The sequence below is a fragment of the Chryseobacterium sp. JV274 genome, from assembly GCF_903969135.1.
Classification (GTDB): domain Bacteria; phylum Bacteroidota; class Bacteroidia; order Flavobacteriales; family Weeksellaceae; genus Chryseobacterium.
Genome location: NZ_LR824569.1, coordinates 5,104,241 through 5,161,258, shown reverse-complemented (window position 1 = coordinate 5,161,258; position 57,018 = coordinate 5,104,241). Strand labels below are relative to the sequence as shown.

Here is a 57,018-nt window from a genome sequence, read left to right as displayed (position 1 = left end):
TCCCTTCCGTTCAGTAACAGTACAATCATCGCAGAGGATGGAACAGAATTTGGGAAAAACGGTATTGTCAATAAACACCTGTTCGGATGCAATGACAATTATCTGATGATGTATGACGATTCCGAAAATATTCTGATCAGAAAGAGAAACAGTATTATCAGATATTACAAAAATTCGGGGTATAAAAGGAAGGACTCAACTTTCATAGGTAAAGGATTCGAAGCTTTTATGAAAAGCGGAAGTATTTATGGCACTACATTTACGGATCTTTCGGGTACACAACTTCGTCTTTATAAAAAAAATCTGTTTACCAATCCGGATTTCACTTATAATTTTAAAAGTTTTGTCAATATTTTTTTCCAATACAGTGACCATGAAATTCTGACCGGCAACAGTGACGGTTTGTATTCGGTAATGCTGGGAAGCAATACAATAACTCCAATCATCAAAAATATTCATGTCAAAAGTATTTTCAGAACAAAGGATAATCTGATCTGGATTACTACGAATAAAAATGGATTTTATCTTTTCAAAAACCACAAACTCATCAAGATGCCGAATGACAGAAATGGTTATTTGCAATCGGCTCATTATATGCTTGAAGATCAAAAAGGTGCTTACTGGATTTCTTCCAACAATGGCCTTTTTAAAGTTCCTAAAAAACAACTGCTGCAGTATGCAGAAAATAGAAAAACTCCGGTCTTTTATTACCGTTTCACTAAGAGAGACGGCTTCCTGACGAATGAATTCAATGGCAGCTCAGAGCCCAATGCTTACGCTTTGGAGAATGGAGAATTTGTATTTCCATCAATGGACGGATTTGTGTTTTTCAACCCGGACAATATTAGGACTTATTATCCGGAAAGGAATAAAATTTATATTGAAAGGGTAAAAATAGGAAATTCTGAACCTCAGTATTTTCGTCAGACCCTTGATTTCAAGAATGATTATAAAACTGCGGATGTTTTTATTGATATCCCCTATTTTTCTAATCCGGAAAACCTGTATATCGAAGGGAAAATATCGGGAAAGGAAAATACTGAGTGGGAACAGATCCCAACAGGAAGCGAATTAAAATACACCATCAGTAATCTTTCTCCGGGTGAATATACGCTCAGCATAAGAATACTTATTTCTCCGGACGGGAAGTATGAGATAAAGACAATCCGCTTCAACATTCAGCCTCTTTTTTATCAGACATTATTGTTCAGGGTGTCTGTTTCTGTGATTATACTGATTATCATTATTATCATTGTTCAGCTGACTACCAACTTTTTAAGAATAAAGAATAAAGCATTAAAGCAAATTGTTCGTAATAAAAACTCTGAACTGAAAGAAACTTCTCTTCATCTTGAAGTGGTAAAAAGCAATCTGCAAAAAGAAACGGAATATCAGAAAAAACTGGTGGAAACCATCAGCCACGACATCACAACTCCTATCCGGTTTATCGCCATGCTTTCCCAGAGGCTTCATGAGTCTGATGATCTGGAACTTCAGAAGAAATATTTTGACAGTATTTATAAATCTTCGGAACAGCTTTATCAGTTTACCCTGAATTTAAAAGAATATACTGAGCTTTACAAAGCGGAGAATATTTTTGAAGAAAAGGAATATCCTGTCAACAGAATTCTGGAAATCAAAAACAGGCTATTCTGTGAAATTGCCAAAGAGCAGGGAACAACAATCACCCAGCTTACTGAACATATTGTGTACTCTAAAGTAAACGAAAGTATTTTAACCGCCATTATTCATAATATCCTTGATAATGCTGTGAAAAATACGTTTGAAGGAAATATAAGCCTGAATATTACAGAAAACCAACAAAAATCCACAATCATAATCTCTGATACAGGTATCGGAATGTCCGCAGAACAGATTGCTATTTATATGAACCTGTTCAGAAATCCTACACTGGAGACACCCAGCTTCAAAGGGAAAGGTCTTGGTCTGCATATGGTCATTCATCTGGTGAAAAAGATCAACGCTGAAATCAGTTTCAGCCAAAACCAACCTTCAGGAACGGTTGTGAAAATAATACTCAATAAAAACTAATCTCTATGAATGAAAGAATTTTAATCGCTGATGATCATTATGTAGTAAGAGCAGGAACCTCTCTGGTTCTTGAAACTGCTTATCCGGAGTTGAAAATAGATTTTGCAGAAAACTATGACCAGGTGAAAAAAAAGCTTGGCAGTTCACATTATGACCTACTTATTCTAGACATTGATATGCCTGGAACTCAGTATAAAAAAATGATTCCGGAGCTTAAAAATATACAGAATGACCTCAAGATTCTTATCTTTTCAGGATATGATAAAGATGTCGCCATCCAATATATCAGAGAGGGTGCTGAAGGTTATCTGAATAAGCAAAGCAGTGAGGAAGAAATCAAAAATGCAGTGAAAACAGTGATTGAAAAAGGATATTTTTATCCTGCAGAACTGATTGGTCTTATTATCCAAAACAAAAGAAACAATCCTGTAGAAAAGCTGTCATCCCGTGAATATGAAATCTTTAAGCTTCTTGCCGACGGAAACGGAAATCTTGAAATTGCCAACAGGCTTAATATCCAGATGTCTACCGTGAGTACTTACAAAAAGAGAATTTTTCAAAAGCTTGATGTCGCCAATATTGCAGAACTGATCAAGGCTTACGAAATGATGCATTAAAAAACGGGGCCGGAATCTCCTATTATTCCTGCCCCAGAAAAAACACAAATCTCATTAGAGTTTTCACCCGTTGATCTGTTTATTTTTTTATAGAATCAATGTGTTTTTAGAATCATAGAAAAATGCTCTGTTAATATAACCTCTGAACAGATAGAAACAATTCTCTTGTGTTATCAGAAGTATTGGAATCCGTTGTAGTGGCATCACTGCTTCCTGTTGTAGATTTGTTGTCTACACGGAATGCATAATACACTCTGTACCATCTTGGCTCCGGTTCCTGTATGGTAATATCAAATGTTACCGTCTCATTATGGGTCTGTGTAAGATAAACTCCGTCATCAAACTGTCTGTAGGCACCTGGCGACAGTTTAATATTCCCGTTGTCAGAATCACCGGTATGGGTAGACATTTCCGAAACCCAGATTTTCACGTCTGAAGTACCTGCATTATAAAGTCGTGGATTAAAAGTCGTGGCTGACCCTGTACCTGCTGAACTGCTGTTGAATTGAGCGTCTAGTCTTAAGAAACCTCCCAGCACGGGAAGATCAGAGAGATAGGTACTGGCCAACGTACCCGCTCCGGAGGTACCTGCAGGAATGCTTCCATGATAGTAAATTAGATCACCAATTGTAATATCGTCGTCTTTACCTCCAAATGCAAACTTCCAGGTGGTTCCATTGAACATATAATAGCCGGCTTTATCTACCTTTGCCGTTTTTACAGAAGGCATCGTCACAGCTTGGGTCACATAGACTAAAGCTCCTGTCTGCTCAGTCAGATAGACGTTATCCTTCGCCTTCAGTTGATCGCCCGTTACCCTGGGAGCCATTACTCCATCAGGAATGGTAGCAATATCTGGTTTTCCTTCCACATGTAATGTTACTTTAGGGGAATCTGTATTGATCCCTACTTGGGAATATGCCGCTATTGAGAAGCTCATCATTATGCTGGCAAGAGTTAATTTTATTTTCTTCATTTTAGTATATTTGTTTAAAATTATTAAGGGGTGAATAAATCATGTGGATCAATTGATAGGTAATCAATAAACCTTGGTTGAGCTAGCTGGTGCAAAGTTATCTGCACGGATAAATCAAATTCCTTAATAATCAATGAAAACCCGGAAACGGCTCATCAAAACACAAATAACTAACAATCAATATTTTATCATAGTCATTTTTTGATATTTGACTGTTATAAAGCGAATTGAAATGATTAAAAATTATATGTTACCACAAATGAATACCGCAAAAGACATAAAAATTGAACAGTACAAAAAACATCTGGTATATTATTACAACATTCTGATGTCTGTTATTCTTGCCGTATTTGGTTTGATATTTACTTTTATCATCCCGGATAAAATAATGGCCTGGTATCTTTTTGGAGGACTTTTTTTAATGGTCTACACTTACCTCATTGTACGTAAGACGTATTCAATAAATGTAATGGTACATTCCTATATTATCATTGCAACCCTTTTTAATTTTTATATCATGCTGGCTTTCTGGAACAATTCTATAGCAAGTTTTGTCTGGCTTATCCCGATTCCGCTGGCGGCATATGTTTTCTTTCAGAGGAAATACGTCTTTATCTACAGCATATTTGTATTATTGAATATTATTGCAGGCTATCTTATTTCAAAAAATTTCAGCTTTAACTTCCCTCTGCACAGTCAGGATGATGTAAGAATTACAGATACAATCCTTATGGTTTCTAATGTAGCCGTAATATCCCTTCTGATCTATTTTAAAGACAAAATAAAAAGAGTTGAAATTTACCATGAAATTAAAGAGAAAGCTCTGAATCCGGAAGTTCAGCCAATCCTTGTAACAGAAAAAGCTCCTTTTGCAGATGAGTTGTTTGAGAAAATTGAGCTTGTAATGAGAGAAAAACAGCTGTATAAAGATGTTAATTTCAATATTTCAAAACTTTCTGCAGAAATGGATATCAACAGCAGTTATATCTCAAAATCAATCCGGGTAAAGGGATATCCCAATTTCAATAATTATCTGAATATGCACAGGATTGAGTGTGTGAAAAGACTGCTTACTGAAAATGATATTGAGAAGGTAACTCTTATGTATATTTACACCGAAGCGGGATTTTCAAATCAGTCTACTTTCAACAGGGTATTCAAACAGATGGAGGGCATTACTCCCTCAGAATACATCAGCAGTTTACAGATGCATTGATTTTTTTCACCAATACATATGATTGAAATTATGATTTTTAAATCCGAAAAATAATCAGGAAATTTACAGAACTCAATTTTTCTGTTTAACCACTGCATTTTAATTGCAAAAAATCATGAATTCATCTGAAAAAGCCAGTCAGGGAAGCTCACGTTTCCGATATATAAAACTTTGTATTTTCTTTTCGGGACTTTCTGTTTTTGCTCAGCTTTATCTTTTCCAGCCGATGCTGCCTATGGCTGCAGAACAGTTCGGGGTGTCTGTAGGTGATACTTCCCTTCTTGTATCTTCCTCCACAATAGGTATGGCATTGGGATTACTGTTTTTTGCTTTTAAAGCAGACAGCTATTCCAGAAAAGGTCTGATGGTCTTTTCATTGATTTCATCTGCCATACTTACCATTATTTCCACCTGGATCCCGAGCTTAAGCCTCCTGATCGCTATCGGAGTACTGAAGGGTTTTGTTGTTTCCGGAGTTTCGGCGGTTGCTCTGGCCTATCTCACAGAGGAAGTGAATGCTCTGGCAGTACCGGCAGCTATCAGCATGTATCTTAGTGGTAATACCATCGGAGGAATGAGCGGAAGAATAATGGCGACTCTTTTTGCCGGTGAATTCGGATGGCGCAATGCGGTACTTTTTATAGGGATAGAAAGCTTCATTCTGGGAGTTATATTCTGGAAACTGTTCCCGGAATCAAGGTTTTTCAATCCACAGAAAACAGATTATCATCTTAAGGTAAAACAGATGAAGTTTTTCCTGACCAATCCTTACATGCTTCGGTTATATTGTACAGCAGCTTTACTGATGGGTGTTTTTGTGAGTGTTTATAATTACCTGACATTCAGACTGGAAGCAAAACCATTTTCATTAAGCCACTTTATCATTGCTTTTATCTTTCTCATGTATATTTTCGGGGTCTTTGGAACAATGATCGTTGGCCGTCTTTCCAGAAGATTTCCCATGAACAATATCCTGAAAGGCTCTATTTTATTTATGCTCACCGGTGCGGCATTGTTATTATCCGAAAATATTTATATTCTTATTTTCGGGCTCGGTCTTTTTACCCTTTCTTTTTTCGCAGCCCACACAATGGCCAGCCAGATGACTGCATTGTATGCCAAACGCGGAAAATCTTCAGCCACTTCTATTTACTGGCTGTTTTACTATTTTGGTTCAAGTATTTTGGGCAGCGGTACCGGTTATCTCCTTCATGCTTATTCCTGGAATGTCTTCATAGGAATTCTTATCATAGCGGTTATCACAGCCCTTCTGTTAGCCACAGCCAATGTAGTACCTAAAGCAAGAACAAGAAACTAGTACCACATACATACCACATCCATTTTTTTGGCAACATGCTATCATTCACTTATGAGCCTACTATTTTAACATATTATTAATTTTTTATAGTAAAAATTTAACCTAACCTTCACTAAAACAGGGTACAACAATGTAATGCCGGGCATAGTATTTGCTGTTTGTACAGGACTATATCATCACCTAAAAATCAAAATATCATGAACGTAGCAGATTTAAAAATCAAGAACTTGGTGGAGTATAATAATCAGATTTATATAATCTCCGAGATCTTTCACAATGTCGAGCAGGCTTATTTTGTTAAAATTGAAAATGATATTCAAAGTATCTCAGTCCCGGCAGCTTCTATCAGACCTATTAAAATAACAGAAGAATGGCTTGAAAAACTGGGATTCTCAAGAACGTACAGTTCGGATAAGAGTATACGGTACGAAAGACCGGAATCTTTTATAAAATACGATATAGACCTGAGTTCCAGAAAAATACTGGAAGGTCTGAAAATATATGGGAACGCTATAAAGTGCAGGTACATCCATGAGTTTCAGAATATTTTCTCAAGCCTGTTCGGAAAAGAAACAGCTTTGCATTATGGTTATTTGAAAACAGAATCGTAGTTTAAATGGTTCTAAAGCTGTAGAAGACCACAATTTACAAGTTAAATTGTGGTCTTCTTTTTAGAATAAAGCATACAGAATCCACATCTTTTTCATTTATAATAAATTCCGAAAACTTCACCATTGATATATCATTAATTTCATTGATATTTGTATTAATAATATAAAAAACACATCAATGATTCTAAAGATTATTAATTCTGCATTGATTCTATTTGCTGTCTTTATGGGCTTCAAACAAGGAATTGCTATGATTTCCGGTAAACCTGAAATGACAGAAATGTTCGGAAAATGGGGATTTGACAAAACAGGACTTATGATCAACGGAGCGTTTACTATACTGGCTTCTGTAATGATTTTATTTCCAAAAACATTTGTCTGGGGAAATTTTCTGATGGCAGCCGGCATCCTTTTGATTATCTGTTTTCAGCTTTTAAATAAAGACCTGAAAGGTGCTATGATAGAACTTCCTTTTCTTTGTCTGAATCTGCTTATTATTTATCTGCAACATCCTCTTAAAAGCTAAAACCAATGAGAGCCTATAAGTTAATCATCATATTCCTGACAGGCTTCTCCTGTATAGCCTGTGGACAAAACACAAACAAAAAAAAACAAAATCAAGAACCACAACTTTCAAAAAAACAACAAATAATGGACTTATCAAAAATAACAGACCCTGAAGTAAAAAAAGCCATAGAAGCTTTACAAAACGGTGATAAAAGCTGGTATAGCTTCTTTACAGAAAATCCTGCAATGACAGACGACGGTAATTCCATAGATTTCAAATCTTTCTTCTCCAATGCTCTGGGTAATGAGATGTTTCTCAGCATAGACCGCGTAGAAAATGATGGAAAAAACATATATGGTAATTTTAAAGCCGGAAAATGGGGAACATTTCAGACTTACTTCAAATTCCATAAAAATGCAGAAGGGAAATTTGATAAACTGGATATCGGACAGGCCAGATAAATTCTTTTTTTACTTAAAAAAGTATCATTTCTGACTTCAACTGTGTTCTTTCAACTGAGGTTAAGCCTTTGTTCTTCCTGCAATTTTTAATATTTATGTAAATTTGCACCCGTAGTTCGCCCTTACCATAATCGTTGGGAACAGAACTCAATACCTCATGACAGATACAGATACTATACTTTTACAGCTGATAGAACATTTTAAGGAAATCGTTTCTTTAGAAGATAAGGATATTGATTGCATTACTTCAAAATTAGAAATTATACAGCTCAAAAAGAAAGAGTATCTGCTTCGTGAAGGACAGGTTTCCAGACACATGCGCTTCATTGCTAAGGGAAGTCTGTTCGCCTATCATATTGATGAAAAAGGAAAAGAAAACACCACCCAGTTAGGTATTGAGAACTGGTGGGTAAATGATCTGTACAGCTATCTGAGCGAATTACCTTCAAGAATGTTTATTCAGGCTAATGAAGATACCACGATTATACAGATCAGTAAAAGTCATTTGGAAGTATTATACAAAGAAGTTCCGGCCATTTCAGAATTCTGGCGCCTGAAAATGCAATCTGCGTATGTTACGTTACAGGAAAGAACTTTTGAGCATTCAAGGGTTGATGCCTATACTAAATACCGGACATTCGTCACAACCTACCGCAATATTGAGCAGCGTTTTCCTCAATACATGATTGCTTCCTATCTGGGAATCACAGTAGAATACTTGAGTTATCTTAGAAAAAAACACCTGTTTGACCTTTCTTAAGATTTCTTAAGTTTATTCCGTTCCAGCCCGAATAATTTTGCTCACAGAATTTAATGAGTGAAATATGAAGGCAAAAATCATCACAATAACAACTCTTGCATCAGCTTCCCTGAATCTGAATGCACAGAAACTTTCCTATACTCCCGATCTTGTTTTAGGACATCGGTCGTATACCTATATGCATAATGTCAATTATCAACTGAATGAACAGCTGAAATTGAACAATCTTACTTTGTTTGATACAGAATACACCAAAGACAAAGAAAATATATTTTTTATCAGAAATACCCTCGCTTATAGCTTTACCAGAAGACTTAGCGCCAATGCGGCATTTGGAATGAAAAATCCAGGAGCATTTTTCAGTGCTTATCTGCAATACAAAATCATCCAGTCCAGCTATTCTCTCTCCTACTCTATTGGAACTACCTACCAGAAAGGGTTTTCGCTGGAACAGTCTATATCATTTGAATATACTCCTTATCTCACAGAAAACCTTAAAGGATATTTCAGTGTACTGGCAATTGGAAACCTGGATGACAGTGGGTATCCCAGAGGACTCCAGTTTATCAGAATTGGTGTAAAACAAGATAAAATGATGTATGGACTCGCTTCCAATTTTGATCAGTTTAACAACGGAAAAAAGACCCTGGAAAATATCGGGGCATTTATAAAATATAACTTTTAAATAATTATAAGAAATGAAAAAGAACATTGATTTAGGAATGCTTATCTGCAGAATAGCCATCGGATTTCCCATGTCGGTTTACGGAATCAGCAAACTGATCCATGGAGTTGGATTTATTAAGGATATGATGGCTATGCATGGTTTACCATCTTTCTTTGCATATGGGGTCTTTGCAGGAGAAATTATAGCTCCTGTTATGCTGATTGTGGGATTCAGGGCCAGACTGGCTGGATTAGTTTTTGCAGTCAATTGCTTCACAGCCACTATTCTTGCACAGACGGCTAATATTTTCAAACTTAATGAATTCGGTGGGTGGGCTTTGGAATTACTGGTGATCTATATGCTGGTAAGTCTAAGCTTTTTCTTTACAGGAGCCGGGAAATATGCAGTTTCTACCCAGAATAAGTGGGATTAAAATACCTTGAAATTTTCTATTCACTAATTGATAAATCAGGATCTCCGGATTCTGATTTATTTTTTTGCCAAATGACAATAAAACAGGCATCGGATCACCGGTTTCATTCCGTATTTTTACAGTAAACTTAATCACCCATATGAAAGAAGTTATCGTCTACCAAATTGATTCTTTTACCAAAGAGAAATTCAAAGGAAATCCTGCAGGAGTTGTATTAAATGCTGAAAATATGACGTCTGAAGAAATGCAGCTCGTTGCCAGAGAGCTTAATAATTCTGAAACTGCATTTGTTTTCAGGTCTGATAATCCCAAAGAAAATTTTGATTATCAGGTCAGATATTTTACCCCTACTACAGAAGTTCCATCCTGCGGACACGCTACCATTGCTGCGCTTTACGCAAAAGCTCAGGAAGACCACCTGGATTCCTGCATCGTTAAAATCAAAACACAAATCGGAATATTACCAATTCATATAGAAAGAGAAAACAATGATTATCTCATCACCATGACACAGGGAAAATTTGAGCTGAGCCCAGCTTTTGATACTTCAATGACCCAAAGAATTGTGCTTGCCCTGGGACTGACAATGGATGATCTTGATGAAAAATGTCCCGTACAGATCGCTTCTACAGGACATTCAAAAGTAATAATCGGTATTAAAAGCAATATGACCTTAAATCATCTGGTTCCTGATCTTGCTGCTTTGACAAAGCTCAGTAAAGAAATTGGCTGTAACGGATATTTTGTATTTACTTTCGATACAGATGAAAAAGAGATATTAACCCATGGAAGGATGTTTGCACCCGCTATCGGTATTTCCGAAGATCCGGTTACCGGAAATGCAAATGGTCCTCTGGGAGGTTATCTTATTCAGAACAAGATCAGAGAAACTGCTGCTGATATTTTTGAATTTACCGGAAAACAAGGGGAAGCCATCAACAGGATTGGTGAAGTAAAAGTACAAGTTAGCGTAAGAGACAGCCAACCCGATATCATCCGTATTACCGGAAATGCAGTATGTGTTTTCAGAACTACTATGAATTTGAAATAATTCTGATATTTATATTAAAACAATTGTCCCCATTAAGGAAAATTGGTCGTCATCAAGATGAATCAAAAATTTGAATACAATGAAAGAATTCTTATTAGTCTTCCGTGCAGACTACAAGTCTATGCCCAAGACATCACCGGAACAAATGCAGGCCAACACTCAGAAATGGATGAACTGGATCACAGGAATTGCTGCGCAGAATAAACTGGCAGACAGAGGAAACCGCCTGGAAAATACAGGACAGGTTGTAAAATCCGACGGAATAATTTCTGATGGTCCTTACACTGAGATTAAAGAATCTATCATGGGATACACGCTTATCAATGCGGAATCTATTGAAGAAGCGACTGCTTTATGTAAAGAATGTCCTATCCTGTTATTTGGGGGAAGTGTAGAAGTAAGGGAAATCAGTAAATTGTAATAACTACCTTTGATACAGTCTTTTCATCAACCATGACCAATCCGAATGAAATAACGCCGCATTTATTCAGAACCGAGTACAGTAAAATCGTTGCTGTACTTTGCAGAAGTTTTGATATCAAACATATCGAAATTGCAGAAGATATTGCCAGCGAAACCTTTCTGAAAGCTTCAGAATATTGGGTGGTAAACGGACTTCCTGATAATCCTGCAGCCTGGCTTTATACAGTGGCTAAGAATAAAGCAAAAGATTATTTCAAGCACCTTTCCATTATTGAAAAAAACAAAAAAGAAGAGGTAAGAACCACCGAAAAAGAATATCCAACCCTAGATTTCGATACCAAAAATATCTCTGACAGCCAGCTGGAAATGATTTTTGTAACCTGTAATCCTGTCAATTCCCAAGAAGCTCAAATATGTCTGGCTCTTCAGATTCTCTGCGGCTTCAGTGTGGAAGAGATCGCCAATGCTTTTCTTTCTAAAACCGAGACTATCAAAAAACGTTTGCAACGGGGCCGGGAAGCTCTCAGAACACACCATTTTACAATAGATTCTTTAAGTGAACAGGATATTCACCAGCGATTGGAAACGGTGTTGACTACTTTATATTTATTGTTTAATGAAGGCTATTTTTCCAGAACGGATAACCTTTTAATCCGTAAAGATCTTTGCCTGGAAGCCATAAGACTTACCCTGATTCTTACTGACAATCAGTTTACCAACATCCCGAAAACCAATGCACTGCTGGCTTTGATGTGTTTTCAGAGCTCAAGGCTTGATGCCCGGACCAATGATGAAGGAGAAGCCATTCTTTTTGATGAGCAGGACGAAACATTATGGGATAAAAATTTGATTGAAAAAGGCAATTATTACCTGATAGAAGCCTGCCAGGCCAACAATACTTCTGTTTCAAAATATCATCTGGAAGCAGGTATTGCATATTGGCATACTTCATCTGCCAAAGATAAATGGCAGCAAATTTTAAACCTGTACAATCAGCTTGCTATCATTGAATATTCTCCGGTTACTGCCTTAAACAGAGCTTTTGCTTTTTCCAAAGTGTATGGAAATGAGATTGCTTTTCCTGAAGCAGAAAAGCTTAATCTCACCGGCAACGAATATTATCATGGGCTGCTGGGATATTTATATTCTGAAATCCATCCGGATCAGGCGATTTATCATTTTGAAGAAGCAATCCGTCTGACCAAATCAAAGCCGGAAAAACAGACTTTACAGAAACAGGTTAATCTTTTAAAACAAAGTAAATTTCAACATAAAAAAGCCTCCCGATAATCATCAGGAGGCTCTTCTTTTATTATTCATCTGCGGTTTTGAGAAATAATTCCTCTTTCCCAATAAGATAGATGTCGATCAGCGCTTTTGTGTTGATGTTAACAGTATCACCGTTTTTAATCTTGTATTTCTTCTGTAAAGGTTTTCCGTTAAAATAAACTGTACCTGAATCAAGCAGAAGGTTCAATTTAGATGACGAAAGACCTAAGCATGTCCTGATAACAGTTGAAGCTCTTACGTTAAAATCAAAAGAACATTGTATCTGAAACGAAATGATTTCACCGTCCATATTGATCAGATCTTCAACAGGAATGGTATTGTATAGAATTTCATATGCTACGCTTTCCAGATCTGCTTCTACATTATTTTTCTTTCTTATTTCCTGTGAAAAAGCATATTCCCAGGCAATTTCCGTATCGTTTTCTGAAAATTTATTGAACAGTTCTTTACTGACAGATTCTGTTCTTATTCTTGAAAAAACAGTCATGTTATAGGTGTTGCTGCATTTTACACATCGGTAAATCAACCATATATCTATATTCTTTTTTTGAGCATTCAATCTGAATTTATCGCTGCAATAAAATCTGTCACTGTTACAATGATTGCATTTCTTTTTTAGTAAGGGAGTATTTTTCGCTTTTACCTCCCAAATATGTTTTGTACTCATTACTTATAATCGTGCTTGCTATTCTTTGTTGGATTTTTTCCATATTATTCACGCATTACAAGAAGGTTGATACATCTGAGATTTACCCACAAACTATTCTTAAGGTATAATTTGAACTGTATTTCAGTCTTTTAAAATCATAATGATGAAGACAAAAACAACAGATATAGCTGCCTTTGGCAGGCAATGCAATACATAATATGATGAAATGAAAACCTGTTCGGGTAGAATTACCCAAACGAAAGAACGATCAGCCTGTGGTTACGGAGACTGATACTAAGCAGTAATAAGTTTAAGTGTTGTTCTCAAAACGACTATTTACTTGGTTATGATAAAAGTAGTCAATTTCAGGGAAGAACGGGTCATTTTTTCATATTAATTCAAAAAAGAAAAACAAACAGCTTATATTTCCCATACAAATTGGTCTCTAAAAATGAACCATACAACAAATAAAAATTGAACCATACAACAAACCTGTCCTTTCTGTTTCTGACGAACTTTGTCATATTAAAATCATCAAAATGAAACAGATTAATAAAATTTACATCAACGGTGAATTTGTTACACCGAATGGAACAGAAACATTTGACCTTATCAATCCTACGACCAATCAAAAAACAGGAGAAGTTGTTCTGGGAAATGAAGAAGACACCCGAATGGCCATCGCTGCAGCGAAGAAAGCTTTTACAACCTTTTCAAAAACTACAAAAGAAGAACGTATCGGTTTACTTCAAAAACTGCATGAAGCTGTGAGCAAGCGGGAAAATGAACTGATTTCTGTGATGGTAAATGAATATGGAGGAACCCTGCAGTTCTGCAGAATGAGTGTTCAAAATGCAATTTCAGCCTTTACAACAACCATTACGACTCTGGAATCATATGACTTTGAAAAAACAGTCGGCCATTCTAAAGTACGTTTTGAATCTTTGGGAGTGGTAGGAATCATTACCCCATGGAATGCCAGCAACAGTTTTATCTGCAACAAACTGGCTACCGCTATTGCCGCCGGATGTACAGCCGTCATCAAACCAAGTGAAATGAGTGCTGCACAAACTCAGCTGCTTACTGAATGTTTCCATGAAGCCGGTTTGCCTGCAGGGATATTCAATATTGTAAATGGGTTAGGAAATGTAGTAGGTGTAGAAATTACCCAGCATCCCGATATCGCAAAAATTTCTTTCACCGGATCCACAGTTACAGGAAAAGCTATTGCCAAAGGAGCCGTAGATACTATGAAAAGAGTAACTCTTGAACTTGGCGGAAAGTCTCCGAATATCATTCTTGAAGATGCCGATCTGGAAAAAGCTATTCCTATGGCTGTTTTCGGAGCCTATATGAACAACGGACAGGCTTGCATCGCTCCTACCCGCCTGCTTGTTCCTATCAACAGATTGAATGAAGTGAATGAACTGGCTAAAAAAGCGGCGGAACAGGTAAAAGTGGGAAACCCTAATGAAGAAGATACCCTTGTAGGACCTATGGTAAGCACCAAGCAGTTTGAAAGAGTACAAAGCTACATCCGTCTTGGTCAGGAAGAAGGCGCAACGCTGCTCGCAGGTGGTGAAGGTAAACCGGAAGGTCTTGAAAATGGTAATTTTGTAAAAGCAACCATCTTTACCAATGTTCGTAATGATATGCGTATCGCTCAGGAGGAAATCTTCGGGCCGGTACTGTCTATCATTCCTTATGCTAATGAAGAGGAAGCGGTTGCTATTGCCAATGACACCACTTATGGTCTGGCAGCTTACATCAGTTCTTCTGATAAAGAGCATGCAGAACGTATTGCTGCACAGATTGATGCCGGAAGAATCTGTATCAATGGATTTTCACATGATCCTTATGCTCCTTTCGGTGGGTTTAAGCAAAGTGGTATCGGCCGTGAGTATGGTGTGTTCGGATTGGAGGCTTATCTTGAACCCAAGACCATTCTTGTCTGATATTAAAATCCTCAGAGTCTGTGCAATAGCAGGCTTCGAGGATTTAAACAATATGTAATCCATTATTGATACTAAAAAAGTTTTGTAAGTTTGAAAAAAGAATCGATCAAGAAATAACTGTCTGAGCCATGAGCGAAAATAATATTCTTTTACCTATCAATTACTCCTGTCATTTTTCAGAATTCAGGGAAGGAGAACAATTTGCACGAATCCATAGTCTGGGACTGGTTATTTCCGGGGAAATGGAACTGAATGACGGTACCACAAAGACGATATTTAAAGAAGGGGAACTTTATTCTGCAAGAAAAAACCGTCTCCTGAAGTTTGCAAAATACCCTCCTAAAGATGGAGAGATAAGAACGGTAACCATTTATTTTGATGAAGCCATCTTACGTGATTTCAGCCGTGAGTATGGATATCAGGCAGAGAAGAAGGATAATATTCCGGCTTTTATAAAACCGGATCAAAAGGCATTAACTTCTTTTATGTACTCTTTACTGGCCTATGAAGAACTTCCTGCTTCTACAGAACTTCTGCGTCTCAAACAGAAAGAAGCTTTACTTCTGATGCTGAGTGATGATCCGGGTCTTAAAGATATTTTATTTGATTTTTCTGAGCCTTACAAAATAGATATTGAAACTTTTATGAACAAAAACTTTCATTTCAATGTCAATGTAGAACGATTTGCTTATTTAACAGGGCGAAGTCTGTCTGCCTTTAAAAGAGATTTTCAAAAGATATTCGGGATACCGCCAAGACAATGGCTGCAGCTTCGGCGATTGAAGGAAGCTCATTTTCTGCTTACCCAAAAAGAGAGATCGGTTTCCGATATTTATCTGGATTTGGGCTTTGAAAATTTATCTCATTTCTCCTTTGCATTTAAAAAGCAGTTTGGCTATCCACCAAGCTCATTACAGGCAAAATAACTTAGACTTCATCTAAAAAAATGTATCTGAAAGCGATGATCACCAGAATGACAACAGCTATTGTAATAATTTTCACTTTCATATCGCTTTTAAGGTGGTCAGGAGCATAGCGTAATGTTTTCTCATCAAGATAAAAATCCTTGTAAACCTCAGAATCAATTTTGAGATCGGGGCGAAAAGTCTGTACTCCTTTCAGAAAATGTCCAATAAGATCATACCGGTTTTTAAGTGGAATCACATCCAGATTGATCAGTTTCTTTTTGGGTTTTCCGGTTTCATCTTTTTCATGAACATATAGATTTTTTCTGAAATTACTATATTTTCCGAGATTCTGAGATTCTGAATAAATATCTTTTGTATAGGAGTCCTTGCTTTTGATCAAATCCTGGTATTTAATTTCTGACAGTATTTTCTCTTTTCTGTTGAGAAACAGGATTCCCTGATGATTGATCAGCAGACCACTGATTTTCTCATCCTGATTTCTGATCATTTGATAAGCCAGCCACCCTGCCAGCAGGCCAGTAATCAAAAAGAATAAAAAGAAGATCATGTCAGATGCGGTATCTGTAGAAGTATGTGAAACAGCATCAATAAAAAATCCCAGTAAAACAACAGCAATGACCGCAAAAAGAATGACAATACTCCATCTTATTCTGGCTATGTATTCCGGGCTGTAGGTTTCTGATCTCATTTCAGAAAATGATTCTTTCATATTTAAGGTTATCAGTTTTTCAATGTATTTTTAAGACTCATATCTGTCAAAATACATCGGGCAGCAAAAATACTATATAAAAATGAATAGAATATTAAATGATCACCCTATTTTTATCCTTTTAAAATAACAGATCGTGCTATGAAAATCATAACACGATCTGAATTGTTGAATATAATTATTTTAAAGTTTTTTTAAAGTGCATATTCTACGGAGGCTTCTTTAGCCGCGGCCACCATTGCAATCAAAGCTTTTTCTGTTTCTTCCCAGTGTCTTGTTTTCAGTCCGCAGTCCGGATTTACCCAAAGCTGATTGGCAGGAATTACGTTTTGAGCTTTTCTCAACAGTTCAATCATTTCTTCTTTTGACGGAACCCTTGGGGAATGGATATCGTATACTCCGGGACCAATTTCATTCGGATATCTGAAATCTGCAAAAGCATTCAGCAGTTCCATCTGAGAACGGGAACATTCTATGGTAATCACATCTGCATCCATATCAGCAATATTTTCAATAATATCATTGAATTCCGAATAGCACATATGGGTATGAATCTGTGTAGCATCTTCCACTCCGCTTGCTGAAATTCTGAAAGCTTCTACGGCCCATTTCAGATAGTTCTGCCAGTCTGTCTTTCTTAACGGAAGCCCTTCTCTTATCGCAGGCTCATCAATCTGAATAATTCTGATTCCTGCTTTTTCAAGATCCGCAACCTCATCACGGATAGCCAGAGCAATTTGCTTACACGTCTCTGAACGGGGCTGATCATCACGTACAAAAGACCATTGTAAGATCGTAACAGGACCTGTGAGCATTCCTTTTACCCATTTTTCAGTCTGGGATTGTGCATATTGGGACCAATATACCGTCATTGGTGTCGGGCGGGAAACATCACCGAAGATCACAGGAGGCTTTACACAACGGCTTCCGTAGCTTTGTACCCAGCCATTTTTTGTAAATACAAAACCTTCCAGCTGCTCTCCGAAATATTCCACCATATCATTACGTTCAAATTCCCCGTGAACCAATACATCTATCCCTATTTCTTCCTGCCAGTTAATCGTTCTCTGGGTCTCTTCTTTCAGTAAGGTATCATACTGCTCTGCCGTCAGCTCTCCTTTTTTGAATTTTGCTCTCCAGCTTCTTACCTCAGTGGTCTGCGGGAATGACCCAATGGTTGTTGTTGGGAATAAAGGAAGCTGCAGTACTTTCTGTTGTTCTTCTTTACGGATTTTGAAAGTATTTATCCTTTGAGCATCTTTTTCAGTAACCGCATTTGCTCTTTGCTTCACGTCATCATTATGAATAAGAGAAGATGTTCTTCTGCTTGCAATTGCTTTTTTATTATCTTCAAAAGCGGCAAGAATCTGTTTATTCTCTGTTCCGGATGCCAGTTCTTTAAGCGTTACCACTTCTGCCACTTTTTGTTTGGCAAAAGCCAGCCAGTTTTTAATTTCCGGATTAAGTGTGGTTTCAAAATCCAGATCACAAGGTGAATGAAGTAATGAAGAGGAAGGAGCAATTAAAACCCTTTCAGATCCTAATTTCTCAACTGCTTTTTGAATGAAAGACAAAGACTTTTCATAATCATTTTTCCAGATATTTCTTCCGTCAACCACACCCAATGAAAGGCCTAAGCTTTCCGGAATGACATTCAGAATATCATCTAACTGTTCAGGGTTTCTAACCAAATCAATGTGTAAAGTATTCACAGGAAGTGATACCGCAAGTGATCCATTATCTTTTAATCCGTCAAAATAAGTGGCAATAATAAATTTCAGTTTCGGAAAGCGTTTTCTTATTTCGGTATAAATAAAATGATATGTTTCTTTTGCTTTCTCCGTTAAATCCAATGCCAGAAAAGGTTCATCAAACTGAATCCATTCTGCACCCTGCTCCTGAAGTTTTGTTAAAATCTCTGTATATACGGAAAGAAGGTTTCCAGCGAGATCCAGTTTATCAAATCCTTCTTCTTTCTCTTTTCCTAACAACAGATAAGAAACTAGTCCGATAATGACCGGTTTTGCATTGATTCCTGCCTGCTTTGCTCCTGCAAATTCATTGAAAATTTTATCTGAACTCAGTTTAAACTGTTGATTTTTATAAAACTCGGGAACGATATAGTGATAATTGGTATCAAACCATTTTGTCATTTCCATCGCTGTGATATCCAGTCCTTCTTTCTGATATCCTCTTGCCATGGCAAAATAAAGATCCAGCTCAGAATTGTTTTTTTTAAGCACTACTTCATGATAACGTGTGGGAATTGCCCCTACCACAAGACTCATATCCAATACCTGATCATAATATGAAAAATCATTACAGGGAATAAGGTCTATACCGGCTTCTTTCTGAATGTTCCAGTTTTGGTTACAGATATTTCTGCCCGTATTCAGAAGTTCTTCCAAAAGGATTTTACCTGACCAATATTGCTCGCAGGCTTTTTTGAGTTCTCTTTTGCTACCAATACGCGGATAGCCCAGAATGTGAGTTTGCATTTTTTTTACTTTTTAATTAAACTTAATGGTAAAGTCTTTTAAAAATGCTTCGTAATGTTTTAACGGATAAAAATTTCAGGATCATGATATAACAAACAATACAATTCCCTTACAGAGAAAGTGTATAAATCCGATATATCATCTGTATGACCCAAAGCTTCAGACCGCGAAAGCATCGTCAATTCAGTAAAGGCAGGTCTCCTGACTTGTAACAGTTTCCATCATCCTTCCCGCTTTTGGCAGTGGATATATAAGGACAGAAACCTTTGGTATGTTACTTACAGTTGCGCGACAGCTCGTGATTCTCACACGATTCCCTATTAATCTACGTTACGTAAAACCTTTCCTGTTTGATGAAGTATCTCTAAAGAACTGTACTTTTACCTGTAATGATAGTCATCAGTAAAAGTTTTTAATCTTGTGTAAAATTAACAATACAGAATAAACACACAATAAAAGCTAATTAATTAAGCAAAATAAACTTTAAAAAACACAGTAAAAAGCATATAATTCTTTACATTTGACTGTTTTTATAATCTAAAAGAATAATATTCTGTGGAACAACTCGATGATAAGGATGTACAGCTGCTGAGGCTGCTCCAGAAAAATGCAAAACTGACCGTTAAAGAGCTTGCTAAAGAAGTGAACCTCTCCACTTCACCTGTTTTTGAAAGAGTAAAAAGATTGGAACAGGAAGGGTTTGTGAAAAGATATGCCGCTGTTCTTGATGCTGAAAAACTCAACCGTGGGTTTACGGTTTTCTGTCAGATTAAGCTGAAAATTCACGACCGATCTGTAGGTTATGATTTTGTGAAAGAAATTTTAGAAATTGAAGAAGTTGCAGAATGCTACAATATTTCCGGAGATTTTGATTTTCTTCTGAAAGTTCAGGTACGGGATATGAAACATTACCAGGATTTTGTGTTTAATAAACTGGGATCTGTAGATTCTATAGGGAGCACTCACAGTACGTTTGTCATGGCTGAGGTGAAAAACAATCATGGAATCACCATATAATAAAAATGGAAAATTGAGAATTGAAAATGGAAAATGATACTTAACTTAAACCATGCTATTTTCAATTCTCTATCTTCCAATGTATTAATTTCCTTTAAAGTCCGGGGTTCTTTTTTCTATAAATGCCCCGATACCTTCATGGTGGTCTTCTGTTGTAAACAACTCTCCGAATAATGCAGCTTCCTGTTTTAACCCATCCGTAATGTGCAGTTCAAATCCTGTATTTAAAGACTGTTTTGCTTTTGCCACAGCTACAGGTCCTCTTGCGGCAATTGTTTCTGCCAGTTTTTGAGCTTCGTTGAGTAATTCTTCGGGCGCAAAAACATGATTGACAAAACCAAAATCTTTACAAGCTTCTGCGGAATAAAATTCTCCGGAGAAAACCATTTCCCTTGCTTTGTATAATCCGATAGCTCTTGGCAGACGCTGGGTTCCGCCAAAACAAGGCAATAATCCTAATGTCACTTCAGGGAGTCCAAATTTTGCTTTCCCGCTAGCCAGGATAATATCACAGGATAATGCCAGTTCACACCCTCCTCCCAATGCAAAACCGTTCACAGCAGCTATCACAGCAAACGGAAGTTCTTCAATAGCATTAAAAGCAGTTTGTGCAGCAATAGAAAAAGTCTCTGCTTCTGCGGGAGTCATTTGCTGCATGGCTTTAATGTCAGCCCCTGCAACAAAAGCTTTTTCCCCGGAACCGGTAATAATTAATACTCTGATATTTTTATCTGATCTTATCTTGCTGGCAAATGATTTCAGTTCCTGTAAAACCTGTTCATTCAAGGAGTTTAATGCCTGCGGACGGTTTATCGTCAGCGTTCCGACAGGTCCGTTTTGTTGATATAATAATGTTTCGAAAGTCATTTTTTTAATTGATAGTTGATAATTATTAAAAAGTAATCATAGACAGTATTTACCTTCTATTCAATTTTTAAAGGTCTCTGTTTAGAAATTGAATAATACTTGAAAAGTCTGTTTTTCCATTTCCGGATTCGCTCCACATTCTGTACAAATTCAATGCGGTATTGCCAAGAGGTGTAGATGTTTTGGTTTCCAAACCCGCTTCTGCAGCAAGGCCCAGATCTTTTGTCATCAGGTCTACGGCAAAACCACCAGAATAATTACGGGAAGCCGGAGCATTTTCCATTACTCCCGGATAGGGATTATAAACATCCAAGGACCAGTTTTTCCCGGAACTCTTCTGCATAATCTCACTTAAAACCTGAGGATTAAGACCATGTTTCACCCCCAGATTGATAGCTTCTGAAGTTCCGATCATGTGAATGGCCAACAGCATATTATTACAGATCTTAGCAACCTGACCCGCCCCGGATTCTCCGGCATGAAATATATTCTGTCCCATACACTTGAGTATCGGCCTGGCTTTTTCGTAGTCTTCCTGTTTACCACCCACAATAAAGGTGAGTGTACCTGCCTGAGCTCCGGCAGTTCCTCCGGAAACGGGTGCATCTATCATTCTGCAGCCTTTTGAAGCAGCAAGTTCAGCCACTGTACGGGCTGTAACTGCATCAATGGTACTGCTGTCAATTAATAATGTGTTTGGTTTCAGGCTGCTCATAAAATCTTCTGAATAAAGATCAGCTACGTGTTTTCCGGAAGGCAGCATTGAAATCACTACATCTGCATCCTCAGAAGCGGCCACAGCAGATCCTGCAGCCTTTCCTCCTTCTGACACCAGTATTTTCAAAGCTTCCTCCGAAAGGTCAAAACCCACAACGTGATGACCTTTTTTGATCAGGTTAATAGCCATTGGCCCACCCATATTTCCTAATCCTATGAATGCTATATTTGACATAATTTTTAGTTTAAAGTTTAAAGTTGAGGGTTCAAAGTTCTCTATTGATTAAAAACATCTATGAATGTCATAAAAGTCTTATTTTCAATACTTAAATCTCCATTCTCAATGTTTCATTTTCCATTTTCAATTCTTTAAAGTAAGAATCTATCCATTCTTCCGTAATCTCTTTCCATGTTGCGGGATGCCATTTCGGAGACATGTCTTTGTCTACCAATAATGCTCTTACTCCTTCTGCAAAATCAGGGTGGATACAGCACTGACACGACAGATTCAGTTCAGATTGAAAAACCTCTTCAAGGCTTAGATCTTTACCTTGTTTCAATTGTCTGAAAATAATGTGCGCTGAACTTGGAGATCCGGCTTCAAAGCTTTTCACACCGTTATTAATCCATTCATCTTTATCATTATGGCTGATCAATATTTTTCTGAAATCTTCCAGAGAGTTGATTTCTTCAAACTGCTTGATAAAAGAAGCGTGTAATTCCGCCTGAGACTCAGGAATAATGACTTCTTTTGAAATATTTTCGAGAATATGGGAAACAGTTTTATGAGATGCTCCGTCCCAGTCTACCTGTTGAAGGGCATTCAGAACAGTTTCTTTTGAGGAAGATTCTATAAAATAATCTGCCAGTCCTAAGAATTTACAATCTGCTCCATCCAGTCTTGCGCCTGTTAATCCTAAATAAACTCCATAGGCGGAAGGCATTTTATTCAAAAAGCAGGTTCCCCCTACATCAGGATACAGTCCAATTGTAATTTCAGGCATTGCCAGTTTACTTTTTTCTGTAACGATGCGGTGTGAGGATCCTACCATTAAACCAATTCCGCCTCCCATAACGATTCCGTGTCCCCAGACGATGACAGGTTTTGGATATGTATGAATGGCATAGTCTACCTGATATTCTTTTGAAAAGAAGTCGAAACAGTCCTGTGGAACCTTTGAAGCATCTACTTTACGCTGCGCAATAATAGCATCATGTAATTTTCTTACATCACCACCTGCACAGAATGCTTTTTCGCCAGCTCCCTGAAGGAATATACAGGCTACTTCATCAGAAGTCTTCCAGTTTTCCAAGATAACTTTCAGTTCTTCTATCATTTCCAATGACAGCGAATTGAGGGTTTTCTCAGAGTTCAGAGTAATAATCCCGACCTTATTTTTTATTTCTGTTATAATTACACTCATGGTATTTAATTAAAAATTGAGAGTTGAAAATTGAAAATTATTATTAAAAAGTTGTCTAAACTTTATCAAACCACAAAAGTCACAAAAGTTTTAAACACTTAAGTTTCTTTAGTGCCTGGCTTTATGGATAAAAAGTACACCTAAGTTTTGTGAAAATCTTTGACTTTCATCTTATGTGAGCTTTTCTGAGACATCATTTTAGCCTTACTTAAGTGAACTAAAGTGTTTTAAAATAAAAGCTTTTGTGTCTTTTGTGGTTAAAATAATTAATAATAAAGTTTAAACAGCTTCTAAGTTAAATATGAAAACTCTGTTTATCATCTTATTTGTAAAGTGGCTCCTTCTTCAAGGATCTTTCTTGAAATCACGAGTTTCATAATTTCATTGGTTCCTTCCACTACCTGATGTACTCTGGCATCACGCATCAGCCTTTCAACCGGAAAATCCTGTGTACAGCCATAGCCGCCTAAGATCTGAAGGGCCTCGTTGCATATATTAAAGCTCATATCCGTAGCCAATCTTTTCGCCATGGCACAATAAGTAGTGGCATTGGGATCTTTGGAATCAAGCTTAAATGCTGCCAACTGTACCATTTGACGGGCTGCGACCAACTCCGTCACCATATCTGCAATTTTAAATTGAAGAGACTGAAACTGGGCCAAAGATTTTCCGAACTGCTGCCTTTCATGCATATAGCGCTGAGCCTGATTGATTGCTCCCTGTGCTGCTCCTACGGAACATGTGCCAATATTGATGCGGCCTCCGTCCAATCCTTTCAGAGCTATTTTAAATCCTTCCCCTAATGTACCTAAAAGATATTTCTCTTCTACTTCCACATGATCTAAAAACACAAAACGGGTCGGCTGTGTATTCCAGCCCAGCTTTTTTTCTTTTTCTCCTAAACTGATTCCCGAAGCATCTGCAGGTACTACAAATGCACTGATTCCTTTGGTGCCAGATTCTCCCGTACGGGCCATGACAATTAATATATCACTTTCACCTGCCCCGGAGATAAATGCTTTGGTTCCATTAATACTATATTTATTTCCTTTTTTGACGGCTGTTGTTTTCAAACCTGCTGCATCTGAGCCTGAGCCTGGTTCAGTAAGGCAATAGGAGCCCAAGAGTCTGCCTGATGCCAGATCCGGACATAATTTTTTCCTGATTTCATCAGTTCCAAATTCATCAACCATCCATGAAACCATGTTGTGTATGGTAATATAGGCTGTAGTAGAAGGACATGCTGCTGCTAATTCTTCAAATATAATGGCAGCATCCAACCGTGATAGTCCCAATCCTCCGGCTTCTTCACTGGTGTATATACCACAGAAGCCCAATTCTCCGGCCTTAACAATAGCTTCTTTGGGAAATTTCTTTTCAGCATCCCATTCTGAAGCATATGGAAACAGCTCTTTTTCAGCAAACTTTCTCGCAGCATCCTGAAATGCCAGCTGATCTTCATTTAGGTTAAACTCCATAGTATTAAATTGAAAATTTATTTGAATTGAGAATGAATAATTGAATGTAAAAAAATGGATCATTGAGAAGGCTAATTATCTCAATTATCCGTTTTACATTATTTTAAGTTGATGGTCATATTCACACTTCCTCCCGGCACATCTTCTTCAAACCAGCGGGCGGTAATGGTTTTGGTTTCGGTATAGAAACGAACGCCTTGTTTTCCATAAGAGTGCAGATCGCCAAAGAATGATTTCCGCCATCCCGTAAAAGAGAAAAATGGCAGCGGAACAGGAATCGGAAGGTTGACACCAATCTGCCCTACTTCAATTTCATGCTGGAATTTTCTTGCAGCGGCTCCTGAATTAGTAAAAATTGAGGTTCCGTTTCCGTATGGGTTTTCATTAATGATCCTTATCGCTTCATCTAAGGTTTCTGCCTTTAATAACAGCAATGCCGGCCCGAAAATTTCTTCTTTGTAGATGTCCATATCCACAGAAACACTGCTAAATAAGGTAGGGCCTACAAAATATCCGTTTTCATAGCCTTCTACGGTATAGCTGCTTCCATCCAGGAGGACTTCTGCTCCCTGATCGTAGGCACTTTTGATCAACCTTACTACTTTCTCTTTAGATTGCTTATTGATCAATGGGCCAAATGCAGCTGATTCATCAGACCAGACCCCTGGCTTTACTGTACTTAAAGCAGTTTTAATATCTTCTATCCAATTTTGAGACTCTCCTACCAATACAGCCACACTGATCGCCATACAACGCTGACCGGCCGCACCACAGGAAGCTCCTACCAGATTATTAATCACCTGACTTTTATTGGCATCGGGCATAACTACCATATGATTTTTAGCTCCGCCAAAAGCCTGAACTCTTTTGAGATTATCGGTTCCGGTGCGGTAGACATGTTCTGCAACCGGTACAGAGCCTACAAATGAAATAGCCCTGATGTCGGCATGATTCAAAATATGATTTACCTGATCTTTGGTACCGTGAACAATATTTAAAACACCTTTAGGAAAACCTGCCTCCAAAAACAGTTCTGCCATTTTCATGGAGGTCATAGGAGTCTGCTCTGAAGGTTTTAAGATAAAGGTATTACCGCATGCTATCGCCATAGGAAACATCCACAAAGGAATCATGGCCGGGAAGTTGAAAGGAGTAATTCCTGCACAGACCCCAAGAGGCTGAATGTAACTGTAGGTATCTACTCCTCTTGCTACGTTTTCTACTGTTTCCCCCATCATCAGGGTCGGAATATTACAGGCATGCTCTACGACTTCTATGCCGCGCCAAACATCTCCCATAGCATCTGCAAAGGTTTTTCCGTTTTCTTTGGAAAGGATTTCCGCAATTTCTTTTTGATGTTCTTTTAAAAGATGCTGGTATTTCAGAAATAGTCTTGCTCTTTCCGGAGTGGCAACTTCTTTCCATATTTTGAAAGTTTCTGCAGCGGCTTCAATAGCTTCATCTATTTCAGACAATTCCGTGAGAGGAACTTCTGCCAGAATCTCCTGTGAAGCAGGATTTTCTACAGGAAGATAGTTTTTCGTTTTACTTTCTGTAAAATTTCCATTGATTAATATTTTTATTTTTTGTGACATAATTTTTTAAATTAAAATGGAGCATTGAAAGTTTTAATCATAAAAATGAGAATGGAGAATTGATCATTTCCAAAAAAAATATCGACTATTCTTTAAAAACATTTTGATATTCAATTCTCCATCTCTTTTGATTTTAAATGACTAAAAAATCTACAAATTCATTGACGTTAAGATTCACTAATGTGTCATATTCCAATGAATTTTCAAGGATTGTTCTTTGTTGTTTTTCCGGGAAAATACGGGCAAGATTGACTTTATATTTCTTGATCAGTTCAGGAATACCTTCGTCTCTTCTTCGTTTGTGACCAATAGGATATTCTACCACTATTTCGTCTAAAACAGTTCCGTCATTAAGTTCTACCGTCATCGCATTGGCAATGGAGCGTTTTTCCGGATCATGATAATCTGCAGTAAACTGAACATCTTCCACACATTCAATTTTGTCACGAAGTACATCAATTCTTGGATCTGAAGCGATGTTATCTTCGTAATCGGCAGCGGTTAATCTTCCATAGATCAATGGTACAGCTACCATATATTGGATGCAGTGGTCACGGTCAGCAGGGTTATTTAACGGACCTTTTTTGTCAATAATTCTAATAGCAGCTTCATGGGTACGGATGGTAATTTTTTCGATATCATTTGTTGTTTTTCCAAGGCCTCTTAAAGTTGCGTGTAATGTCATTGCGGCTTCTACTGCAGTCTGCGAGTGAAATTCGGCAGGGAAAGAAATTTTAAAGAGTACATTTTCCATTACATAAGAACTGTATTCTCTCTGGAATTTGAATTCATTCCCTTTGAAGGAAACATCATAGAATCCCCATGTTTTTGCTGTCAATACAGATGGATAGCCCATTTCTCCTGTTTTTGCAATCAGGGCAAGACGTACTGCCCTTGAGGTAGCATCTCCTGCCGCCCATGATTTACGGGAACCTGTATTGGGAGCGTGACGGTAAGTTCTTAAAGACTGTCCGTCCACAAAAGCCAGTGACACGGCATTGACAATTTCATCACGGTTTAATCCGACCAGCTTTCCTACAACTGCTGTGGAAGCTAATTTTACCAATAAAACGTGATCCAGTCCTACTTTATTGAATGAATTTTCCAATGCCATTACGCCCTGAATTTCGTGAGCCATGATCATTGCTTCCAGTACCTTCTTCATTTTTAAAGGTGATTTTCCTTCTGCAATATTTGTTCTGGATAACCAGTCTGCGGTCGCCAGAATCCCTCCAAGGTTATCAGAAGGATGTCCCCATTCTGCTGCCAGCCATGTATCATTGAAGTCCAGCCAACGGATGATCGCTCCGATATTGAACGCTGCCTGAATGGGATCCAGCTGGAATTGGGTACCCGGTACTTTTGCGCCGTTAGGAACTACTGTCCCTTTTACCACAGGTCCTAAAAGTTTTGTACATGCCGGGTAAGTCAATGCTTCCAGCCCACAGCCGATTGTATCCAGAAGACAGTAGTGAGCGGTCTTCCATGCTAAGTCATTTTTAATTTCGTAATTTAAAACATAGTCTGCAATGTCTGTTAATACCTGATCGGGTTGTGGTCTTTCGTTTGAGATGTGTGAACTCATTTTTTATTATTGAAAAATTTTAATTAATTAAAAGTTAAGAGTGGAAAATTGAAAATGAATTATTGTTTTTTCATTTCCGACATTCTATTTTCCATTATTTCCGGTCGTTGATGGACACAAATTCTTTGTTTTCAGGCCCTGTATAATTGGCACTTGGACGGATAATCTTTCCATCCTGTCTCTGTTCTATAATATGAGCACTCCATCCGGTCACTCTTGAAATGACAAATAACGGAGTAAACATCAGAGTAGGCACTCCCATCAGATGGTAAGAAACAGCGGAGAACCAATCCAGATTCGGGAACATTTTCTTTTCTTCCCACATGATCGTTTCCAATCTTTCAGCAATATTATACAGCAGCATATCTCCTGCTTCTTCAGAAAGTTCTTTCGCCACTTTTTTAATCACGACGTTTCTCGGATCTGAAATGGTATACACCGGGTGTCCAAAGCCAATAATCACTTCTTTGTTCACAATACGCTTGCGAATATCGCTTTCTGCTTCATCAGGAGAATTGTAGCGGCTTTGGATTTCAAAAGCAACTTCATTTGCCCCACCATGTTTAGGTCCTCTCAAAGCACCAATTGCTCCGGTAATTGCAGAGTAAATATCAGATCCTGTTCCGGCAATCACACGGCTGGTAAATGTTGAGGCATTAAATTCATGTTCTGCATAGAGGTTTAACGAGATTTCCATTGCTTTTACCCAGGAATCTGCAGGTTTTTTCCCATGCAGCAGGTGAAGGAAATGCCCTCCTATTGTATCATCATCGGTTTCTACGTCAATTTCTTTTCCATTATGGGTATAATGATACCAATATAACAGACCTGAGCTGAAAGATGCCAGTAATTTGTCTGCAATATCTCTTGCTCCCGCCATATTATGATCATCTTTTTCTGGCTGAATACTTCCGATAGCAGAAACCATGGAACGCATGACATCCATGGGATGAGCCGCTGCAGGAATACTCTTAAGAATATTTCTCACAGAATGAGGCAGCCCTCTCAAAGATTTTAGTTTGGCTTTATAGTTTTTCAATTGTGCTCCGGTTGGCAGCTGGCCGTAGATCAAAAGATAAGCTACTTCTTCAAACTGTGCTTTCTCTGCCAGATCCAGAATATCATATCCTCTGTAATGGAGATCGTTTCCACTTTTTCCGACACTGCAAAGAGCCGTATTACCTGCTGCTACCCCTGAAAGCGCAACGCTTTTTTTAGGTTTAAATGTGGGTTCACTGTTAGTTGACATTATCAATTATTTTGTTTAAAAAGGTTGTCTAATTTTTGTTCGTAGTCATAGTATCCGATGCTTTGATAGAGTTCTTCCCTGGTTTGCATAGTATCCAATACATTGATCTGTGTTCCGTCTTTACGAAGGTGTTCATATACATTTTGAGCGGCTTTATTGGCAGCACGGAAAGCAGAAAGCGGATAAAGGATCAGTCCCACGCCTGCATTTTTTAATTCTTCCACCGTGTACATTCTGATCATCCCGAATTCGGTAATATTAGCCAGCACTGGAACTCCTGCAGCTTCAACAAACTTGTGATAAAAGCTTAAGTCAGGAACGGCTTCTGCAAAAATAAAATCTGCTCCAGCTTCTTTATAAGCTGCTGCTCTTTCCAATGTTTTTTCCAATCCTTCATTAGCAAATGCATCGGTACGGGCACCAATTACAAAATTTTCATCGGTACGGGCATCTACCGCTGCTTTCAGTCTGTCTACCATTTCTTCTTTGGTTACCACTTCTTTTCCCGGGCGGTGTCCACAGCGTTTTGCCCCTACCTGGTCTTCAATATGGAGGGCCGCAGCTCCAGCTTTAATCAGTGACTTTACAGTTCTTGCCACATTGAATGCTGAAGGTCCGAATCCGGTATCAACATCTACCATGAGCGGTACATCGCAAACATTCGTGATACGCTGAACATCAATCAATACATCTTCCAGCGTGGTAATTCCTAGATCCGGAATCCCCAGAGAACCCGCAGCAACACCGCCTCCTGAAAGATAAATTGCATTAAAACCTACCTGCTGTGCTAACAATGCATGATTGGCATTGATGGTGCCAACAATCTGAAGAGGACTTTCTTTTCGCATGGCCTCCCGAAATTTCATACCGGGAGACTTCAAACTTTCACTTGTAGTCATTATAATATTTATTGTTTAGTTGAAATTTGTTTTACAGAAAACCATGAACAGGCATCACAATAGCTACCGGCATTGCATGATATGTTAAAAAGGAAATCAAAAAGTAACTGATTTGTTTTAATCGATTTTTGTAATCCGGAATTCAGAGCCATTATCTCCGTGCCAATCTGTTTATTTCCAAGTCTGCTGCTGTATGAATAATCGAAATCGAATGGATACATTTTTTTAACTTTTTATATTGATTAAATCCTCATAAAAAGTTCCTGATAAACTTCACAATGCCTGTGAGAAAGAAAAATATGGAAAAGGAAAAATACGATGAATACACGATAATGAAAGAGCATACCGCTCCACTACTTATCTGCATCACAAAAATAACACGAGCTGACAAAATATATTGATCCCACTGTTATCCATATCGTATCATACCTGACTATAAGCTTCAGACCGCGAAAGCATCGTCAATTCGAAATAGGCAGGTCTCCTGACTTGTAACAGTTTTTATCGCCCTTCCCATATAACGAGGTATACAGTGGACCTTTTTTGATAAAAACCTTGATGTTACTTACAGTTGCGCGACAGTTCGTGATTTGCACACGATTCCCTTTTAAGACACAGCTAAGTGTAACCAGTTTCGGTTGATAAAGAAGATGTTAAGAACTCCTTGGTGGTAAATATAGGTATTTTATAAAAACATGAAAGATATTTTATGCAAACAATAATTATTTAATCATAATCCATTGATTATGTTATTATTAAAAATACATTCTTCACCCAACAGACATTATAATTTAGATTATCCTGCCCATTTTTTGTTACAAAATCCACAAGATATGTCGTGAAAAAATCAGACAAGTTCAAAGAAACTGTCTACTTGTTATTGTTTTTCATTCTGGAATTGAAGCGTTTTTTAAAACTTTTTTTTTAGCGATAATGGATGCTCATTTTCTGGCTTCAAATGATCTTTTTTATATCATTTTCAGTCAAAAATTTAATCTTTATTCTTCAATCCATTTTCTGAAAGCAGAGGTATTACTCTGGCTTGTGATAAGGTGGATTTTATGTCCTTTTATCTGGATAGACTGTGTATTTCTGTTGTAACGCTCTATCCTTTCAATATGTATTTTCTGAACGATTTCACTTCGGTTAATTCTGAAAAAATCCGAAGGACTAAGCTGATTTTCAATTTCTTTTAGTGTAGATTCATTCAACAGATGTTTTTTTCCTGCAGTATCAAAAGCAAAGACAATTCCCTCTTCTGCTTCAAAGAAAGTGATCTCTTCAGTATTTACAAAATAAGTTCCCTGATGTGAGGAGACCGTAAATCTTTTTTTATATTTTTTCTCTGGATGACTGTTATTGAGCATTTGCTGAAGTTTTATCAGGACATCATTCTGTTCTGATGCAGAAGTTCTTAATAAAAGAAATTTACCCCATGCTTTTTGGAAACGTTCCTGTGAAAATGGTTTTAAAAGATATTCTATACCATTACTTTCAAAGGCATTCATCCAATACTGATCGTAAGCGGTTGTGAAAATTATCGGGCTTGAAATGTTCACCTGACTGTAGATTTCAAAGGCATTTCCATCCAATAATTCTATATCAGAAAAGATCAGGTCTACTGTTGAATTTTTAAAAAAAGTAACGGCTTCTTCTACGGTATCAATCTCTGCAACGATCTCAACCGGTTCTTCCAATTCGCTGATAAAACGTTTTAATTTGTTTCTGGCAGGAATTTCGTCTTCGATAATTATAACTTTTATCATATTTTTATACTGGAATTATAGGAAGTGTTACTGAAAATCCGGTTTCTGTTTTTAATATTTCTACCTGTCGGTCGGTTAATAACGTATATTGTTCTTTAAGATTGTTCAACGCTCTTCCAGACGTTTTTTTACTGTTACGCTTCGGTATAACATTATTTGAAACGGTTATTGTCTGATCCAGATTTATGGTGACTACAACTGGATTTGTAAGCGTTCCAAGATTATGCTGAACTGCATTTTCCAAAAGCAGCTGTAATGATAACGGGATAATATTTCCTGGGGATCTTATATGATTTATTTCTAATGAATAGGCATTTCCGTATTTGTACTGGATCAGATTAAAATATTTCTCTGCAAAAGCAAGCTCTTCTTCCACTGCTACTAATTTTTTATCGGAAACATCTAAAACATAGCGGTATATCTCTGCAAATTCGTTAAGAAAGTCGGAAGCTTTTCGTTTATCTTCTTCTATGAGCTGGTCCAGAATATTGAGATTATTGAACAAAAAATGAGGATTAAGCTGCGCTTTCAGCTGATTAATTTTACTTTCAGACAATGCATGATCATAAAGAGCAAGCTGTTTCTGATAGTCTGTATTCTTTTTGTAGTAACGGTATGCCAGAAAAAAACTTCCATAAATAAAGCCCCCGATCAAATCTGAAAAAGTGGAAAGAATAACAACTTCCTGATTAAAATTCTTCTCAATCTTTCCAAAAGCAAAGGCAATCAAAAAGCCTATTATCTTCATCACCACAAGATAGGTCAACAGTGATGAACTGAATATTTTAAGGATTTCTGTGATGCTGAATGTTGATGACTTCTGCCAGTTTTTAATGAAAAAATCGATCACAAAAAACAAGATACAGGCACTAATAAGAGTGACAACTGCAGCTTCCGGAGTAAAAATATACCAGTCTAATGTTCTTCTTATCCCAATACGGGTATGAATAGATTGTACATAGGCAAACAAAAGGATAAACAGAAGAAAATACCTGTTTTGATTAATCCGTTTTACAATGGTTTTCATCGGCTTTCTGAATGGTCTTTTTTGCAAAAATAGCCCTATATTTTTACAGGGCTGTTTCTTTGTATTATTTTTTTTTCTTTTCAGGAAATGATGCGGTAACGTTTCCTTCATCATCTAAGAAATCCAGTTTTGCTTCGTTATTTTTATCTACACAGAATCTGTCTCGCGGCTGGCCTTTACTGTCGAATAAAAACAATCCGTTATGTTCATCTTTGGTTTTCCCAAGCATCATTCTTGGTGCTCCTCCAATCAGTCCCTGCTGTTCATATTCTTTATATTTTTTCTGAGCAGCTTCCGGATCTTTTATCTGGTTCAGCTCTGCCATTATTTCCCCGGTTTTTATTTGTGATTCTTTTGATGGGCGGTCATTGAAATAAAGCCCGCTTGCCACTACTCTTTTATCTCCTTTCTTATAATCCTGAGTCAAAAGCTGCATTACCTGATCACCGTTATACTGATCATAAGTAAGGGATAATCCCGAGCTGTGCCCGTTTTTATTTTTCTGCCCATCATAAATAAAACCTCCACATTCTATTCCGTCTTCATTGAAGAAAAGCATTCCTGAGCGTTTTTTTCTTGTTTTATTGGTAGGATTACCGTTTATTTTATCTTCTCCGTTGGGAAATTTTTCTACATTGGTAATGATCATCTTTACAGTACCGTCTTTTTCAACAATATTGATTCTTTCAACATCAATCTCTGTGAATTTCTCATGTCCGTCTGTTTTGAAAGCTGAAGCTGTTAAAAATACAATTCCAATAACTGCTGTAAAAGCAAATGTTCTTAATAAAATTAATTCTCTGTTCATAGTTTATGATGTTAATTATTTCTGTTTTGATATGTCAAAGTTATTCTATCTGCTTCTGTGGTTCAATCAGAAAACAATGAACTCAGGAAATAAAGAAATGAATGGAGGATTTTTACGGATGAATGAAAGAGATCATTTTTACACGGTGGCACTTCATTCAATACATTGAAAAAATCCGCCAAAAAAGTGACGGATTTTATAGTATTTGAAAGCTGTTGAAATTAATTGACAGCCGGATCAATAAGTTCTGTAGTAAGTCCTAAAGATTTTAGCAGATTTTTATTATCAAAAAACAAGGTTGCAAACCGTTTTCCTTTCTTAAAAATCAGTTTTGAGCCTCCCGGAAATTCACTGTCTGCACCAAGTTTCTGCGTTTTAGCATTGTATTTACTGAACTTAGTTTTACTGTCCTGCAATGTACTTTTATTCATGATAAGGCCAAATGGAAGTCCTTCTACCACTACGGATTTATTGTCTGAAATGGTAAAAAACATCTCATCAACAATATTGTTTTTACCCAGGCTGCAATAGAGTTCCAATCCTGTCTTCATAGGCCATTTCGCGTATTTCTCTTCATTGGCATCTTCATAAAAAACAGTTTTTATGTTCAGTGCTTTTGATATTTTATCGGGAGTCTGCGGAAAAATAAATTCTGTATTTTTATCTAATAAAGAGTTCAGAGCAGCTGTTTTCTGAGAAAATGCAGTGATACTTACCAGTTGAAAAAAGAGGGTTAAGATGAAAGTTAATGTTTTCGTCTTCATGAATTGTTTAAAATTTAATGATTTGATGGTTAAAGATATTAATTTTTTGATTAAAACCATATTCTAAGCAATTTTCTACATCGTCTTTCTTTCTTTTGCTATTTTCTTTCCTGTAGATTGAAGACTGTGCCGGCAGGATCGGTAATCCAATGCATATTTTCGGGAAGCTCTTCAATTTCGTCACAGGTTTCTACTCCGTTTGACCGAAGGTATTCTGTAGCTTGCTCTACATCAGGAACTGTAAGCTGTAACCAGGTTTCGGAATGGGTATAATTATCTACACAGTCCAGCCAGATGATATTATTCCCGAATTTTACCTCATGGGTTCTGGAAACCGTTGGATTATTAATCGGTTTTTCTTCGACGTTCAGTTTTAGGATGTCTCTGTAAAAGACTACCGTTTTGTCATATTTACTTTTGGGAATTTTTATGGCAATATTTATTCCTGCTTCAAATTTCGTATCCATATTGTAGGTTTAACAGTTGTAAAAAATAAAAATTAATGAAAGGCCTCTATTTACATTTCAACATTGCCTGTCACAATCTCACCAGAACGTTTGTAGTTAGCTATAATAACTCCTTTTGATGTTACATGGCTTTCCGTGAGGGCAAAAGCAGACGGAACAGAATTATCGTCAAACAGTTTTTTTCCTTCACCAAGAATCAACGGATAGATTTTTAGACGAAGTTCATCTACAAGGTCATTCTTCAACAGCAGATGAATAAGTTCACTGCTGCCCCAAATCTGAATATCAGCACCTTCTGATTGCTTAAGCTTCCGGATATCATCCAGATTTTTGAGAAAAAATGTATTCTTCCAATCTGAATTCTCTATAGACTGAGACAGAATATACTTATTCCCTTCGTTGATTCCCGGCCAGAATTCAGCGTGCTGAGGCCAGTAAGATGAAAAAATATCGAATGTTTTTCTTCCCAGAAGATAGTCAGTCTGTTTCATTTCTTCCTGCATGATTTCACCGAAAAGCTCATCACCATACGATACAGTCCATCCACCATATTTAAAGTTTTCGGATGTATCTTCTTCAGGACCGCCGGGTGCCTGCATGACACCATCCATTGTAATCATTGATATGACAGTTATTTTTCTCATGATATTCAATTTATAAATGATATTGTATCTGATTATTGTAAAAAGCTGTTCAGATAGTTCAGAATTGTTGCTATCTGCATCATCAGGCTGACATGGCTTTGCCCCGGAACAATAGCCAATTGGGATTTTGGCATAGGTCCCATATCTGCAGACACTCCACCTCCCAATAATTTATAGGTTTTTGATAGTTCGGTTTTATCCAATCCATCATTGTCACCTGCTATAATTAAAACTGGTGCTGAAATTTTAGAAATATTATCATCACCCAGATCAAATGGCTGTCCAGCTGTGGCTATCATCTGCTCCAGAAACTTTGTCCATTTTGTTTTATCAGGCGCTACGGCATCATAAGCAGTATGCATAGGGCTGTTCATAAAGAGTTCAGGTTTCATTCCTTTAAATGCATTATTTACTTCAGGAAGCCAGCCGCTATTTTTATACGTTGAAGAAATAATAACTAGTTTGTTCAGCCTTTCCGGGCTTTGTATTGCCAGCTGATAAGCGATTGCTCCCCCAAAGCTATATCCTGCCACATCTGCCTTATCAATTTTCAGATAATTCATTACCTCTGTCACATCACTTGCCAAAGCAGTATGTGATAATTTTCGTTCTGAAAACGGAGTATGCCCGTGTCCCTGTAATTCAACAGCGATTACTTTCCTGTTTTTTGACAGTTCAGGAATCAGCTGTCCCCAATTGGTATCAATAGTCATGAAAGCACCATGCAATAATACGATGGGCTTCCCTTTACCATAGACTTCATAATAAACTTTGCTGCCGTTAGCAGGTGCATAGCCACTTTCAGAAGGTTTCACTTTTTGTCCATATACCTGTGATGTGATAATGGTAATCATTAAAATCAGTAATGATTTCAATAGGGTTGAGAATTTGAATAGACTTTTCATAATATTATCGGATTTGGTCATTAAACTTTTAACCAAAATTAGCAAGTCATTACGAAATCCAACTTGTCACAAGACAAGATTTTACTCAAAAGAAATCAATTCTTTGTGCATTCCTTTAACAAGGCTTATTTAACCTACTTCACATACATTATATTTTGTTTAATTATAGAAATTCTAAAGGAAAATATTAAACAATAAACTGATTGAAAATAAATATTTTCATGATAATTCTACAACAGTTGATAAAAATTGATTAATTTCGAATAGAACTAAACCTATATTATTATGAAAAATTTAAAGAAAATCGAAAGACAGGATTTGAAAACAATCAAGGGTGGAATTGACTGCAGAGGCGGACAGCTTTGCTTAATCGGCGGAAAGTGGCAATGTATGCCATACGATGGATGTGGTGGTGGAAACCAACCTTAAGTTTTAGTTTAATTCAATTACTTGACTATGAAAAATTCTAAAAAAATTTCAAGAGATCAGTTGAAGAATATTAATGGCGGAGCATTAAGTTGTTCCGAAGCATGCTGCCCTCCTCCGGGAATAAAGAGATGTCCCTGGGTGATTTGTATAGCACCATGTGAGATTTTAAGTTAAAACACTGTATTCTCCAAAAATAGAAACCTGTAATTCGTATGAGTTGCAGGTTTTTATTTTAAGTTTACGTTTTCATTCAAAAAAAAGTCTCCCGCAATCAAGCTGGGAGACTTAAAAATTAAAATCAGATTGTTCAAACTTATTAAAATATCTTTATTGTTCAACTATCGTAAGCGCATTGTAAGCTCCACTTCCTGATACATCAAACTGGCTGGTTGTACCATCAAATGCTACTGTAATCCAGGTAAAAGGTCTTAGTTTGCTACCTTTATTCAGGTATACACTTACTGTACAGGCTGAACCTACCGGTACGGCATTGGGACTGGCTCCGGTATCAGAAGCATACCCATTATTTGTTTTTATTCTTTGGGTAATTGTTCCGGCAGAATCTCTAACTTCCCAAATAGCTTCTGTCTGATTGTTAGCCCCGGTATTTACCTGGCTGGATTGTAATGCAAAAGTAAATGTTGCAAAATAAACTCCATCGCGTGGTGCTGTAAATTCACCTGTAGCCGGATCAAAATTTGAGGTTGGAACCCCAGAATCAGAGTCTAATTTTTCAGTCCAGTTCGTTAAATAAGAAGATCTTCTCTGCACTATGCCGGATTTGGTTCCTATTTCTGAAGGAACTGCGCTTTCAAATACATAGGTATCCTGAGTAGTTTTACTTGCCATTACTATAATACGCGGTTTCCCTTTAGGAAAAAAACTGACCCAATTTGAACCATCAGAAAATTCTAAATATCCCTTTACCCCAATGGCCGGGCTTGCAATATACCGTAATGCTCCGGCCCCAGCCTGGGCAGCTGTTTTCGTAGTATTTCCAATAGCCACAGAACTATTTGTTCCGCCGCGTAGATCCAAAGCTACTTTGGGATTGGCAACCATAGTCCCCAATTTTCCGGAACTATTAACTATAATATTACCGGCATCCGTTTTAACCTCAAGCGGATTTGACGGATTGGGTACTCCTATTCCTATTTGAGCATTTATATAGGTTACACTCAGTGACAAAGCAATAACAGCACTGATCAATTTTTTTATTTTATTTTTTTGTCCCATTATTACGTGTTTACAATTCACTTATACTTAAATTATTTAATTTACTGTCATTCAAAGTATTTCGGGCACTGCCTATATTATGCCTTATGCTGAATTTTATAGTATCATCTTTTTTAAGATTGAAGATAGCATTACAGTTACCACTTATATAATTACTTACTGCACCAGCCTGAAAAGCAGGATAAGAATTTATAGTTTTAAATACAGGAATATTATCTGTACTTTGACTGCTTTCTATTGCAGTTTCGACAAATGTATTTTTAGGGATATTTCCATTAGCCAGGGTAATATTGAAAGAAACCAGATAAAAACCATCACGGGGAGCTTTAAAAACCCCTGTGGAAGGATCAAAATCTCCACTGGCACCGGCCCCTAAATCAACTGTTTCTGTCCATCCTGTAATAACTGTTGAAGCTGCACTTGGAATACTTTGTGCAGAGCCTTTACTGGCATTTACCAATGCTTTTGTTGGAGCAGTAAGTGGTAATGCTATCCATTGTTCACCGTCGGAATATTCTAAAAATCCACCGTTATTATAACGTATTGCTCCTCCCCCTGCGGCAGAGGGGCTTTGTGTATTATTGCCTAAACCAATAATTCCCTGATCAGACGAAGACCTCAGATCAACTTTAGTAACGGGATTTAAAAGTCCAAAGCCAACCTGACCAGTTGATGTAACAACAACATCATTAGATATTTTTGTTGCATCAGGTGCTGAGCCATTATCTTTTCCTGCATCTATATGTAGAGGTTGTGCCGGCGTAGGAGTAAAAAAACCTGTTTGTGCCATTGTTTTAGCTGCAGAAAAAAATAAAATACAAGCAAATAGTTTATAAGTTATATTGATCTTCTTTTTCATAGTCTATATCTTAATGTTCTATTATGGTTAAATTGTTAAATCCATCATCTGGATTTGCAGGATTCGAAGAATCTGTAGTAACTCTAAGCGGAATAGCACCTGAAGTAAGATTTTGATATAATCTTACACTTACTTTAGTCCCTGCCGTAAGAGTAAGGGTAACAGTACTCGATCCTCCAGCCTGTGTTGAACGTATAGCATTTGCGTCATCAGCTGTACCTGTCATAGACTGACCGAAAGTTTTATACACACTGGCAAGAACAGTGCTTGTAGTAGGATTATAAAATTGTGACTCAACTCTTGAACCATCACTAATAACTGCTCCGTTAAAATTGAATGTTAATAAAAAAGTATAAGTTCCGTTTCGGGGAGCTGTAAATTCGCCAGAGCTGGGATCAAAACTATTGCTCATGTCACGTACCTCATTCCAGTTAATAATGGTTGTTGCAGAAGCAGATGGTATAGACTGACTTACAATTTTACGAACAACAATCACAGCCTTTTGAGGGGCAATATACGCTTTGTGCCATACTGCGCCATCAGACACTTCGATTTTAGCACCCACTGGTAAACTGTTTATATCATATCGTGTAGCACCCGCACCTGCCGTTGTTGCCGACATCATTGTTGTCCCTAAACCAAGAGCATTTTCACTTCCTGCTGATCTGATATCCAACTGAACCTTAGGATTAAGAACGCCTGCACCAATGAATCCTGTTGTTTTATTTACAATAACATCATTAGAAACTTGTGTTGCCGTTGGTACTCCTGAAGCAGAATTATCCTTAGCTCCATCTACATGTAAAATCCCTTGTGGGTTACTTGTACCCATTCCTACTTGCGCATTCAATATACCGATAAAGAAGCAACAAGGTAAGATCAGTGCTTTATGTGTTTTTTTTCTCATATTCTCATTTAAAATTTGAGGTAATAAAGGTTGTGAATCCTCACTCTTACGTGAGATTAATCAACCTTTCATAAATCATCTTAATAATTTATAAACCAGATTTTAATTAGGCAAATGTGTTTTTAGAATCTTACTTTCATTGATGTAAACATCAGGTCAATAATAATTTTTGCAAAATTGTTGATTTTCCACCATCAGGCAAAACATAACCTATCGATAGATTTCGATGTTCTGATAGATTTTTATAAGTTTAAGATTCTTTAAGGATTTTGATATTAGTATCATTCGGATACTTTCAAATGAAGTAAAATGATCAAGTTAATTTTTTTACCGGATAGTAAACAGATCGTTTTAAGATTATGATTATTTAGCACATTTGGTACTTACACAAAACAAAAAAGCTGTAAAATATTTTACAGCTTTTTTACTATTTTAATTCAATAGTTTGCGGAGAGTGAGGGATTCGAACCATTTTATATAAATTGTTGAAAATGAATACTATTTAAATTTCAGATTCAACAATAGCCACGAATTTGCCACAATTCCATAAATATCTTAATCTACAAAATCTAACAAAAAGATTTAAAGAACGATTTTAGTTTTAATATTACAAATATAAAAAGAAGTTTAGTAATTAGCAATAAGATACTATTTCACTCCACTTTATTAATAATGTAAGTTTTAAAGGTAACTCTGAACGACTTCCAAAAATGCACAGGTTGACTTCCTTGAATTTTTAATAACCTAGAAACTTGGCTTGGTCTTGGTTTATTCATCTGATCAAAAAAATCACAAGCTATATGATACACTGAACACAGATTTCATTTTCTGATAACGCAGTTCAAAATTACCATTTGCATTGACGGGCTCAGAACCGTTCATCCATCAACCCAGTCTATGATATATTCCAACTTGTTTTAGATAAAATATTCTTCATACTATATTTTCCAATAACGGTCCATTTATTCAGCCCTGCTATGTCTTCATTCTCAAGATTTTTTACCAGCAATTCGTATTGCTCCCTGTCACTTATCTCTCCCTAAAATTTATCTAAAAGATCCCGACACAACAGCCGCCTTGTAAAACAGTGTAATGATTATTTTAGCATATTAAAATCATGAAATGCTTACACTCGAAAGCAAACTCACTAGATTAAGAAAAAAGATAAATTAACACATTAGTCTTGCTTTAATTTGTTAATTTTTATTTGAAAGGCAGCTACAACTGTAATTGTTTCATATTGAATATCCAGGCACCAGTTTTATACAGCCGTTTTTAATGGTCATTAATTGTTAGTGGAATTTCCAGCTTAGTTTCTACATTAACGCCATGGATATTGCCCGGCCTCCAAGTCCCTTTAATACTTTTGGCAGCATTAATAACCATTCTATCAAAACCGATATTCCCTGATGTTGGATTCACTATAAAATCAAAAGCTTTACCATTTTTATCCACTTTAAATTTCAAATATATCCGTCCAAACCGATCAAATTTAAAACCATTAGTACTTACCTTTCTGCTGAACTGTTCTTTAAAAACCGCATTCCCACCAGGAAATTCTGCTATCCTATCGTAGTAATTCATTGGATCATAACCTTCTTTATAGTTTTCAAATAAACTATCAGGAAACATGATTATCTTTTGAATTACCGGAACTTTTTTTCCATCCAGTTCTGCAGGAATCCAACCTTGCAAATCTTCCAAAACGGCTTGGCTCAATTCAAATGCACATTTATTTTTCCGGGCACTTTCTATATTTGACTTTTTTAATAACTTTATAGTCTTATCAGGGTAAACAACAACTTCTGCAATATATAATTCCTTCTTATTATCACATGGATTAAGTTTCTTTTTTCCTATAAGTTCATGTATATCTTTATAGAGTTTGATATTACCACCAATATACGCCTGCTGCCCATCAGGATATCTGCTATATACGATAGAGTCTTTCCATTTATTCTGCCCAAACAGTATTGAACTTATAAAAACAAAAAGTAGATTAATTTTTATCATGATTTTTCATATGTTTTTTAGTAGAATTCATCTTTATATTCAATTCAATCACGCTGATTAGTTCCATTGACAATTAGCTTCTTTTGATTTTCATTGCTGTAGAATCCTTCAAGTCATATTATTGATTTCTGGTGCGGATAAATCTATTCAACTATTGCATATTTTTATTGAATTCTTTCAATTCAAAATAACAGTTCTCACATATCAGTGTTATCCCCGCGAATTTTTCAGACTCCTCATTTCAACCATCGGATTCAACTCTGATTTTTTCACATTCACTACACCAAGCCTGTAAATCTTCATCTTCTTCCAATTCCATCCCCTTATAAGTATCAAAGGCTTCTTCAAAACCTTTTGGTACTTCAAGATTTAAATGCTGACATACAAATGCAGGTCTTGAATATCCATGACTATCACAATCAACCTTTTTTTGCTTCATCATCTTTACTTCTGATGATTGTTCATCGGGAACGTTGATGACTAACAGGTATTTTTCTAAATCATCAGTATTAACTTTATACACACCAACACCTTTTAGAAAATCAAAACAAATTGAAGATAATTCCCACCCATCATACTCATCACCTGGGAAAGTTCCATTGTAAAGTTTTTCATAATTATGTTCAATGCCAAATTCTTTTACTATCAGAAGTTCATTTTTATTCTTTTCAATGGAATGGCTATTAAACCAACTCCACATCCAGGTTTTTGATTTTAAAGAATAGCTTCCGACAGGAACATATTTAAAATACACCTCATCATTATCATCGTTATATAACCTTAAAAGTTCTAATTCACTGTCATAAAACCAATTTTCATAAGAATCAATTTTATAAATTTCTTTAAACTTCTTCTGGGATTCAACTAACCTGTCTAATCTTGTCTTACTATATTCTTCGTAATTCATTTTCTAATGTTATAATAATTGGTGAAACTCATAAACCAAGAAACGATCACTCCTTTGGAACTGGCAATAATAAAAAAGTTTCCCAAATGCAAAAGGTAATAATAAAAAACCAAATGACTTTTATTTTAGTCATTTGGTAAGTCACATCCATTTTTCTGTTATGAAAAACTAACTATCAATTCCAGTAAATCTATTTTTGAAGTATAAAATTTTCCAAGGATTTTTAGTTGAGCAAAAATATACCTTATGCAGTAAATAACACACCGTAAAAACCCCATAACAAACTCCTCTTTTTTACGGAATTCCCTATCAAAAGTATTATAAGTTCCTTCTCGATCTGTTACCCATATTGCACATTAACCAAAGTATCTTATATTTAATAAAAATTAATTTAATGTCCAAACATACTTCTACTGAAAACATAGAATTGGTTAACTATATAACAAGTGTTGTTGGTATTAATAGAATAGTTGATCGCCATTGGGACGAACTCAATAAAAATTTCATTGATATTCTTACATGTGATGACCAGCTTTACTCAAAAATAAAATTTTGTGGCACCATCGGTGTTTCTGACTACCCTAACAAAATTGAAATGAAGGACAGCAGCTTTAAAAATATTCCGATTGAACTTCTTATTGGTGGATATAAAGAATTTGAGCTGTTATCTAACATTCTTTCCACAGCAGGGTTTTATATTACCAAGAATGGTTGGGAGTGCCAACCGGGGTCAGTATTTATGCGGATTATCGAAATGTATTATGAAACTTCGGAGATGAAACATATTATGTTTGTATCTCCATTTCTATGGGCAGATAAATTGAAATCATTGGAACTTGAAACTAAGACGGTTCATTGGCTTATGTGCATCCCAATATCTGATAGAGAACTTGATTACAGAATGGAGAATGGGGGTTCTGCACTAGAAGACATATTTCAGGAAAATGATATTGACATTTTTGATATTAATAGAACATCAGCCATTTAAAAATTATATTCCAATAACAAAATTACAGTGCACCAAGAAATAACACAGACAATCAATTAAATTGCCTGTGTTTATAAAATACTCCAATATCAGGTTTTATTTAAGTAAAATGAACAAATGTAAAACGTGATCAATTTTAAATTGACAGTTATTCCTCATCATCCTGACGAATTTCAATCTTTCCCTCTTTCATAAGGAATCTATATCCAGAAGGTATTGCTAAGTACTTTAAAATATCAGGCCGAGCAAATGCAACATGATAAAAATGCACCATTTTTAATGACTTAATATCGTCATTATAATCATCCGTGATAAGGTACCATCCACTCTCATCTTGAGGTGAATCATATCTAATTCCTTCAATATCCTTTCCTTCGTAAACACCATCTGATATAACAACTGATTGATTGAAGTTTGGAAAGAGAGGAATAAGATTCTGCTGCCAACATGTTTCGCTTTGCTGCCTAACAACCGAAATTGCTGTATCACAGCCTTTATTAAAATCGCTACCGTCTACATTTGGCTCATACAGATCATAACAGTTATCTTGATCCAGTCTAAATTGCAAAAGCCACGAATAATAGCCAATATTTTGATTTTCAGAAATAATTGGTTTACTATCTACGATATAATCTATAATATATTTAATAACCTCTATATACTTTTCAGGTTCATTATTAACAATGGCAACTCTAATTTCTTTAGTTATATAAGCATCTAATTCCTTTGTTTCCAAATAAAGATTATCTATTATATATATTTGAATTCCTTTGTATGTTATCATATATTTTTTAATTATAAAACCCAAATAGATTAAAACAAACCCTTGTATTTCTGCAAGGGCTGTTATTACTCTATTTTTGATACGAGCGGGACGCTCAACAGCAGGATTATTCTATCTTATCTAGCTCTTCTTGTAAATCTCGATTAAATTCTTCGAGATTTACTACAAATCCTGATTTCCCATTTACAGGAAATACATTAATTAAATAATTTTCAGAATTAATAATATCGAATATATTTTCTTTTAAATCATCTAAAGTTAATTTGATAGGTTTGCAATCGTCCCAACCTCTTTCCAAATATAATGTAACAAACTCCTCAGCAGGCCAAAATGATATAAGATTAAATTCATCAATTTCTGAAATAACATAATCCCCATCCTGATCAATAATTGTCCAAAGTTGTTCAAAGTCTGCAGCCTTCTTAATAAAGTATTCATATCTTTTAATAGGCTCTAATCTTAAAATGTTTTCAATTTCTCTTTGATTCATTACTCATACTGTTCTAATTCTTCTTGTAAATAATCGAGAAGATCTTTTGGTGAAGTTACCGTTCCTTTCGCATTTGGTGTAAGAAAAACATTTACCAATGTCTTGTCATTGGTCATTCCGGGAATCCATTTTTCAATAAAGTTATCTAATGTTATAACCTCAGGTTTATAATTTTTCCATTGATCAACCGCGCAAAGTACAGCAAATTCTTTCTCTGGCCATACGGGAAATATTCGATTATCATCATTATCTCCAAGTAGAGCCCAACCATCATCATTTAATCCCCAAAGTTCTTCAAAATCTGCTACTTTTCTGATGAAGTAGTTATACCTTTCATCTTCTGACATTCTTAAAATGTTCTCTATTTTCTTTTTTGTACCCTCCATACTTTAAGTCAACTTAAGTGTGATTTTGAAATTTAGGGTATTAAAAAACAATACCCTAAATAAGCCACACGCTTGTAAATTTATCTTTTATCGGATTTTGCAAATTTCAGAAGCAAAAATATCTCCTTCAAATTGAGTTTCAATAATAGCACATTTTCCTTCTATCTTTTTGATTGTACAAAGGTACCCACCATGAGTATTAATATATTTGTCAACTTCGTCATGCTGGCTTTTGGTAAGATCTAATAGTAATGTAAATTGACAATCATTCTTCCACAATATTTTATAGTATCTATCCTTCTGTAACTTTATATTTGTAGATAGATCAAAAACCTCTTCTTTCTGAAAATCTTTGGATTTTTCTATTAGATACTTTTTATTTGTCTTCTTATTTATTAGCACAAACTTTCCATTTTTAAAATCTCTGCAAGATAGTTTTCCAGAAACAATTTCTTTTGGATTAGCTAGTAATGACAGAACAAAGGGAAACATTATTAAAAGCTTCATAATTTCTTTATATCTATAATTAAGAAGTAAGAATTTTAATCATTTCTTCATCATCAAACTGTTTCGCAAGATCTAATGGGGATCTATCACTGTTATTTTTAGACGTTGAATCAATTTCATATTCTTTTAGAAGTTTAACAATATTATAGTCACCATCTGCGTTAAAAACAGCAACCCACATTGCATTATTCCCATATTGATCTTTAATATCTTTCACTATTCCTTTAGCATTTAATAACAATTTAGTAAACTTATAATTATTATGATCTACACTATAGTGCAAAGGCGTTTTACCCTCATCATCTTGTTTGTTAATATTGATATTACAAGATAAAAGATAATTCAAAATTTCTAATGCATCATAAGCAACCGCTTCATGAAGAAGGTTTTGTTTATATTCATTCACGAATCTATTTACATTCGTTTCATTTACAATTTTCTTTAGGTTTTCTAATTCATTGAATCTAACCATTTGAAAGACACTATCAATATAATTGCTGTTCATATTTTCTCCTGTAATTTTATAAGTAGTATTGGCATTTAAAATTTAGGGTATTAAAAATAATACCCTAAGTAAGCAAAACATTTACAAACTTTCTTTTAATGATATCATTCTAATTGGGAGTTACTCCTCCTCATCCTTATATATTCCAATATTTCCTTCTTTCATGATAAATCTGTATCCAAATGGTATGGCTAAATACTTTAAAATATCAGGACGAGCAAAAGCAACATGATAAAAATGCACCATTTTTAATGACTTAATATCGTCATTATAGTCATCCGTGATAAGGTACCATCCACTCTCATCTTGAGGTGAGTCATATCTGATTCCTTCGATATCTTTTCCTTCATAAACACCATCTGATATAACAACTGACTGGTTGAAGTTTGGAAAAAGAGGAATAAGATTTTGTTGCCAACATATTTCTCCTTGCTGTCTAACAACCGAAATTGCCGTATCACAACCTTTATTAAAATCGCTGCCGTCAGCGTTTGCTTCATATAGATCATAGCAATTATCTTCATCCAGTCTAAATTGTAAAAGCCATGAATAGTAGCCGATATTTTGGTTTTCAGAAATAGCAGGTTTACTATCTACAATATAATCTATAATATATTTAATAACCTCTATGTAGTTTTCGGGTTGATTTTCACCAATTACAACTCTTATTTCTTTATCCAGATAAGTATTTAGCTCTTTAGTTTCAACATAAGTACTATCATTTACGATTATTTCAATTCCTTTGTATCTTATCATATTTTTTAGTTAACTGTACTTTTTTGAGATAATCTTAAAAAGAAAGTGTCCATTTTAAGACACTTTCTTTAATTATTACCGTAAGGGTTCAAGAATTTCTATAATTCTGGATATTTAATTATGTTTAAATTTCAGATAGTTACTATTAATGACTTACTTATCCATAATTCTTCAACTCCTCGCTCAAATCCTTAGAGAACTCTGTTAGATCAACCACGAATCCCGTTTTATCAAAAACTGGAAAGACATTAATTAAATAACCATGATCAGCAATAAAATCAATAATTTCATCTTCAAGATCATCCAAGTCCAGCTTTTTAACTTGACAATTTTCCCATCCACTAACTTTACAAAGTTCTGCATATTCCTTCGCACTCCATAAAGGAAATAATTCTTCGTCGTTAATTTTTGATACTACGTAATCCCCGTTATCATCTGTGAGAGTATAAAAAAATTCAGAATCAGCTACTTTTTTTATAAAGTATTTATATCTTTCTACAGGCTCCAATGCAATTACGCTTTCAAACCTCTTTTTGTTTGGGACTATTTTTACTCTCCATGGGTATATTTAATCACTTCTTTAGTTTTTACATTTACTTCTGCATAAGCAACACCTCCTATTACTGGTGGTTTAGGAAAACTCCCATGCACAGTCCAAATACTATCATTCTTCCTTTCTGCAACGAACGGTTTTTGTTCATTTATGGCTGATTTTCCATAAACTTCATTCCATTTTTTTTCAGCTACAGAAATTGCAATCTCTTTATCAGTAATGTTATTTTCACTTTTATTAGATATTCGTTGCTCACAACAAGCAAGGGAAAATAGCAATATAAAACTATAATATTTCATTTTAAATTATTTATTGGTGACGTGGTAATTGTTTTCGATCTATCGATGGTGTCTGTTCTCGATTTTGCCTCATAGCTTCTATTGATTTTAAACCATCATCTAAAACAGGTTTGGGAAGATAATCAGAAATAGGATCCAATTTAGGAAAAGGTTTAGGTTTAGCCCTATAGTCTCCTAAAGAAGGTCTAGGGTTTTCTATAGGATTAATTCTATTCTTTCTTTCTGGTGAAGTAGGATCACTTGGCATATTTGTTCTTAATGTTTTTTCTGTATCAGAACTTAAATCATAATATTTTAATTGGCCTCCAGGAGTTACAAGAAAAGCATCTAATCCAAGATTGTTTGCAACCCCTTTATCTCCACCACCACTTGCATCTCCTGAAAAATTTTCATCATCATACTCTTTGTCTTCATTACCATGGGCATGAATATAAGCGGAAGCAGCTGCACCTTTTGGTAGTTTCATATTTAGACCTTGTGGAATACCATGAGCTTCACCTGTTGTAGGATTATTATAAGCATAATACTTTTTACCATCCACATATTTAAAGTAAATCACTGCTCCTATTTCACGTTTATTTAATATTGACTTTCCATTATATTGTTGTCCAAAATTTGCTGCAGCATTTTCTCTGGTATTAAATAACACGTGAGGTTCCAATCCCTCCAACTCTCTTGCATCAACTACTCTATTTCCACTGAAAGCATAGGTTGACCAGGTATTGTATTTTTCACTTAGTGGGTCAACATTAAAGAACCTCCCCATCGCAGCATCATAGTTCCTCCATTTAAAAGAACTCCATCCTGTTTCAGTTTGTTTTTCCTGTCCCTGGCTAGAATATTTATAGTTTGGTGTTATTGAAACAGCAGTACTCAACTCTCCTCCAAACTCTAGTCCAAAAGGATAGTAATGGTTGGTTCTGTCAATTTTCAGGTTTCCGGAAGCATCTTTGTAATACGCCAGTCTGATGTTCCCTACCTGATCGGTATAATTGTAAATATAATTGTTTCAGCCAAATTTCAACAGGCTAATGGGTTTCTTTATGGGCTAATTTTTAATTGTTCATGAACGTCTTCGCTTACCCAACTTTCAAAAATATACTTTTTCAGTTAATCCAAAAATGGGGTTTTCCCTATTTTTTTAGATAAAAAGTAATTAATGTCAAAAATAGTAGTTAAGGTTTAACAGACAATATTTTTCTTTGCAGGAGGTTTAAAGATGATGTTTTACAAGGATAAAATACTGATAGAGTTACTAGATAAATATGTTAAAGCTAAAATAGTGTTATAGCGGGTCAAAATATAAGTAACTCGTGCAAAAATAACTTTGTTTGTAAGCAGACAATGTTTTTATTTGCTGTATTAAATGATTTTGATAGAGAGATTTTTTATTTTGTTTTTAATAACCACGGTATTATTACACAAAGGTTTTAGCAAACCTATTTTTTATAAAACATGATATTATATTTGTGACATGGAGAGTAATATTCTTTTTCTAGGGATGCTTCTACTGATTATTTTAGCAATGACGGCTTTTGTTATTGTTTCTAAGAATACAGGGAAGTAAAAAAGTGACCGCGAACAATAGTAGCGCAATCACTTTAACGATTTCATTTCCAATAGCCCACCCTGCCAAGTGGGCTATTATTTTACAAATATATACTTTCTTTCGATTTATTTTGTGGTTTCGGTGGTATTGTTGTCGCTGTTGTTGTAGATGTGGACTTGTGGGTAAAATAACGAAGGCAGAAGCCCTGGCTTTATCCACAAATCCACATCCTTTAACATACCTCCAGTTCAACTGCGATTCAGGGCGGGCGCATTTTTCCTTATTTCGGGTGGTTGAAGCGCGGAAGAAAAAGGTATTTTTCGGTGCTGGAAAGATTCGGGAAAGATGTTGGCTAAAAGCGTTGGAAGCGGAGTTGCCATGCACGAAGCGTAGGGAAGCATTTTACATAATGTCAAATTATAGGTGCCGAGGGGCTTGCCAGAAGCGAAGTTTACGGAGTGGAGGGCAACGTTTTGCGGGGGATGCACGTATAATTTTATTATGTAATTTGCTGGGGCATTAAAGCCTAGGGAAGTTCAGGAAAAGAATGAGCGCAAAATGTCTTTTTTGTGGCTGGGGGCGGGATATTTAACTCAAAATGCAAACGTTGGAGCTTATGATTTACGAATAGAATTTTACGCAAGCACTTGTAATTATTTAATTTACAACACGTTAAAACATTTATTTTCCGCACGGCTTTTATAGAAAACATTCACTTCTATTCATAATCTTTGTCATATAAATTATTACCACTATGAAAAAGAATATTATCTCCGTATTGATCTCTATAGTTCTTGCATTAACTATTATTTATCTGATTATTTGTAAAGTTTCATCAACAGACCGACCTGTTAAATTTCATTATAACAGTAAAATAATTGGTGTATTTGAGTATGAACAAAATTAGTTTTTTACCCTAGCGGATGGTATTTGTCTATCTCGGCCTGAAGTTCCTGAGCATCATTCTTTAAGTAGGATTCTGTAGAATAAATATTCCGGTGCCCTGCTTTGTACTGTACCTGTCTTAAATTGTATTTCTTTAACCAGTTAACAATGACCGATACCCGTATTTGCTGTAGATTTATAAGCTTAGGATTTTGCATCTTCAGTTCTTGTAATATTTTGTTAAATATATTCAGCGGTTCTTCTGTTTCAACCTTGTTTTGTCCTCTGATGGGGGTGCTTAAAAACAAAATTTCTGTTTCTTCAGGCTGGCATTTTAAGAGTTCTTTTCTTGTAGTGTAGAGGTACTCCATAAGGTCTACGATCTGGTGGGATTTGAGTTCTAAGGTTCTGTCTTTTCCCATTTTCCCACCCCTGATGTCTATAGTTCCTTTTCTGATGTCTATATCCTGTACTTGTATCCTTTTGATCTCCGCGGTAGTAGCTCCCTGATAAAGCAGGATGCCCAGGATAGCTTTATTACGTTTTCTGCATAATCGATAATAGTGGAGGATCTTATTTTTTATATTACGAAGGGCTGGTTTTTCTGTATCATAACCATGGTAAAGGTCTTGCAGTTCCTGTGAAGATAATACCGGGTAAATATTCTGTTTTCTATGGGTCTTTATTTTGATATTCTTAACCGGATTACTGTCCCGTATTCCTTTTTCTATCTGGTAATTAAAAAAGTGCTTCAGGGCAAACATTTTTATCTGTATGGTTTCCTGTATGGTATTTCTTGCCTGTAATAGCCGGATATAAGAGAGGATTTCTTTTTCTGTGCAGTTCTCTGTTTCTGTATGATCCCGGTCTAAAAAAGTAATAAATTCCATAGCCAGTATATAATAGTGCTCTATTGTACTTTTGGCTAAGCCGTTTTGTCTTAAATAGGATTTAAAATCTGACATAGGATATTGGGTTTTCTTTTCAAATTGGCTACATCGAGCTTTCGGTTTCTTCGGCTAAGTGGGTATAGATCTGGGTAGTGTCTAAACTGGTATGCCCTAAAAATTTTTGTACCTTCTGTATATCCATTCCACCTGCCAATAGATGGGTAGCTATAGAGTGCCTGAGTCCATGCAGGGTAATGTGTTTTTCTTTGAGTTTGGGATTTTCTGTTTTTGTAATCAGACTGGCCAGCCTTTTATTCATCAGCTCGCCTGTTGTAGGTTTTCCGTAGCGGTTGAGTAACAAACGGGATTCTGTCTTGTCTTTTGCAATAAGCATCCTGTATTCATAAATCCAAAGGGTAAAGCATTCTTTTACAGATGGACTGAAAGGGATTAATCTTTGTTTTCCGCCTTTTCCTTTTTTTACATGGAGGATTCGGGTATCGAGGTTGATATCTTCTATACATAAGGCGATGCCCTCGCTTCTCCTAAGCCCGCAGGCATAATAAACGGATAATAATACTTTATCCTGATAATTCAGAGCCTCTTGTTTCTCTGTCATATATTCCTGCTCCTCGGATGCTTTGTACAATTCTTTTATTTCGTCAATAGTCAGTATTTCTTTTTTTAGGTTTTCGCTTTGCAGTCTTTTCAGATGAAGGGAAGGAAGGTTTTTCATCCCTTTATGATACAGGAACTCAAAGAACTTATCCAGTGCCAGAAACTGTCCGTTGATATAGCCGCTGCTTAAAGCGCCCTCTTTTCTGTAATTTTTTCTTGTTGTTAAATAAAAATAATATTCCCTGATGTATTTAGAAGACAATCCGGTAAGATCACTAATCTTGCGTTCTTCCAAAAAGTGTAAAAATTCTCTTACATAATGCGGTAAGTTATATGCAGACATTTTAGAATACCCCAATGTGGAGAGCCATTCTCCAAAGGCTTTTTCTAAATACACATATCTTGTATTGTGTAATGCTAAGGTTTTCATTTTTCAGTCCGGTTATTCTTTTTAGTGTTTCGCTGTTTCGGTTGTTGAGTTTGCTTTTCTATTGGGGCTTTACCCGACACATCTATACTAGTGTTTCGGTATGTTCCGGTGTTTCGGTTTTCCATCTGTAATAATGCATTTTCCATAACCTCGTTAATGCTTGCTTCCAGATTCCTGTATTCGTTTTCATCAATCAATTGATAGTAATAAGTTTGCGTTTCTTTGTTCTGCATTTTTTTGATCAGCCCTATTTCCTGCCATTGGTTTAAATAGCGCTGTGCCGTGGTTTTGGTGACTTTCAGTATATAACGTAACTGAAGATTGGTAAAAGAATGTCCTAAATTCTCCAAACTGTCTTTAAATTTCTCTAGTTGGTTTCTGCTGTTTCCGGTGAGTAAATCACTTTTCCGTATGAGTACTTCTTTCAGTAATTGGTTGGCATTTTTTATATCTTCTATCGTAGTTTCTATGTATTCTTCTCCTGTGGACTGATCTACTTTTCTCTCTCTTTGGTATTGGCTGTAATAGGTGACTACTTCTATAAATTGCAGGTAGTGGGCGTTGGTTCTTCTGGGTTTCAGTATTTCTTTGGGAAGCTGTAAATATTCTGCATAAGGATTAATGACCTTTATATTCTCCAATAGCCTCTGGCTGTTCTGTAATATTCTTATGGCATTTTGTTTATGGGTTGTATCTATCCTCCCTGCAGATAGTTTCCTTTGGTATTCCATAATACGCTCGTCCTGCTCCGGGCTTTCATCAAGATAAAGCAAAAAGCTCCTGTTGGCGTTATCTTCGTAAATGCTTTCCTGTGTGGTACAGCCTGCTACACATACCGGACCTTCTACGGTAATAGGGATGCTTTTGGTTTCTCCTTTGCTGTTTTTAAAAGCGATGGTTTTGGATATTTTCTTTTTAGATTGTAATTCTCTAAGCGGATATAATGCCTGTAAAACACCGTCCAGATCTTCTATTAAGATAAGTTTGTTTTTGAGTTCCTGCTGGCCGAAGTAATAAAATGCGTTTTCTGACAAGGTGGTGATTTCGAGCTTCTCTTCCTCCGGGATCAGGTTTCCAATGGATTCCTGCAAATGGGTTTTTCCCGTTCCACTGCTCCCCAGGCTCACCACGTGCAGGGGATGATCACGCTTCCTGCTGGTGAATATAAGATACATGATTAACCTGTTAATTTCTTCGCCTATCATTCCGCTTTCACCAATTAACTCATTGGTACGCTCCAAAAGGTTTTCGGATTGTAAAAATGTCTGTGATTCCCTCGTTTCTTCTTCTGACAGCAGTTTTACTTCAGCTTTACTGTTTTGGTTTTCTATCTGCTCCAGCCTGTACTTTTCCAGTTCTTCTATCAGTTCATTAATGAAGGCTTCTATCACGGAATGACCTATTTCTAATTTCGAAGCGGTTTTCCTGATCAGCTTTTCTACCTGTGTATCATTGTAGAGATCAAGATTGTGACGTACAGCGACAAGCGGAGTTTCAGGATGATGGATTTTTAAGGTGACCCGTAAACGGTCTAATCCTTCTAAACGGATGCCCCCCAATACGGAGATATGCAGAATCTTATTTTCATAAGTAAGCTGATTGGCATGGTCTCTGGTAAATAACATGGTAATATATTTTTATCAAATAATTGTATGAATGCTGTTTTTATGGTATCCGGATATAGGTGATATTTCCTCTTTTGAAAAAAGGACAGGCTTAGATCATAAGATTTCTGCCTGCCCAGGGCTCTCCGCGGTACCTCTGTAATTATTTTTATGATAGAGTAAAAATGTTTGTACATGATACATTTATGATTGCTGATATTCTTATCAATAAAAAATCAAAAAAAATTCACGTCTCATATTTGTCCCAAAAGTAACAATTACGAGAATACAAAACAAGTCTTTTGTGAGATTTATATTTTTATTCTGCTTTTATTTGTCTTAAATTCGCATTTATAGGATGTTTAATATCTAAAAATCTCACTTATGACTATCGCAGAACGTATAAGGCTATACAGACAACAGAAAGGGTTTTCACAAGCTGAACTTGCAGAAAAGTCTCAGGTGAATAGCAAAAGCCTTTCCCGTTATGAATTGGGAAGCAGTATTCCTCCCGCTGATGTGCTTAAAAATATTGCAGATGCCTTGGGGGTTTCCAGCGATGCCTTATTAAATGATGATACGGTAACCATTAAAGATAAAGAACTTCTCAAAAAATTTGAGATCATTCAGGAGATGAGCGAGGAAGATCAAGAAATTATCATTCGATTTCTTGATCTTACAATTCGTGATTATAAAGCTAAAAAAGCGTATTCATAAAAAATACACTTTCTAAAAAATAAATACCCCGCAAAATGCGGGGTATTTTTATTTCAGAATATCTTCCGGCTGTAAGGTAACAGCTTTTAATTTCTCTTATTGAGTTTTAGCTTCTTATTTTCCTCTTCTAAAGCTTCATTCTGCTTTTTCAATAGTGCAATATAATCATTTAGGTTATCTAAAATATGATTGGGAATACTGCAATAATCTTGTTCTGTTTCCAAATACAAAACAGAACAATATAAAAACCACCGCAAATGCAGTGGCTTTATGTTTTAAGTGAAGGCTGGCTTTTCAGTTGTGTATACTATTTCCAATAAATCATTCCCTCTAAATTCAATATAGAGATATTTATAATTTTTCTTAACTTCTATTCTATTCTTTTTATTATTATAAATGATAATAAGAGATTTAGTGTCTTTGGGCAACTCTAATTCTTTAAATTCTGTCTTCTTCTTAAATACTCCTTCATTGGAATATAAAACATTTCCACTATCTGTTTTAATAAGAATATTCTTAAGAATATCTTTTTCATTATACAGATGTAAAAGTAGTTTTAAATCATTAGCATTTATAGATTTATTATCCTTCTCTTCTGGAATAAAAGTATATCTCACTTTATTGCTACTGCAACTAAAGGTAAATATTATAATAAATGATAAGAAAAATATTTTACTTAGCTTTTTCATCAGGAATATTTTTTATTATAGTTTGTTTCTGTTCTGGTATTGTCTTTTTAGAGATTTCAAATTGAGGAGCAAACATTAGATTATCTGTCTTTACTTGATCTTTCACCTTGTTACTATCATCACTTTGATGCTTAAGTCCCAAAGAATGACCAACTTCATGTGTCGCATACGCTGGTGTCATCTTGCCAGATACAACAGTTTCCATATAATTAACTTGACTATTTCCATTCTCTCCAAAAGTATAGCCTTTAATTTCAGATCCATTATCGAGTTCAGTGGTTGACTGTTCTGTGGAAATTTGATCTGTTAATGCAATTGTATAAGTTCCTTTATCTGTAAAATTAATATTTCCCACCTTTATTTTATCTCCATTATTCATAGTCCCACCAAATGATTCTTTCATTTGAGAAACAAAATTCGTTTTAAATGCTTCTAAACCTTCTGGAGTTAAATTTTGTGATCTATTCACAAGGTTGATAGTAGCATTTAATGTGTATGTCTTTGTTCCATTATCATTTAGTGTGGTGCTCTTAACCCATTCAAGACCCTCTAATTCTCTACCATCAACGACTCTGTTCTCAGCAAAATTATAATGTGACTGATAAGCGTATTTTTCACTTAACGGGTCAACATTAAAGAACCTTCCCATTGCAGCATCATAATTTCTCCAACGGTAAGAACTCCATCCTGTTTCCGTTTGCTTTTCCTGCCCTTGGGAAGAGTACTTGTAGTTTGGAGATATTGAGTTGGCAGTACTCAATTCTCCGCCAAACTCCAGCCCAAATGGATAATAGTTCGTTGTTCTATCTATTTTTGCATTTCCGGAAGCATCTTTGTAATACGCCAGTCTGATGTTCCCTACCTGATCGGTATAATTGTAAATATACTTATTTTGAACGAAATCATAATACCCTTCTGAAGTTGGAACAAAACTTAATACATCATTTAAATATTGAAATCCATCCAGATAATCTGTCGTTTCAACAGTTTTTAAATTCATTCTACCTGTCCCATATGTATAGATTTTCCTTAGTTTTTCTCCTGCAGCATTATACAGATATTTTGTATTGACGTAGGTATTAACCTCTAAATCATGAGGCACGTAATTCTGATCAAATTTCACATAGTTGGGAAGATTAAGATAATTGTAGTCTATCTGCAACATACCTCTGTCAATATGGCTGATCATATTCCCGTTATTATCATAAGAGATTGTATTTCCTGAATTGTCAGGGTAACCGCCATAGTTTCCAGAAGTATCATTAACCTTAGTAAGTCTATTTCCGGTGTAAGAATACCCCAAATCATCCATCACCACCGCTCCCACATTTGATAGTAATCTATTTCTTTTTAGGGTCTGGATATTCCCGTTTACGTCATACGTCAGCACTTCGTTGTAATAATTATTCTGCGGAACCGTTGCATTGGGCTCAGAATAAATCCCATTTTTTAATCGGTCTAATCCATCGTACTGGTAATTATATCTTCTAAATGTTCCTCCATCAGCAGCCTGCCAATCTATTTCTGCAATATTCCCATTGTATTTACCTGTAGAAACTGTAGAATAAACAGGATTGTGGTATTTAAGCTCGTAGGCAAAGAGCTTTCCGTTCAAGTTGGCGGGATCATTCACTTTCGTAATCCAGCCTCTGATATTGTAAGTCTGATCTATTGACTGCAAA

59 protein-coding genes and 2 riboswitches (2 of these 61 only partly in view) are annotated in these 57,018 nt (G+C 36.0%); of the genes, 21 read left to right on the top strand and 38 right to left on the bottom strand.

Translation table 11 applies throughout. From position 1 onward, the window contains the following. Positions 1–2,052, top strand: partial view of an ATP-binding protein gene (locus CHRYMOREF3P_RS23775; protein WP_180565693.1) — the 3' portion only. It extends 939 nt beyond the left edge of the window; 2,052 of the gene's 2,991 nt are visible here — the last part of the coding sequence; its start codon lies beyond the left edge, outside the window; the stop codon is at positions 2,050–2,052. A gap of 5 nt (positions 2,053–2,057) precedes the next feature. Next, on the top strand, positions 2,058–2,669 hold the full coding sequence (locus CHRYMOREF3P_RS23770; protein ID WP_077414542.1) for a response regulator: 612 nt from the start codon (positions 2,058–2,060) through the stop codon (positions 2,667–2,669). Positions 2,670–2,799: 130 nt separating this feature from the next. Here the strand turns inward: CHRYMOREF3P_RS23770 and CHRYMOREF3P_RS23765 are convergent, their stop codons facing one another. Next, a complete protein-coding gene (locus CHRYMOREF3P_RS23765; protein WP_077414544.1) occupies positions 2,800–3,645 on the bottom strand; it encodes a hypothetical protein in 846 nt (281 codons plus the stop codon). Between the two features lie 232 nt (positions 3,646–3,877). Between CHRYMOREF3P_RS23765 and CHRYMOREF3P_RS23760 the strand changes: the two genes are divergently transcribed. From CHRYMOREF3P_RS23760 to CHRYMOREF3P_RS23710, 11 genes are all read left to right on the top strand, one after another. Continuing rightward, positions 3,878–4,861: a helix-turn-helix domain-containing protein gene (locus CHRYMOREF3P_RS23760; protein WP_180565692.1), complete on the top strand. Its 984-nt coding sequence runs from the start codon at positions 3,878–3,880 to the stop codon at positions 4,859–4,861. 115 nt (positions 4,862–4,976) lie between these two features. Continuing rightward, positions 4,977–6,179 carry an MFS transporter gene (locus CHRYMOREF3P_RS23755; protein WP_180565691.1) on the top strand — a complete coding sequence of 401 codons (1,203 nt, stop codon included), beginning with the start codon at positions 4,977–4,979 and terminating at the stop codon, positions 6,177–6,179. Between the two features lie 197 nt (positions 6,180–6,376). After that, on the top strand, positions 6,377–6,790 hold the full coding sequence (locus CHRYMOREF3P_RS23750; protein ID WP_180565690.1) for a hypothetical protein: 414 nt from the start codon (positions 6,377–6,379) through the stop codon (positions 6,788–6,790). 178 nt (positions 6,791–6,968) lie between these two features. Then, positions 6,969–7,316 (top strand): DoxX family protein, encoded by a 348-nt coding sequence (locus CHRYMOREF3P_RS23745; RefSeq protein ID WP_180565689.1) that lies wholly within the window; start codon positions 6,969–6,971, stop codon positions 7,314–7,316. A gap of 125 nt (positions 7,317–7,441) precedes the next feature. Further along, a complete protein-coding gene (locus CHRYMOREF3P_RS23740; protein ID WP_232539095.1) occupies positions 7,442–7,759 on the top strand; it encodes a hypothetical protein in 318 nt (105 codons plus the stop codon). A gap of 157 nt (positions 7,760–7,916) precedes the next feature. After that, entirely contained in the window at positions 7,917–8,519 is a 603-nt protein-coding gene (locus tag CHRYMOREF3P_RS23735; protein ID WP_180565687.1) for a Crp/Fnr family transcriptional regulator, read from the top strand. Between the two features lie 64 nt (positions 8,520–8,583). After that, positions 8,584–9,204 (top strand): hypothetical protein, encoded by a 621-nt coding sequence (locus tag CHRYMOREF3P_RS23730; protein ID WP_180565686.1) that lies wholly within the window; start codon positions 8,584–8,586, stop codon positions 9,202–9,204. Positions 9,205–9,217: 13 nt separating this feature from the next. Further along, the gene (locus tag CHRYMOREF3P_RS23725) at positions 9,218–9,619 is read left to right on the top strand and encodes a DoxX family protein (RefSeq protein ID WP_077414560.1); all 402 of its coding nucleotides are present in this window, start codon (positions 9,218–9,220) and stop codon (positions 9,617–9,619) included. 139 nt (positions 9,620–9,758) lie between these two features. After that, entirely contained in the window at positions 9,759–10,670 is a 912-nt protein-coding gene (locus tag CHRYMOREF3P_RS23720) for a PhzF family isomerase (protein ID WP_180565685.1), read from the top strand. Positions 10,671–10,749: 79 nt separating this feature from the next. Further along, positions 10,750–11,091 carry a YciI family protein gene (locus tag CHRYMOREF3P_RS23715; protein ID WP_077414562.1) on the top strand — a complete coding sequence of 114 codons (342 nt, stop codon included), beginning with the start codon at positions 10,750–10,752 and terminating at the stop codon, positions 11,089–11,091. A 32-nt stretch (positions 11,092–11,123) separates the two neighbouring features. Then, positions 11,124–12,383: an RNA polymerase sigma factor gene (locus CHRYMOREF3P_RS23710; protein WP_180565684.1), complete on the top strand. Its 1,260-nt coding sequence runs from the start codon at positions 11,124–11,126 to the stop codon at positions 12,381–12,383. Positions 12,384–12,405: 22 nt separating this feature from the next. On the opposite strand, the gene CHRYMOREF3P_RS23705 is transcribed toward CHRYMOREF3P_RS23710, so the two are convergent. After that, on the bottom strand, positions 12,406–13,050 hold the full coding sequence (locus CHRYMOREF3P_RS23705) for a DUF1062 domain-containing protein (protein WP_077414566.1): 645 nt from the start codon (positions 13,048–13,050) through the stop codon (positions 12,406–12,408). 521 nt (positions 13,051–13,571) lie between these two features. On the opposite strand from CHRYMOREF3P_RS23705, the gene CHRYMOREF3P_RS23700 reads away from it, so the two are divergent. Further along, positions 13,572–14,987 (top strand): aldehyde dehydrogenase family protein, encoded by a 1,416-nt coding sequence (locus CHRYMOREF3P_RS23700; protein ID WP_180565683.1) that lies wholly within the window; start codon positions 13,572–13,574, stop codon positions 14,985–14,987. A 128-nt stretch (positions 14,988–15,115) separates the two neighbouring features. Next, on the top strand, positions 15,116–15,913 hold the full coding sequence (locus CHRYMOREF3P_RS23695; protein ID WP_077414569.1) for a helix-turn-helix domain-containing protein: 798 nt from the start codon (positions 15,116–15,118) through the stop codon (positions 15,911–15,913). 1 nt (position 15,914) lies between these two features. Here CHRYMOREF3P_RS23695 and CHRYMOREF3P_RS23690 read toward each other — a convergent pair whose 3' ends face one another. Together CHRYMOREF3P_RS23690 and metE are read right to left on the bottom strand one after the other, a co-directional pair. Further along, entirely contained in the window at positions 15,915–16,625 is a 711-nt protein-coding gene (locus tag CHRYMOREF3P_RS23690; protein WP_077414571.1) for a hypothetical protein, read from the bottom strand. Positions 16,626–16,819: 194 nt separating this feature from the next. Next, entirely contained in the window at positions 16,820–19,123 is a 2,304-nt protein-coding gene (gene metE, locus CHRYMOREF3P_RS23685; RefSeq protein WP_180565682.1) for a 5-methyltetrahydropteroyltriglutamate--homocysteine S-methyltransferase, read from the bottom strand. 173 nt (positions 19,124–19,296) lie between these two features. After that, positions 19,297–19,483, bottom strand: a riboswitch (cobalamin riboswitch). 195 nt (positions 19,484–19,678) lie between these two features. Here metE and CHRYMOREF3P_RS23680 point away from each other — a divergent pair. Next, positions 19,679–20,140 carry an Lrp/AsnC family transcriptional regulator gene (locus tag CHRYMOREF3P_RS23680; RefSeq protein WP_047375447.1) on the top strand — a complete coding sequence of 154 codons (462 nt, stop codon included), beginning with the start codon at positions 19,679–19,681 and terminating at the stop codon, positions 20,138–20,140. A gap of 84 nt (positions 20,141–20,224) precedes the next feature. On the opposite strand, the gene CHRYMOREF3P_RS23675 is transcribed toward CHRYMOREF3P_RS23680, so the two are convergent. The 11 genes from CHRYMOREF3P_RS23675 to CHRYMOREF3P_RS23625 form a co-directional block, all read right to left on the bottom strand. Next, on the bottom strand, positions 20,225–21,007 hold the full coding sequence (locus CHRYMOREF3P_RS23675) for an enoyl-CoA hydratase/isomerase family protein (RefSeq protein WP_077414575.1): 783 nt from the start codon (positions 21,005–21,007) through the stop codon (positions 20,225–20,227). A 67-nt stretch (positions 21,008–21,074) separates the two neighbouring features. After that, a complete protein-coding gene (gene mmsB / locus CHRYMOREF3P_RS23670; protein WP_180565681.1) occupies positions 21,075–21,959 on the bottom strand; it encodes a 3-hydroxyisobutyrate dehydrogenase in 885 nt (294 codons plus the stop codon). Positions 21,960–22,050: 91 nt separating this feature from the next. After that, positions 22,051–23,148, bottom strand: a complete 1,098-nt coding sequence (locus tag CHRYMOREF3P_RS23665) for an enoyl-CoA hydratase/isomerase family protein (protein WP_180565680.1) — start codon at positions 23,146–23,148, stop codon at positions 22,051–22,053. 317 nt (positions 23,149–23,465) lie between these two features. After that, positions 23,466–24,626, bottom strand: a complete 1,161-nt coding sequence (locus CHRYMOREF3P_RS23660; protein WP_180565679.1) for an acyl-CoA dehydrogenase family protein — start codon at positions 24,624–24,626, stop codon at positions 23,466–23,468. Between the two features lie 98 nt (positions 24,627–24,724). Then, positions 24,725–26,221 (bottom strand): CoA-acylating methylmalonate-semialdehyde dehydrogenase, encoded by a 1,497-nt coding sequence (locus CHRYMOREF3P_RS23655; protein ID WP_077414583.1) that lies wholly within the window; start codon positions 26,219–26,221, stop codon positions 24,725–24,727. 133 nt (positions 26,222–26,354) lie between these two features. Next, positions 26,355–27,806: a bifunctional 2-methylcitrate dehydratase/aconitate hydratase gene (locus CHRYMOREF3P_RS23650; RefSeq protein ID WP_180565678.1), complete on the bottom strand. Its 1,452-nt coding sequence runs from the start codon at positions 27,804–27,806 to the stop codon at positions 26,355–26,357. 94 nt (positions 27,807–27,900) lie between these two features. Further along, a complete protein-coding gene (gene prpC, locus CHRYMOREF3P_RS23645; protein ID WP_077414587.1) occupies positions 27,901–29,055 on the bottom strand; it encodes a 2-methylcitrate synthase in 1,155 nt (384 codons plus the stop codon). A gap of 2 nt (positions 29,056–29,057) precedes the next feature. Beyond that, positions 29,058–29,954: a methylisocitrate lyase gene (prpB, locus tag CHRYMOREF3P_RS23640; RefSeq protein WP_180565677.1), complete on the bottom strand. Its 897-nt coding sequence runs from the start codon at positions 29,952–29,954 to the stop codon at positions 29,058–29,060. Positions 29,955–30,410: 456 nt separating this feature from the next. Beyond that, a riboswitch (cobalamin riboswitch) is annotated at positions 30,411–30,602 on the bottom strand. 350 nt (positions 30,603–30,952) lie between these two features. Then, positions 30,953–31,720 (bottom strand): LytR/AlgR family response regulator transcription factor, encoded by a 768-nt coding sequence (locus CHRYMOREF3P_RS23635; RefSeq protein WP_180565676.1) that lies wholly within the window; start codon positions 31,718–31,720, stop codon positions 30,953–30,955. Between the two features lie 4 nt (positions 31,721–31,724). Beyond that, positions 31,725–32,861 carry a sensor histidine kinase gene (locus tag CHRYMOREF3P_RS23630; RefSeq protein ID WP_077414595.1) on the bottom strand — a complete coding sequence of 379 codons (1,137 nt, stop codon included), beginning with the start codon at positions 32,859–32,861 and terminating at the stop codon, positions 31,725–31,727. Next, positions 32,812–33,555 (bottom strand): hypothetical protein, encoded by a 744-nt coding sequence (locus tag CHRYMOREF3P_RS23625; protein WP_180565675.1) that lies wholly within the window; start codon positions 33,553–33,555, stop codon positions 32,812–32,814. Before CHRYMOREF3P_RS23625 ends, CHRYMOREF3P_RS23630 begins: the two co-directional genes overlap by 50 nt. A gap of 31 nt (positions 33,556–33,586) precedes the next feature. Here CHRYMOREF3P_RS23625 and CHRYMOREF3P_RS23620 point away from each other — a divergent pair, with 31 nt between their 5' ends. Next, positions 33,587–33,724, top strand: coding sequence for a hypothetical protein (locus CHRYMOREF3P_RS23620; RefSeq protein WP_175627205.1), 138 nt, complete (start codon positions 33,587–33,589; stop codon positions 33,722–33,724). Positions 33,725–33,776: 52 nt separating this feature from the next. Here CHRYMOREF3P_RS23620 and CHRYMOREF3P_RS23615 read toward each other — a convergent pair whose 3' ends face one another. The 4 genes from CHRYMOREF3P_RS23615 to CHRYMOREF3P_RS23600 all read right to left on the bottom strand — a co-directional run bounded on the left by CHRYMOREF3P_RS23615 (position 33,777) and on the right by CHRYMOREF3P_RS23600 (position 36,335). After that, on the bottom strand, positions 33,777–34,319 hold the full coding sequence (locus CHRYMOREF3P_RS23615) for a hypothetical protein (protein WP_139348477.1): 543 nt from the start codon (positions 34,317–34,319) through the stop codon (positions 33,777–33,779). A 98-nt stretch (positions 34,320–34,417) separates the two neighbouring features. Further along, positions 34,418–34,786: a hypothetical protein gene (locus CHRYMOREF3P_RS23610; RefSeq protein WP_180565674.1), complete on the bottom strand. Its 369-nt coding sequence runs from the start codon at positions 34,784–34,786 to the stop codon at positions 34,418–34,420. Between the two features lie 50 nt (positions 34,787–34,836). Next, positions 34,837–35,430, bottom strand: a complete 594-nt coding sequence (locus CHRYMOREF3P_RS23605; RefSeq protein ID WP_180565673.1) for a dihydrofolate reductase family protein — start codon at positions 35,428–35,430, stop codon at positions 34,837–34,839. 32 nt (positions 35,431–35,462) lie between these two features. Then, entirely contained in the window at positions 35,463–36,335 is an 873-nt protein-coding gene (locus tag CHRYMOREF3P_RS23600) for an alpha/beta fold hydrolase (protein WP_180565672.1), read from the bottom strand. A 285-nt stretch (positions 36,336–36,620) separates the two neighbouring features. Between CHRYMOREF3P_RS23600 and CHRYMOREF3P_RS23595 the strand changes: the two genes are divergently transcribed. Both CHRYMOREF3P_RS23595 and CHRYMOREF3P_RS24435 read left to right on the top strand, forming a co-directional pair. Next, entirely contained in the window at positions 36,621–36,764 is a 144-nt protein-coding gene (locus CHRYMOREF3P_RS23595) for a bacteriocin-like protein (protein ID WP_175627206.1), read from the top strand. 27 nt (positions 36,765–36,791) lie between these two features. After that, positions 36,792–36,938 carry a bacteriocin-like protein gene (locus CHRYMOREF3P_RS24435; RefSeq protein ID WP_167375285.1) on the top strand — a complete coding sequence of 49 codons (147 nt, stop codon included), beginning with the start codon at positions 36,792–36,794 and terminating at the stop codon, positions 36,936–36,938. A gap of 153 nt (positions 36,939–37,091) precedes the next feature. On the opposite strand, the gene CHRYMOREF3P_RS23590 is transcribed toward CHRYMOREF3P_RS24435, so the two are convergent. The 5 genes from CHRYMOREF3P_RS23590 to CHRYMOREF3P_RS23570 form a co-directional block, all read right to left on the bottom strand. After that, positions 37,092–38,000, bottom strand: a complete 909-nt coding sequence (locus tag CHRYMOREF3P_RS23590) for a hypothetical protein (protein WP_228408688.1) — start codon at positions 37,998–38,000, stop codon at positions 37,092–37,094. A 10-nt stretch (positions 38,001–38,010) separates the two neighbouring features. Beyond that, positions 38,011–38,859: a hypothetical protein gene (locus tag CHRYMOREF3P_RS23585; protein WP_180565671.1), complete on the bottom strand. Its 849-nt coding sequence runs from the start codon at positions 38,857–38,859 to the stop codon at positions 38,011–38,013. A gap of 10 nt (positions 38,860–38,869) precedes the next feature. After that, complete coding sequence (locus tag CHRYMOREF3P_RS23580; RefSeq protein WP_180565670.1) at positions 38,870–39,766, bottom strand: hypothetical protein; 897 nt, start codon at positions 39,764–39,766, stop codon at positions 38,870–38,872. Positions 39,767–41,041: 1,275 nt separating this feature from the next. Next, a complete protein-coding gene (locus CHRYMOREF3P_RS23575; RefSeq protein ID WP_180565669.1) occupies positions 41,042–41,779 on the bottom strand; it encodes an energy transducer TonB in 738 nt (245 codons plus the stop codon). 241 nt (positions 41,780–42,020) lie between these two features. Beyond that, positions 42,021–42,686 carry a DUF6882 domain-containing protein gene (locus CHRYMOREF3P_RS23570; protein ID WP_232539094.1) on the bottom strand — a complete coding sequence of 222 codons (666 nt, stop codon included), beginning with the start codon at positions 42,684–42,686 and terminating at the stop codon, positions 42,021–42,023. Between the two features lie 394 nt (positions 42,687–43,080). On the opposite strand from CHRYMOREF3P_RS23570, the gene CHRYMOREF3P_RS23565 reads away from it, so the two are divergent. Beyond that, positions 43,081–43,674 (top strand): suppressor of fused domain protein, encoded by a 594-nt coding sequence (locus CHRYMOREF3P_RS23565; protein WP_180565668.1) that lies wholly within the window; start codon positions 43,081–43,083, stop codon positions 43,672–43,674. A gap of 148 nt (positions 43,675–43,822) precedes the next feature. Here CHRYMOREF3P_RS23565 and CHRYMOREF3P_RS23560 read toward each other — a convergent pair whose 3' ends face one another. The 12 genes from CHRYMOREF3P_RS23560 to CHRYMOREF3P_RS24225 all read right to left on the bottom strand — a co-directional run bounded on the left by CHRYMOREF3P_RS23560 (position 43,823) and on the right by CHRYMOREF3P_RS24225 (position 53,951). Then, positions 43,823–44,458: a hypothetical protein gene (locus tag CHRYMOREF3P_RS23560; protein ID WP_180565667.1), complete on the bottom strand. Its 636-nt coding sequence runs from the start codon at positions 44,456–44,458 to the stop codon at positions 43,823–43,825. Positions 44,459–44,564: 106 nt separating this feature from the next. Then, entirely contained in the window at positions 44,565–44,948 is a 384-nt protein-coding gene (locus tag CHRYMOREF3P_RS23555; RefSeq protein WP_180565666.1) for a DUF2750 domain-containing protein, read from the bottom strand. Next, positions 44,948–45,334 (bottom strand): DUF2750 domain-containing protein, encoded by a 387-nt coding sequence (locus CHRYMOREF3P_RS23550; protein WP_180565665.1) that lies wholly within the window; start codon positions 45,332–45,334, stop codon positions 44,948–44,950. The genes CHRYMOREF3P_RS23555 and CHRYMOREF3P_RS23550 overlap by 1 nt, the downstream gene beginning before the upstream one ends. 87 nt (positions 45,335–45,421) lie before the next feature. Then, on the bottom strand, positions 45,422–45,841 hold the full coding sequence (locus CHRYMOREF3P_RS23545) for a hypothetical protein (protein ID WP_180565664.1): 420 nt from the start codon (positions 45,839–45,841) through the stop codon (positions 45,422–45,424). 19 nt (positions 45,842–45,860) lie between these two features. After that, complete coding sequence (locus CHRYMOREF3P_RS23540; protein ID WP_180565663.1) at positions 45,861–46,346, bottom strand: ankyrin repeat domain-containing protein; 486 nt, start codon at positions 46,344–46,346, stop codon at positions 45,861–45,863. A 120-nt stretch (positions 46,347–46,466) separates the two neighbouring features. After that, complete coding sequence (locus CHRYMOREF3P_RS23535; protein ID WP_180565662.1) at positions 46,467–47,102, bottom strand: hypothetical protein; 636 nt, start codon at positions 47,100–47,102, stop codon at positions 46,467–46,469. Positions 47,103–47,259: 157 nt separating this feature from the next. Further along, the gene (locus CHRYMOREF3P_RS23530) at positions 47,260–47,610 is read right to left on the bottom strand and encodes a DUF2750 domain-containing protein (protein ID WP_232539092.1); all 351 of its coding nucleotides are present in this window, start codon (positions 47,608–47,610) and stop codon (positions 47,260–47,262) included. Between the two features lie 41 nt (positions 47,611–47,651). Beyond that, positions 47,652–47,954, bottom strand: a complete 303-nt coding sequence (locus CHRYMOREF3P_RS23525; protein WP_180565661.1) for an NTF2 fold immunity protein — start codon at positions 47,952–47,954, stop codon at positions 47,652–47,654. Between the two features lie 10 nt (positions 47,955–47,964). After that, complete coding sequence (locus CHRYMOREF3P_RS23520; protein WP_262889628.1) at positions 47,965–48,882, bottom strand: DUF4329 domain-containing protein; 918 nt, start codon at positions 48,880–48,882, stop codon at positions 47,965–47,967. 1,532 nt (positions 48,883–50,414) lie between these two features. Continuing rightward, entirely contained in the window at positions 50,415–51,353 is a 939-nt protein-coding gene (locus CHRYMOREF3P_RS23515) for a tyrosine-type recombinase/integrase (protein ID WP_180565659.1), read from the bottom strand. A gap of 28 nt (positions 51,354–51,381) precedes the next feature. After that, complete coding sequence (locus CHRYMOREF3P_RS23510) at positions 51,382–52,326, bottom strand: tyrosine-type recombinase/integrase (RefSeq protein ID WP_180565658.1); 945 nt, start codon at positions 52,324–52,326, stop codon at positions 51,382–51,384. Continuing rightward, positions 52,323–53,951: a hypothetical protein gene (locus CHRYMOREF3P_RS24225; protein WP_180565657.1), complete on the bottom strand. Its 1,629-nt coding sequence runs from the start codon at positions 53,949–53,951 to the stop codon at positions 52,323–52,325. Before CHRYMOREF3P_RS24225 ends, CHRYMOREF3P_RS23510 begins: the two co-directional genes overlap by 4 nt. A 363-nt stretch (positions 53,952–54,314) precedes the next feature. On the opposite strand from CHRYMOREF3P_RS24225, the gene CHRYMOREF3P_RS23500 reads away from it, so the two are divergent. Beyond that, positions 54,315–54,647 carry a helix-turn-helix domain-containing protein gene (locus CHRYMOREF3P_RS23500; protein ID WP_180565656.1) on the top strand — a complete coding sequence of 111 codons (333 nt, stop codon included), beginning with the start codon at positions 54,315–54,317 and terminating at the stop codon, positions 54,645–54,647. A gap of 275 nt (positions 54,648–54,922) precedes the next feature. Here the strand turns inward: CHRYMOREF3P_RS23500 and CHRYMOREF3P_RS23495 are convergent, their stop codons facing one another. Beyond that, positions 54,923–55,336 carry a hypothetical protein gene (locus tag CHRYMOREF3P_RS23495; RefSeq protein ID WP_180565655.1) on the bottom strand — a complete coding sequence of 138 codons (414 nt, stop codon included), beginning with the start codon at positions 55,334–55,336 and terminating at the stop codon, positions 54,923–54,925. Next, positions 55,320–57,018: the 3' portion of a DUF6443 domain-containing protein gene (locus CHRYMOREF3P_RS23490; protein WP_180565654.1), read on the bottom strand. The gene runs 1,622 nt beyond the window's last position; 1,699 of the gene's 3,321 nt are visible here — the last part of the coding sequence; the start codon falls outside the window, past its right edge — the gene reads right to left on this strand; it ends in the stop codon at positions 55,320–55,322. The genes CHRYMOREF3P_RS23495 and CHRYMOREF3P_RS23490 overlap by 17 nt, the downstream gene beginning before the upstream one ends.

Bases quoted from the DNA above. Each gene is read 5' to 3' on its own strand.
- CHRYMOREF3P_RS23770 (WP_077414542.1), top strand. From the start codon at position 2,058: ATGAATGAAAGAATTTTAATCGCTGATGATCATTATGTAGTAAGAGCA.
- CHRYMOREF3P_RS23765 (WP_077414544.1), bottom strand. From the start codon at position 3,645: ATGAAGAAAATAAAATTAACTCTTGCCAGCATAATGATGAGCTTCTCA.
- CHRYMOREF3P_RS23760 (WP_180565692.1), top strand. From the start codon at position 3,878: ATGATTAAAAATTATATGTTACCACAAATGAATACCGCAAAAGACATA.
- CHRYMOREF3P_RS23755 (WP_180565691.1), top strand. From the start codon at position 4,977: ATGAATTCATCTGAAAAAGCCAGTCAGGGAAGCTCACGTTTCCGATAT.
- CHRYMOREF3P_RS23750 (WP_180565690.1), top strand. From the start codon at position 6,377: ATGAACGTAGCAGATTTAAAAATCAAGAACTTGGTGGAGTATAATAAT.
- CHRYMOREF3P_RS23745 (WP_180565689.1), top strand. From the start codon at position 6,969: ATGATTCTAAAGATTATTAATTCTGCATTGATTCTATTTGCTGTCTTT.
- CHRYMOREF3P_RS23740 (WP_232539095.1), top strand. From the start codon at position 7,442: ATGGACTTATCAAAAATAACAGACCCTGAAGTAAAAAAAGCCATAGAA.
- CHRYMOREF3P_RS23735 (WP_180565687.1), top strand. From the start codon at position 7,917: ATGACAGATACAGATACTATACTTTTACAGCTGATAGAACATTTTAAG.
- CHRYMOREF3P_RS23730 (WP_180565686.1), top strand. From the start codon at position 8,584: ATGAAGGCAAAAATCATCACAATAACAACTCTTGCATCAGCTTCCCTG.
- CHRYMOREF3P_RS23725 (WP_077414560.1), top strand. From the start codon at position 9,218: ATGAAAAAGAACATTGATTTAGGAATGCTTATCTGCAGAATAGCCATC.
- CHRYMOREF3P_RS23720 (WP_180565685.1), top strand. From the start codon at position 9,759: ATGAAAGAAGTTATCGTCTACCAAATTGATTCTTTTACCAAAGAGAAA.
- CHRYMOREF3P_RS23715 (WP_077414562.1), top strand. From the start codon at position 10,750: ATGAAAGAATTCTTATTAGTCTTCCGTGCAGACTACAAGTCTATGCCC.
- CHRYMOREF3P_RS23710 (WP_180565684.1), top strand. From the start codon at position 11,124: ATGACCAATCCGAATGAAATAACGCCGCATTTATTCAGAACCGAGTAC.
- CHRYMOREF3P_RS23705 (WP_077414566.1), bottom strand. From the start codon at position 13,050: ATGAGTACAAAACATATTTGGGAGGTAAAAGCGAAAAATACTCCCTTA.
- CHRYMOREF3P_RS23700 (WP_180565683.1), top strand. From the start codon at position 13,572: ATGAAACAGATTAATAAAATTTACATCAACGGTGAATTTGTTACACCG.
- CHRYMOREF3P_RS23695 (WP_077414569.1), top strand. From the start codon at position 15,116: ATGAGCGAAAATAATATTCTTTTACCTATCAATTACTCCTGTCATTTT.
- CHRYMOREF3P_RS23690 (WP_077414571.1), bottom strand. From the start codon at position 16,625: ATGAAAGAATCATTTTCTGAAATGAGATCAGAAACCTACAGCCCGGAA.
- metE (WP_180565682.1), bottom strand. From the start codon at position 19,123: ATGCAAACTCACATTCTGGGCTATCCGCGTATTGGTAGCAAAAGAGAA.
- CHRYMOREF3P_RS23675 (WP_077414575.1), bottom strand. From the start codon at position 21,007: ATGACTTTCGAAACATTATTATATCAACAAAACGGACCTGTCGGAACG.
- mmsB (WP_180565681.1), bottom strand. From the start codon at position 21,959: ATGTCAAATATAGCATTCATAGGATTAGGAAATATGGGTGGGCCAATG.
- CHRYMOREF3P_RS23665 (WP_180565680.1), bottom strand. From the start codon at position 23,148: ATGAGTGTAATTATAACAGAAATAAAAAATAAGGTCGGGATTATTACT.
- CHRYMOREF3P_RS23660 (WP_180565679.1), bottom strand. From the start codon at position 24,626: ATGGAGTTTAACCTAAATGAAGATCAGCTGGCATTTCAGGATGCTGCG.
- CHRYMOREF3P_RS23655 (WP_077414583.1), bottom strand. From the start codon at position 26,221: ATGTCACAAAAAATAAAAATATTAATCAATGGAAATTTTACAGAAAGT.
- CHRYMOREF3P_RS23650 (WP_180565678.1), bottom strand. From the start codon at position 27,806: ATGAGTTCACACATCTCAAACGAAAGACCACAACCCGATCAGGTATTA.
- prpC (WP_077414587.1), bottom strand. From the start codon at position 29,055: ATGTCAACTAACAGTGAACCCACATTTAAACCTAAAAAAAGCGTTGCG.
- prpB (WP_180565677.1), bottom strand. From the start codon at position 29,954: ATGACTACAAGTGAAAGTTTGAAGTCTCCCGGTATGAAATTTCGGGAG.
- CHRYMOREF3P_RS23635 (WP_180565676.1), bottom strand. From the start codon at position 31,720: ATGATAAAAGTTATAATTATCGAAGACGAAATTCCTGCCAGAAACAAA.
- CHRYMOREF3P_RS23630 (WP_077414595.1), bottom strand. From the start codon at position 32,861: ATGATGAAGGAAACGTTACCGCATCATTTCCTGAAAAGAAAAAAAAAT.
- CHRYMOREF3P_RS23625 (WP_180565675.1), bottom strand. From the start codon at position 33,555: ATGAACAGAGAATTAATTTTATTAAGAACATTTGCTTTTACAGCAGTT.
- CHRYMOREF3P_RS23620 (WP_175627205.1), top strand. From the start codon at position 33,587: ATGTCAAAGTTATTCTATCTGCTTCTGTGGTTCAATCAGAAAACAATG.
- CHRYMOREF3P_RS23615 (WP_139348477.1), bottom strand. From the start codon at position 34,319: ATGAAGACGAAAACATTAACTTTCATCTTAACCCTCTTTTTTCAACTG.
- CHRYMOREF3P_RS23610 (WP_180565674.1), bottom strand. From the start codon at position 34,786: ATGGATACGAAATTTGAAGCAGGAATAAATATTGCCATAAAAATTCCC.
- CHRYMOREF3P_RS23605 (WP_180565673.1), bottom strand. From the start codon at position 35,430: ATGAGAAAAATAACTGTCATATCAATGATTACAATGGATGGTGTCATG.
- CHRYMOREF3P_RS23600 (WP_180565672.1), bottom strand. From the start codon at position 36,335: ATGAAAAGTCTATTCAAATTCTCAACCCTATTGAAATCATTACTGATT.
- CHRYMOREF3P_RS23595 (WP_175627206.1), top strand. From the start codon at position 36,621: ATGAAAAATTTAAAGAAAATCGAAAGACAGGATTTGAAAACAATCAAG.
- CHRYMOREF3P_RS24435 (WP_167375285.1), top strand. From the start codon at position 36,792: ATGAAAAATTCTAAAAAAATTTCAAGAGATCAGTTGAAGAATATTAAT.
- CHRYMOREF3P_RS23590 (WP_228408688.1), bottom strand. From the start codon at position 38,000: ATGGGACAAAAAAATAAAATAAAAAAATTGATCAGTGCTGTTATTGCT.
- CHRYMOREF3P_RS23585 (WP_180565671.1), bottom strand. From the start codon at position 38,859: ATGAAAAAGAAGATCAATATAACTTATAAACTATTTGCTTGTATTTTA.
- CHRYMOREF3P_RS23580 (WP_180565670.1), bottom strand. From the start codon at position 39,766: ATGAGAAAAAAAACACATAAAGCACTGATCTTACCTTGTTGCTTCTTT.
- CHRYMOREF3P_RS23575 (WP_180565669.1), bottom strand. From the start codon at position 41,779: ATGATAAAAATTAATCTACTTTTTGTTTTTATAAGTTCAATACTGTTT.
- CHRYMOREF3P_RS23570 (WP_232539094.1), bottom strand. From the start codon at position 42,686: ATGAATTACGAAGAATATAGTAAGACAAGATTAGACAGGTTAGTTGAA.
- CHRYMOREF3P_RS23565 (WP_180565668.1), top strand. From the start codon at position 43,081: ATGTCCAAACATACTTCTACTGAAAACATAGAATTGGTTAACTATATA.
- CHRYMOREF3P_RS23560 (WP_180565667.1), bottom strand. From the start codon at position 44,458: ATGATAACATACAAAGGAATTCAAATATATATAATAGATAATCTTTAT.
- CHRYMOREF3P_RS23555 (WP_180565666.1), bottom strand. From the start codon at position 44,948: ATGAATCAAAGAGAAATTGAAAACATTTTAAGATTAGAGCCTATTAAA.
- CHRYMOREF3P_RS23550 (WP_180565665.1), bottom strand. From the start codon at position 45,334: ATGGAGGGTACAAAAAAGAAAATAGAGAACATTTTAAGAATGTCAGAA.
- CHRYMOREF3P_RS23545 (WP_180565664.1), bottom strand. From the start codon at position 45,841: ATGAAGCTTTTAATAATGTTTCCCTTTGTTCTGTCATTACTAGCTAAT.
- CHRYMOREF3P_RS23540 (WP_180565663.1), bottom strand. From the start codon at position 46,346: ATGAACAGCAATTATATTGATAGTGTCTTTCAAATGGTTAGATTCAAT.
- CHRYMOREF3P_RS23535 (WP_180565662.1), bottom strand. From the start codon at position 47,102: ATGATAAGATACAAAGGAATTGAAATAATCGTAAATGATAGTACTTAT.
- CHRYMOREF3P_RS23525 (WP_180565661.1), bottom strand. From the start codon at position 47,954: ATGAAATATTATAGTTTTATATTGCTATTTTCCCTTGCTTGTTGTGAG.
- CHRYMOREF3P_RS23515 (WP_180565659.1), bottom strand. From the start codon at position 51,353: ATGTCAGATTTTAAATCCTATTTAAGACAAAACGGCTTAGCCAAAAGT.
- CHRYMOREF3P_RS23510 (WP_180565658.1), bottom strand. From the start codon at position 52,326: ATGAAAACCTTAGCATTACACAATACAAGATATGTGTATTTAGAAAAA.
- CHRYMOREF3P_RS24225 (WP_180565657.1), bottom strand. From the start codon at position 53,951: ATGTTATTTACCAGAGACCATGCCAATCAGCTTACTTATGAAAATAAG.
- CHRYMOREF3P_RS23500 (WP_180565656.1), top strand. From the start codon at position 54,315: ATGACTATCGCAGAACGTATAAGGCTATACAGACAACAGAAAGGGTTT.
- CHRYMOREF3P_RS23495 (WP_180565655.1), bottom strand. From the start codon at position 55,336: ATGAAAAAGCTAAGTAAAATATTTTTCTTATCATTTATTATAATATTT.